Source organism: Actinotalea ferrariae CF5-4 (assembly GCF_000603945.1).
GTDB classification, from domain to species: domain Bacteria; phylum Actinomycetota; class Actinomycetes; order Actinomycetales; family Cellulomonadaceae; genus Actinotalea; species Actinotalea ferrariae.
Window position 1 is genome coordinate 1 of record NZ_AXCW01000014.1, and the last position, 43555, is coordinate 43555.

Below are 43555 nucleotides of genomic sequence, written 5' to 3' on the forward strand. Positions count from 1 at the left end.
CCTCAGACCGGTGGATCAGGGCTGAATGGCAGACTCCCGAATCATCCGATGAGGCACGTGCAGGAGGGGAAGATGACTGAGCCCGGCAAGCGACCCTCCGGCTCGGATTGGTGCTGCCGCTGGTCGCATTCGGGCTGGTCATCGCGGGTTACGTGGTCTCCCTCGCCATCGAGCTGACCTAGCCCACCCGGGGCGCCCGCCACGGCGAGGCCCCGGCCGACGATCCCGCCACCTCTCGCGGTCCGCCCACCGGTCGAACGGGGACGGATGGCATCTCGCCTGTTGCTCATGCTCCTTCCGTGCGGTGACCGGCCGATCTCTTCGGTGGCTCACGGTGCTCCGTGGGGCCGTCCAACGAGAGATGTGGCCACGATGTGACTGAGCAGCGCGTTATCGCCAACAAGCCGAAGATCGGCGCCCAGAGCAGCGCCGCGCCAGCCAAGCCGTCGGACGCGGAGGCCCCGCGGACGCGGCGCAGCATGAAGATGGTCGTCATCCTGGCGGTTCTCGCCCTCCTCGGCGCGGCGGCCGGCTACTGGTTCCTCATGGGTCCAGGGGCAGGCGCTGAGGAGCGCGTAGTGCAGGAAGCGCCGGAGGCTGGTGTGGTGCAGCAGCTCGAGCCGATCAGCCTCAACCTGGCCGGCGGCCGGTACCTCCTGATCGGCATGGGTCTGCAGCTCACGGCAGAGGTCGAGGAGGAAGTCGACCCATCGATCGCGCTGGACCGCACGATCGCCCTGTTCTCGGGGCGGACCATCGAGGAGGTCAGCAGCGCGGACGGGCGCGCGGCGCTGAAGGCGGAGCTCGCTGCTGTGCTGGCGGAGGACTACCACGGCGAGGTGATGGGCGTGTTCTTCACAACCTTCGTGACGCAGTAGCCGAGGGCCGCTTGTCGTGCGCTAGTTGAGCATCGGCTCTGGATCGGTCGTGGCGCCGTTGAGGTAGGTCTCCAAGTGCAGGTGGCAGGCGCCGGACAGGCCGGTGTTGCCGGCGTAGCCGATCAGCTGGCCCTGCTGGACCGTCTGTCCGCCGCTGACGGCGAAGCTGGTCATGTGGTTGTAGCTCGTCATGAGGGACGAGCCGTTCCAGTAACCATGGTTGATCATCACCTGGTTGCCGAACCCGCCGCGCGACTCCGCCCACTGGACGGTGCCCGACGCGGCCGCGTACAGCGGTGTGCCGCAGTAGGCGCGCAGGTCCAGGCCGGCGTGCAGGCGCCAGTACTGCAGCACGGGGTGCAAACGCATGCCGTACTTGGACGTGCGGACCCACGGGGTGAACGACGTGGGGTTGGTGAAAGGCCGACGACCGGCCACCGATGGCGCCGCCGAAGGCGCAGCACTGCCCTGCTCACGCTGGCTGGCGGCTGCTGCCGCCTGCTGCTGTCGGCGGGTCTCCTCCTGAGCCTGGATGATCGCCACCAGCTCGTCCTCCAGCGTGGCCTGCTCGGCTTCGAGCTCGGCCTGCCGGGCCTGCTGCGCCGCCTTCTGGCTCTCGATCGCTGCCGTCTTCTGCGCTTGCTCGCCGCGCATCTGCTCCAGCGAGACCTTCTTCGCCTCGGCGTCCGCCCGAGCCGCCTCAGCGGCGACCACGTTGGCGTCCGCCTCCGCTTTGAGCGTGGTGACCTCCTCGCGTACGGCGGTCAGCCGGACCTCACGGTTCCGGTTGACGCCGTTGAGCTGCTCCAGATCGCGCAATGCCTGTGTCTGGGTGCGCAGGGCGATGTCCGCCAGGGCTGACTGCCGCACGAAGTCGTCGGTGCTCTCCGCATCGAGGACGGCGGACAGAGCCGACTCGGCCATGTCCCCCTTGTACGCGTCGCGCGCCATCTGCCCGACGGCCGCGCGGATGTCCTCGGCGCGGTCGGTGTCGGCATCGACCTGCGCGGTGATGTTCTCCTCCTGCGCCTGTGCGGCCTCGAGCCGTTGGGCGATGAGGTCGGCCTCCAGCTGGAGCCGTGCGAGCTCTGCCTCGGCGGCGACCAGCTCCGCCTCGGCGACCGGGATCGCCGCGTCCAGGGCCTGGAGCTCGGCGTAGGCCTGCACCAGTGCGGCGTCGGTGTGGGCGAGTTCCTCCTCCAGCGTGGACATCGCCTCGTCCACGGCTTCTTGGCGCGACTCGTTCTCGCTGCGGCGGTCGTCGTACTCATCGGCCTGAGCCGGAGCCAGCGGGGCGAGGGCCATGAGCATCGAACCGACGGCCAGCGCGCCGAGTCCCGCACGAACTCGAGTCACCTTCATGTGAGTACTTTCACCGCTCATTGCCGGTCGCCGCGTGAGGGCGAGCGGCGCGGCGGCCGATCGGAATGGGCTGGCGTCCGATGTGTGCCGCTTCGCGCCGGTGGTGTCAGGCCGGTCGTGGGTTCACGTCGCATGAACCGGGGCCAGCGTCGACTCGCGATCGGGCGCGCAGCCGGGCGTCAGGCAGGATGGCCAGAGCCCGTACCGAGGACTTCGAGCGCCGGACGGGCACGAGCAGACGACGAAAGAGGGTCCGATCCCATGGTTGTGTCAGCCGACCTGCAAGTGTTGCCACACGCCCGCGCGGGGGCGTGCCTTGCCCGTGCCGGCGCAGTCCTGGTTGCCTCGCTGCTGCTCCTGGGCTGGACCCCGGGCCAGGCGGTGGCCCACGACGCCCTGGTGAGCACTGAGCCCGGTGACGGGACGACGGTCGAGGAACCTGACGCGGTGGTGCTGACGTTCTCCGCTGACCAGCTCGCCGTGGGTGCCGTCGTCGCGGTGATCGGGCCTGACGGGCAGGAGTGGGGCGAGGGTGCCACGACGGTGTCCGGCGTCACCGTGACCCAGCCGCTGCGCGAAGGTCTCCCGTCCGGGGAGTACCAGGTGACCTGGCGTTCCGTGTCCGGTGACGGACATCCTGTCGACGGGACCTTCCGCTTCACCGCCGAGGCGGCGCCTGAAAGCCTGAGCGCACCGGAGCCGTCACCGAGCGCGCCGGCGATGTCGCCTCCGCCGGAGCCCGTGGCGGCGCCGGAGCAGCCCGGCTCGGGCGCCGGGGAGGCGGGACCGGACCGGGGTGAGCCGGAGGACAGGGACGGCAGCGGCGGTGGTGCGCCGGCGGCTGTGGGGCTTGCCATCGCCGCCGTGATCGTGGCGGTTGGTGGAGCGGTCTTACTGCGGCGGCGCAGTGGCGGTGAGCGGAGCACTGAGCCGTGAGCAGGGTGCTTCCACCTCGAGCCGGGGCAGCGCCCGACGCGGACCCGAGAGAGGCACGCGCTGGGCGCCGTCGCCTCGGCGTGATCGTGGGTGCCGTGGTGGCGGTGGTCGTGGTGCTGGCCAGTGGCGGGTGGTCTGGTGCGTGGCAGGCGACCGTGCTGGCCGACCCCGGTGCACTGGTCCGCTGGTCCTCGCCGGTCGTCACCGTGCTGTCTCAGCTCGCAGCTGCGGTGACTGTAGGGGCGTTGTTCCTGGTGGTGGCGATCCTTCCCAGCGGATCTTCCCGGGAAGCCGTGGGGGCGAAGGCGTGGCCTGCCGCGGGGGTGGTGGCCGGGGCGGCCGCCGGCATGTGGACGGTGCTGAGCGTCGTGGACGCGGTGCTGACGTACGCCAGGATCACCGGGACGTCGCCGCAGGCCGAAGGGTTCGGCAGCCAGCTCGCGCTGTACGTGGGGTCGGTCTCCGGTGGGCGCACCCTGCTGGGCGTCACCGTGCTGGCGGCGATCACCACGGTCCTCGCGCTGCTGGTCACAGGACCACGAAGCGCCGTTGTCGCGGCCGTGCCTGCGTTGACAGCGTTCGCGCTGTGGTCCCAGACGGGGCACGCGTCGGGCGACGTGAACCATGAGCTCGCCGTGGGCGCGATGTTCTTGCACCTGGTCGGTGCCGCGCTGTGGATTGGGGGGCTCGCGGCGATCACGCTCGTGGCTCGTCATCTCGGCAGCGCCCTAGGCACCACCGTCGCGCGCTGGTCGCCGGTAGCGGCGTGGTCACTGGCCGCAGTCGTGGTCTCAGGGCTGGTCAACGTAGTCCTGCGCACCGACGGGCCCCAGGATCTGACGACGCCCTACGGAACGCTGGTCGTCGCCAAGGTGCTGCTCACCGCGGGCCTGGCGCTCCTCGGCCTGGTGCATCGTCGGGCCGTGATACCCCGACTCGAGCCGACAGCGTCGGGTCGAGCACCCGCGCTGTTCTGGCGCCTCGTGGCCGTCGAGCTCGCGGTCATGGGCGCCGTGTCCGGTGTCGCGGTCGGGCTCGGCAGCACCGAACCACCCGGCGCGGTGACGGCCAGCGGTGACCTCACCCCGGCCGAGGTCATCACCGGTCACCCGCTGCCGCCGCCGCCGACCGTCGAGCTGTGGCTGACGTCCTTCCGGTGGGACCTGATCATCGCGGCCGGCTGCGCCAGCGCCCTGGTCGTCTACCTGCGGTGGGTGCGCCGCCTGCGTGCTCGCGGGGACCGATGGCCGTTGACCCGGACGGCGTGTGCCGTCACGGGGCTCGTGCTGCTGGGATGGGTGACCTCCGGCGGCCCGGCGGTGTACGGGCACGTGCTGTTCAGCGCGCACATGGTCCAGCACATGGTCCTGGTCATGGTCGTGCCGATCTTCCTTGCCCTGTCGGCGCCGGTGACGCTCGCCGCACGTGCTCTGCCGGTGCGGCACGACGCCTCCTGGGGGCCGCGGGAGTGGCTGCTGCGACTCGTCCACTCGCCCTGGGCGCGGTTCTGGTCGCACCCGGTCGTGGCTGCGGGGAACTTCGCCGGGTCGATGGTGATCTTCTACTACACGCCGGCGTTCGAGTACGCCCTTCGCTGGCAGATCGGAACCGTGCTGATGGTGGCGCACTTCACCGTCGCCGGTTACCTGTTCGTCAACGCTCTGGTCGGCATCGACCCGGGCCCACGGCGGCCCGCGTTCCCGATCCGCCTCCTGCTGCTCTTCGCGACCATGGTGTTCCACGCGTTCTTCGGTGTCGCCTTGGTCATGCAGGAGACCCTCCTTGTACCTGACTGGTTTGGGATGCTGGGTCGGCCGTGGGGGCCGTCCGCGCTGGACGACCAGCGGGCCGGTGGCGCGATCGCGTGGGGCATCAGCGAGGTGCCGATGCTCGCCCTGGCGATCGGTATCGCCCTTGCGTGGACCAAGGACGACGAGCGCACCGCGAAGCGTCTGGACCGCGCCGCGGACCGCAGCGGCGACGCCGACCTGGCCGCCTACAACGCGATGCTCACACGCCTGGCCGGACGCACCGACGCCCCCGCCCCAGGGCGCACCGAGCAACCAGAGCCTTCCAAGCGCTCGGCGGGGGCGCCGGACGGCTGAGCGGCTACCAGGTCAGGTCCGAGCACTCGTGCTGCTGCTGGGCCGTTTCGACCTGGAGCGTGGCGTGGGAGATGCCGAAGCGATCGCGGAGGACGTCCCGGGCACCGGCCAGGACCGCGGCGTGATCGGCGCCGCTGCTCGCGACGAGGTGAGCGGTGGCGACGTTCATCCCGGAGGTCAGCACCCACAGGTGAAGGTCGTGGACGGCGCTCACGCCGGGCACGGCGCCCAGCTCTCGGCTGACGGCCTCCGGGTCGATGCCGACGGGGGCGTGCTGGCCCAGTACCGCGAGGACCTGCCGTCCCAGTGTGATGGCACGCACGATGACGAAGACGGCGATCGCCAGGGCCACCACCAGGTCCCAGACCGGTCGCCCGGTGGTGATGATCAGAACACCGGCGACCATGACGCCGACGGAACCGGCAGCATCGGCCACCACCTCGAAGTAGGCGCCCCGGACGTTGAGGCTGTCCTTGGACCCGCTGCGCAGCAGCACCATGGAGACGACGTTGATCACCAGGCCGGCGAGGCCGACCACGAGCATCACACCGGAGGGCAGGGACGGGTCCTCGCCGATCCGACTGATCGCCTCGACCACCACGTACACCCCGACGCCGAGCATGATCAGCACGGTGAGGCCGGAGGCGAACACTTCCGCGCGGTACGAGCCGTAGGTTCGCCGCCCCGTGGGGTCGGGGCGGGTGGCGATCCGGGTGGCGAGCAGGGCCGCCCCGAGGGCCACGACGTCGGCGGCCATGTGCCCGGCGTCGGAGATCAGCGCGAGCGAGCCGGAGACCAGCCCCGCCGTCAGCTCGACCGCGAAGAAGGTCGCGGTCAGGAGGAACGCCCCGGCCAGGCGGCGTCGGTAACGCCCACCAGCGTGCTCAGCGACGGGACCGTGACCGTGCCCGGCGCCCATCAGCGGCTCCCCTCGTGTCCGGTGTGCTCCCGGCACACGTCCAGCAGCATCCGCACGTGGGCGTCGGCCAACCGGTAGTACACCCGGCGGCCCTCACGCCGGTTGTCCACCACCCCCGAGGCGCGCAGCAGACGCATCGTCTGGGACACCGACGCCTCGGGGACCTGGACCGCCGCGGAGATGTCGCACACGCACAGCTCACCGGCCTCCAGCAGCGCGTAGAGGATCTTGGTGCGCCGTACGTCACCGAGCAGCCGGAACAGCCCGGCCAGCGTCCCCGCTTCGACGTCGTCCGGGACGCTGGCGCGCACCAGCGCCACGCGCTGGGACTGCGGATCACCACCGACGCAGCCGTCCAGCGGCAGGACCCGACCCATGGTCATCTCCTCATCTGCGTGGATCTTCAGATAACGTCACCCTAGCGCTGTGGTCGCCCTGGCCTTCCTGACTGCACGATGGCCTACAGGCCGGTGTGTCTGTCCGACGGAGCGCACAGACCGGAGGAGGAGCGGGTGCAGGACGACCCGGGCGTGACCGGGCCGGTGTGGCTGCCGACCGCACCGCCGTCCCTGGAGACGATGCTGGCCCCGACGCTGCAACCGGTGCCGGTCCTTCCGGTGCTGGCCGCGGTGCTGCTGGCGCTGTACCTGGCGGGCGCGGGCCGGCTGTGGCTGCGAGGGCGGCGCTGGTCGATCGGCGCGACCATCTCGTTCACGGTGGGCTGTGTGGTGCTGGCGGTCGTGACGGGCGCGGGCATCGAGGGGTACGGGCTGCGGCTGTTCTCGGCGTTCATGTTCCAGCAGCTGACGTTGATGATGCTCGTCCCGCCGCTGCTGGTGCTGGGGCGCCCCGGCACGTTGCTGCTGCGCGCCACACCGCACCGGGGGGTGGGCCGGCTGGTGCTGGTCACGGCGCGGCGGGCCCTGCGCAGCCCGGTCAGTCGGGTCCTCGTGCACCCGGCGGTGATGGTGCCGTTGTTCTTGCTGGCGTTCTACGGGTTGTACCTGGCCGAGCTCGCCGACCCGTTGCTGCGGACGTGGACCGGGCACCTGGCCCTGGAGGTGGGGTTCCTGGTGGCCGGGCTGCTGTTCACGGTGCCGGTGCTGTCCACCGACCCGTTGCCGATCCGGCAGACGCATCATGGGCGGGCACTGGACCTGGTGCTGGAGATGCCCCTGCACGCGTTCTTCGGGGTGATCGTGATGATGGCCACCGCGCCGATGGTCCCCTTGTTCGCTGCGCCGCCGGTCGGCTGGGAGATCGATGCCCTGCGGGACCAGCAGCTGGCCGGCGGGCTGGCCTGGTCCTACGGGGAGGCGCCGGGACTGCTGATGCTCCTGCTGATCGCCAGCAGGTGGCAGCGCAGCGACACCCAGCGGTCCAGGGCGCGGGACCGGCAGATCGACCGCGACGGCGGCGCCGACGCCGAGCTCGAGGAGTACAACGCCTACCTCGCGCGCTTGAACGGTACGCGGCCCTCCGGGGCGCCACCGGGGCAACCGTGATGGTCGAGCTTCCGGGGGCCGCGGCCTGGGAAGTTATCGACACCGTGGTGGTGGTCTTCTCGACGATGTCCTGGCCGAGCCGGACCCCGGTGTAGGCCGCGACGGCCATCAGCACGAGGAGCCCGACGATCAGGCGCCACTCCAGCCACGGGGGCCACACGCGGGTGACCCACTCCCGGCCCGGCACCCTCAGGGCCCGCACGCGCAGCGTCAGGGCCTGGTCGCCCGGCACGCGGAGCCGCCGCGGGAAGGGACGCCGGCTGCGGTCGCGGCCGCGTCGTCGGCTGCCTGCCAGCGCACCGCTGACGATGGCCGCCGCCGCCAGGAGGTACACGGCGGTCTGCGGCGTGGCGCCCAGTCGCGCCACCGGGGTGAGCGCGGCGCGCAGCGGCAGTGAGGCGAGGAGCTCCTGGTCGGTGAACAGACCGGTCCCGTGCGACGACCGTACCGTCCGGCCTGATCATGGCGCTGACGCCCACGGTGGAGACCTGGACGTCGACCTGCCGTGCTCCACCGCGCGGAAGCGGGACATCGCCAGCTGCTGGGTCGACTCCGGGGTGCGCCCGAACGAGGCGTTGTTGGTCGGGATGACGATCACCTCTGCCCCGTCGAGGACTCCCTCGCGGATGAGGTCCGCGTAGGCGACCTCGAAGCAGATCCCGGTGGCGAGACGCACGTCACGTCCGAGCGCGTCGATCCGCGGCCAGGGCGAGCGCGGTCAGCCAACGTGCCCAAGCCGGGCCGGGCAGCGTCCGCCACAGGTACGCGTACATCAGGCACCTCCGAGAATCTCAGCGGGAGTGCCCTCGCTGACCGGCATCCAGTAGTCGAGCTCTCCGTGCACGATGAACCGCTGCTTCAGCGAGAACTCCGGGTGGCACGTGGTGAAAGTGATCATGGCGCGAGTAGGTGTGGCGCCCGGCTCGCCGGGGACAGGAGCGACCACCTCGACAGCGGTCGGATCGACGATCCGCGTGTCTGTCACGCGGTAGACGTACCAGGTGGTCTCCGTCTGCACGACGAGGGGGTCACCGACCTGGAGCTCCTCGACCCGGTTGAACGGTTTGCCGTGGGGATGCTGGACCTCGCATCGGTGGTCCTCGGGTTGCCGATGCTGTGGGCGTTCTCGGTGATGACCTGGTGGCAGACCGCAGAGGTGCGGCACACGTGGCGGTCGAAGGTCGCCGCGTACGCGGCCGAGCACGGTGAACCGCACCAGGCGCCGCAACGACCCGTGTCACGTCCGTCGCTGGCGAGGTACCTGCAGGCGCTGACCCTGGCGGTCATCCTCTGCCCGCTCGTCGCGGCCGCCGGTGCGCTGTCCGGTCGCGGCCTGCTCGCTGCGGCGTTGACGTCGTGCGCGGTCAGGGCGGCGAGGGAGTTGCGCGCGAACCTCGTGGGGATGCGGGATCAGGCCGCGAAGCAGGTCCCGGCGCCCTGAGGCGGACGGGTGGTCGTGCCGCACATAGGTACCGCGACCCCACCCCGCCTCAGGAGGACCCGTCATGCCCACCGCACCTCGCCGCAACGTCCCTGCCGTGTCCCGACGGGTGGTGGTCGCGTCGCTGGTCGGGACCGTCGTGCTCGCCGTCGGCGCGTTCGTCCTGTCGTTCGCGTCCCTGACCGACCTGGCGGTCATGGCGGGGATCAACGCGACGCTCGCGTGGATCTGGCCGCTGATCGTCGACGGCCTGATCGTCGTCGCGACGATGTCGATCGTGGCCCTCGCGGCGCACGGCCGGCGCGCCCTGTGGTACCCGTGGGCGCTGCTCGCCGGCGGGGCGTTGGTGTCCGTGGCGGCGAACGCCCTGCACGCGATCCTCGCGGCGGACGGGGTGGTGCCGGCCGTGGTGTCGGCGTTGGTCGCCTCCGTGCCGCCGGTCGTGCTGCTGGCGGTGACGCACCTGTCGGTGGAGCTGGTCCAGCGATCCGCGGAACCGGTGCCGACCTCCAAGGGTCGCCGCACCCGGGCGGCCACCGCACCGGAGCAGTCCGGAGCCCTGGACCGAGTCACCGCGCAGCGGACCGCGATCCCAGGCACGGTCGCGCCTGCCGACGGGGAGCCGCTGCCGGCGGCCGCGTGAACCTCACCTGGCGGTGACGTCCTCCAGCCAGGTGCGAAGCGCTGGCCCGGGGCACGCTCGCACCCACGTAGCCAGGTGCCTCAACCTCATGTCGACCTCCCCATCGGGGTGGCGCTCCTCGAAGTCCCGGAGCATGTCCGCCGCGGCGTCCAGGACCCCGTCACGGGTCGCGTCCTTGCGGCCCCCAACACCGGCGACGGTCAGCACCCAGTCGTCTGCGCCCCGCTGCTCCAGCCTCACTGGCGGCATCTCCCCCGGGTACTGCTGCCAGGTGCGTCCGGCACCGGGCCAGAGGACCCCGTGCGCGTCGGCTTGGGCGGTCAACCAGGCGGCGACCCGTGCGAGCTGGGCGTCGGTCAGCGGGGGCAGCGCATCCTCGTCACCGTCGTAGTCGCCCTTGTTGATGTCGGAGACGTGCTCGGCGAGCCACAGGCAGGTCCGCTCGGTGCTGGATGCCATCCGGTCCGGGAACGGGCCGAGCGGCTCGGTGAGCATGCCGTGCAGCTGCTGGACGGCGCCGGGGTCCGCTTGCCCGTCGGTGACGGCGGCGGCCGCGGCCCAGTACGCGAGGTCCCACGGGTGCCGGGCGTCCTCCTTCGCCTGCTGCTGGGTGCTGTTCCGGCACGCGGCGACCAGGGTCCGGAGGGCGTCACGCACTTCACCGTCCAGGTGACCTTCGACCTCCCGGGCCGCTTCCCGGAAGTCGCGGGTGCGGGGTCCACCGGCGCCCATGAACCACGAGCTGGTCAACGCGATCCGCTCCCCCGCGGACAGGTGCGCGACCCGTTGGATGACCTCCAGGGCTCGGGTCCCACCGGGCGCCGCCTCGAGCGTGTCCAGCGCAGCGCGCTGCGCGGCGAGGTCCGGTGCGACGTCCGCGCCGGCCGGTGACGTGGTCTCGGTCATGGTTCGGAGCGTAGACGTGACCTGCGCGAACGGGCAGGGCTGCCGCACATCAGGTGAGCATGATGGGAGCCCACCACGCGATCTCCGGTGCCGCCGCCTGGGTGGCGATCACCTCCACCGCCCCGTACACCCTCGGGTTGGATCCGCTGCCGGCGTCGTCGGTCGTCGTGGGGTCCCTGGTGACCGCCGGCGCGGCGCTGCTGCCGGACGTGGACCATCACAACGGGACGATCGCTCACTCCGGCGGCCTGGTCACACGGGCTGCGGCCGCGGTCACCCAGACGGCGTCCGGCGGGCACCGTCACGGCATGCACTCGATCCTCGCGGTCGTGGGCTTCACCCTCGGGGCTGTCGCGCTGGGCCGGTGGGAGGCGCAGGTGCCGGTGTTCGGGACGATCCCGGCCGGGTCGGCGCTGCTGCTGCTGGCGTTGGTCGCGTTCGCCACGAAGGCGTTGCGCATCTCGCGCGGTGGGATCGTCAAGCTGTGGACGGGTGCGGCGGTGGTCGTCGCCGGGGTCCTGTGGTTCGCGCCGGATCAGCTGGCGTGGCTGCCGCTGTCGGTGATGGTCGGCGTGATCGTGCACCTGCTGGGCGACATGCTCACCAAGGGTGGGGTGCCGCTGCTGTGGCCGTGGATCCCGAAGCCCTCGAAGGCGTGGTCGGCGACTCCGTTCCTGTCGCGGCTGTGGATGAAGAACGGGTACATGGCCGTGCCCGTGCTGGGTCGGACCGGCTCGAAGCGGGAGTGGGTGCTGTGCGTGGGTCTGACCGCGTACACCGGCTACGCCTTGCTGGCCACGACCGGTCTGCTGGTCGTCGGCCCTGTCGCATGACCGTCCTGTCCGGCGCTGCGGGCGCGCGAGTGATGTCCGAGGCGTACGCCGACCCGACGATGCTGATCGACCGGTTCGAGGGTCCTCACGGGTGGCTGTCGAACTTCCACCAGCACCCGCTGGTCCTCGGTGGTGTGCGGTTCGGGTCCGTGGAGCACCTGTTCAACGCGTCGAAGTCCCTGGACCGTGACGAGCGTGAGCACGTGCGGGCTGCGCCGACACCGGCGGAGGCCAAGCGCCGCGGACGTCGAGTGACGCTGCGGCCTCGGTGGGACGAGCAGGTGCGGTTCGACGTCATGCGCATGGCGTTGCGCGCGAAGTTCGAGGACCCTGACCTGCGCGGCCTCCTCCTGGGTACCGGTGACGCCCTGCTCATCGAGGGAACCGGTGACGCCAAGCGCGCCTGGCACGACCAGGTGTGGGGGCAGTGCAGCTGTGACGAGCACCGTGCGTGGCCGGGTCGCAACGAGCTCGGCCGCGCCCTGATGGGCGTGCGCGCGGACCTGGCGGGGCACCCGGCGGACCGGTGGACCCGCGTGATGGTCACCGGTCACCGACCGCAGCACCTGGATCCTGAGTAGGTGACCTGGGCTCGCGCCGAGCTGGACCGGCTCGCGGTGAAGGTCCGCGACGAGCACCACGCGCAGGTCGCGATCACCGGTGCCGCGCTCGGGGCGGACACGTGGTGGGCGCGGTCCGCGCGCCGCGCCGGGCTGCGCCTGTGGGCGTACGTCCCGTGCCTGACGCAGGCGGCCCGGTGGCGTCCGGAGGACCAGGACACGTGGCGGAAGATGCTCGGCGCCGCCGAACGCACGCTGGTGCTGGCTGCGGACTACGACGTGCGGCTCCTGCACGCCCGCAACGGGTTCATGGTCCGTGACGCGGACCTGGTGATCGCGGTGTGGGACCCCACGAAGACCACCGGTGGGACGGCCTCAGCGGTGAAGGTGGCGCGCGCCGCCGGCAAGACCGTCGTCATCGTCGACGTCGCAGCCAGGCGAACACGGATCGAACGCCAGCGGTGAGCCCACGCAGCGGGGGCGGCTCCCGGCCCAGGAGGGCTTCGATCTCGGCCTGACGGGGGTGCATCCCTACGTTGAGCTGGTCGAGGGCGGTGAGGTTCATCCCGCCGAGCTCCGCGCGCATGCGGTCGCTGTCGTTCTGCGCCCACACACCGAGCCGGCCGCGCACGGTCCACGTCCGTAGCCGCTTGTCGATCGAGCGGAGCGCTACCGCGACGTCGTGCACGGTGCGGCGCTGCGTCGCGCGCAGCCCGTAGAACGCGCCCATGTCGAGCACGTACGTGAGCGCCGGCTGCCGCTTCCCGCGCGCGTCACGGCAGCTGACGGTCACGCGGTACCGCTCGGGCAGACCTTCCGTTCGGCGCGCCGTCAAGGCGTCGAACAAGGTCCGGATCTCCCCGCCGGGGGCAAGGCTCGGGATGCCTTCGGCCAGGAACGCCAGGTCGCTGATGCGACGGCCGGCGGCGTCCTGGTCGATGGAGCTGACCAGCGGCGGGTCGAACGCCAGTCTGACGTCCGTACCGACGGTGGGGCCGAGGTTCCGCACGACGAGGTCCACCCCGTGGAAGGCACCCTCGCTGAGCTGCAGCTCGACGTGGATGGCCGGCCGGGCTTGGTCTCTGCGGACACGGCGGGCGATCTCGGTCTGCACGACGGCGACGATCAGCGCGACCAGTGCGACGAAGAAGGTCCCGACGGCGGCCGCCGCGGTCCACTCCTCGGGAGTCCAGTCCGGGGCGTTCACGTCGACGACCGTAGCGGTGCGCGCGGCCGGTGACCTGCCGCACATCCGGCACGCATGGACCATCTGACCGACGACACCAGGGGCGCGTTCCGCGTCACCACGGCACGCTCGACGTACACGCTGAACCTCACCGCCCGGACGCTGACCCGGGAAGGGGACCAGGTGCTGGCCGACAACGACATGTTCGTGCTGGCGCAGGTGGAGGTCGTGAAGGTCGGCGAGAAGATGCAGGTCGTGGTCCTGCACGACGGGCAGTACCGGAGGATCACGTCCTCGGTGGTGCAGTTCATCGCCCCGGTGGTGGTCCTGCCCGCCGCCTGACGCAGCACCGGCGCCGTGCCGCACATCAGCAGGGCATGACGACCACGCCTGAGCGCCCCGAGCAGCTGCACATGTTCTCCGTCCGCCACGACATGGGCGTCTCGTTCACGCGCCCGTACGGCCGCACCGACCACCTGTCGGTGATGCTCACCCCGGACAGCGCGCTGGACTGGGGGTTCGAGGAAGCCTCGGCGCACGTCTCCCCGGAGAACGTCGCCAGGCTCACCCACTGGCTGCTGACCGGCAAGGCGCTGCCGCGTGACGAGCACGTCCCGCGCCCGGTGGACGCGCTCCTGGACGAGACCGCTGCCGTCCCGGTCCTCGCGAGGGTCGCGGGCGAGCACCTGTACCTGGGGTGGGACGTGGGCCCCGGCGGCTTCACGATGATCGGAACCGGTGTGTGCCGCTGCGGGCTGCGGCTCCAGCGCAAGGGCGGACGGTTCCCGGACGTCTCGAAGGACGTGGAGGAGCTCCACCGCGACCACGTCGCGCAGGCCCAGCTCGCCGCGCTGCGTGAGGCCCTGACCCGTTGAGCAGGAGCCTCGAGACCCTGCTGGAGGAGTTCGCCGGCACGGGTGACGCCGCCCTCTGGGCGGCCTACCCGGACCTGGACGACGCCGGTCAGGCCCGTTCCGACGAGGTGGCGTGCGAGCAGATGTCCCGCCGGTTCGCCGAGCTCGCCGCCGCCGCGGGGCTCGTGACGTCCCTGGTGCGCGGCTCTGACGCGGACGAACCGCTCGTCGACGAGCACTGGTGGGTGCAGGTCGACGGCGTGAACGTCGACTGGACGGCCCGCCAGTTCCACAACCTCGAGCACCCGGCGAACCCCGCGCACGCAGACCTGCCGTGCCCGCTTGTGTGGCGCGGCGCCGAACACCCCGTGGTGTCGTTCCGCCGGCGCGTGAGCATCCCCACCGACCGTCTCGCCGCACCGGAGGACCTGACATGGCCGACCTGACCACGACCCTCGGCGTGGGCACGACCCTGCCTGTCGTCGCGATCGGCGACGTGGACGTCGACGGGGTGCCCACGGACCGGGGCTCCCGCCGGCTGCTGCGCCGGGCGAGCCGCATCCTGGCTGCCCTGCGGGCCGCCGAGGTGCACGGGACGGCCACGATCCATGCGGACGGGGGCACCGTCCTGGGTCTGCGGAGCATCCGGGTGCGGGTCCGCACCAGCGAGGACGCGCAGTTCGTCGTGCTCGCCGACACCTACCCCCGAGGGGGTGTCAGCGGACCGGCCGGTGAGTCGGTGAGGGTCGCCGTCCTGGAGCGACCGGACGGGCGACCCGGCCTGCCGATGCGGACCGGTTCGGTCTGGGTCGACATCGACCGGGGCCCGAGCGCGACACGCTCGGACCTCCTGGGGGCACTGCGGTCGGCGCTGGCGCCGCAGGTGTGGGCCGCGGTCACGGGCGAGATGGCCCGTGGTCAGCGGGTGGACCTGTACCGAGCCGAACCGAACGGCGGTTCCGGCCTGGTGGTGGACACGACCGGGCCGGCCGGTCATGTCGTCGGCCATGTGGACTGGGGCGGTCACGTCGGCGAGCTCACGCAACGCACGGGCTCGTCCTGGTCCCGCGGAGAGGGCGCGTTCGGCCGGTTCCTGACCGCCGAGTTCCGCCGGTCCCTGGACGTCCAGCACGAGCGTGAGGTGTTCGGGCCGTTCATGGAGCGGCTGACGTCGACCGCCCGCGCGTACTCCGGCCTGCCCGCGGGTGAGGCCGAGGGCTGAGCCCTGCTACGGGGCGCGTCGGGCTTTGCGCAGCGCCTCGTCGTAGCTGCGCACTCGCCAGACGGTCTCCTCCAGCCGCTGCATGGCGCTGAGCAGCGTGGTCTGGTCGGACCGGTGGGAGTACGCCTTGAACGCCGTCAGGTCGTCACCCAGCGGCAGAGTCGGCTCCTCCACCGCCATCTCGAGGTCGTTGGCGACCGCCTCCAGCTCGGTGCGAACCCGCGCGAACGCCATCTGCGCCCGTCGCAGGTGCAACGCCCGCTGCCGCTCGAGGATCTCGATGATCTGTCCCCACTGCGGGACCGCGTCTTCCCGCAGGTAGGCGTGGCCGCTGCCACTGCGGGCAACACCGATGAGCTGGTCGTCTTCGATCAGCATGCGGAGCGTGTTCACCGGGATGCCGCAGAGCTTCTGCACCTCGGACAGCTTCAGCAGCTTGACGTCGTCGTCCCCCACGGTGCGAAGGCTAGTGGTGCACGCACCGGCCGGCGCCGCACATACGCCCTCGGTGACGGCTGACACCTTCGACCCGGCGCTGCGTACCCGGTTCGGCACACCCAAGCGCTGGGTCGGGCCGGGACGGTTCGGTGTCGTCATGGCCGGCTCGAGGCGGGTCGTGGATCGCGTCCTGGACCCGGCATCGGGCGCGTGGTCCGAGCTGCAGCACGTCGACGCCGCCCACGACCATGCGGCCGCCCTTCGCAGGGAGCGACGCTGCGGCGAGTTCGAGGTGGTCCGTGACGAGGCTGGTGTCTGGCGGGACTACCTGGGGCGAACCCCCGAGCAGATCCACGACGCCCGTTGGGCCACCTCGTGAGCGGCCCTAGCCTGGACTTCTGGTCCTCGGCGCCGCCGGTCCCGGTTCCTGTGCGCGGCGCGTCTCGGCCGGCGCCCGCGCCCGGCCCGGTCGCTGCGGCCCCCGCACCGACGTCGTCACCGTTGACGCCGCCCCCGTTCCCCCGGGTGCACCCGGACGCCCACTCCCCCGCACGGCCGGCGGATCATGCCTTGCCTGCCGTGCCGCGTCCTCTGCGTGACGCAACCTTCGCCGACCTGGCCACCGACCCTGACCCGTGGGAGCAGATCCTCACCGCACCCGTCCCCGCCGACGGGCTGCCGCTCGAGCAGGACCCGACGGCGCCGGACACCCGCCGGACGCGTCGACCGCGCCGATCCGTGACGTCCCGTGCTCGCACCGTCGTCGGGGAGCTCCTGGTGACCAGCGCCGTGCTCGCCGGCCTGTACCTGCTGTGGCTGCTGTGGTGGACCGACGTGCAGGCCGAGGAGGTGCACGAGGAGATTGTCGCGTCCCTGGAGTGGGCGCAGCCGTCAGCCCCGCCGGCCGACCGGCCACGCAAGGAGCCCGGTCCCGGGCCGGCGATCGCCGAACCCGCCGACGGGGAGACGTTCGCCGTCCTGCATGTGCCCAGGTGGGGGTACGACTACGCGCGCCCGGTCACCCAGGGGGTCGACCGGGCCACCGTCCTGGACCCCAAGGGCATCGGGCACTACCCGGGCACCGCGATGCCCGGGCAGGTGGGCAACTTCGCCGTCGCCGCGCACCGGGTCACGTACGGCAAGCCGTTCAACCGGGTCGCGGAGCTGCAGGTCGGGGACCCGCTGATCGTGCAGACCGAGGACGCCTGGTACGTGTACCGGGTCACCTCCAGCGACGTGGTGCTCCCCGGTGACGTCGAGGTGATCGCCCCGAACCCCGGGGACCCGACGGGGCAGGCGGTCGAGGAGATCATCACGTTGACGACGTGCCACCCGATGTTCTCCGCGCGGGAGCGGTTCATCGTCCACGGCATCCTGGACTACTGGTGGCCGGCGACGTCTGGCACACCGGCCGAGCTGACCGGGCAGGAGGCCTGATGTACGCGTGGCTGTGGCGGCATCTTCCCGGGCCGGTGCCGGTCCGGGCCCTGATCGCGCTCACCCTGGCCGGTGCTGCTGCGGTCGTCTGCTTCGAGTGGGTGTTCCCCGCGGTGTCCCCGCTGCTGCCGTTCGAGGACGCCCTCGTCGGCGTCCCGTGAGGTGTCCGCACATCAGCCCGTCATGAGCGGCGGACCCTTCACCGAGCTGCGGGTCGTGACCACGGCCGGCTGGCTGGCGCGCGACCTGCGCGGCGGCTCGGTGGTGCCGGTGGTGCACGACCTGGGGCTGGACGTCCCGGCGGACACCCGCTCGACGGCGTGGTGGTGCCCGCATCAGCACGTCGCGCGCTTGGCCGTCACCCCTGGTGTCACCCAGCCGGTCCTGTGGTCCCCGGGGCCGCGGTGGCTCACGCGGGTCGCGCCGCAGCATCTGCGGCGGCGGGTGTGGGCCGGGCCACTGCAGGACGTGCCGGCCAGCCCGCTGTGGGCGACCGGTGGGCCGCTGTTCGCCAAGCCCGCGGAGATCAAGGTGCGGGGCTTGGACGCTGCCGCGTACCCCTCGGCTGAGGCGGTGACCAGGGCGCTGCGCGACCGTGGCCTCCCGAGCTCATCGACGGTCGTGCTGTCCGAGGTCGTGCGGTTCGTCGAGGAGTTCCGGTGCTTCGTCGCTCCTGGCCCGGGCGGGCGGCCGCGGGTGGTCGCCGCGTCGGCGTACCTGGTTGACGGGCTCACCTGGGACGCGTGGGAGGACGGCACCGCGGCGCCGGACCCGTCCGAGGCGGTCGCGTTCGCCGGCGGGGTCGTCGCGACGGTCGACGGGCCAGCCGGGTACGTGCTCGACGTCGGGCGGCTCGCGGACGGGGCGTGGGCGGTGGTGGAGGCGAACGCGTCCTGGTCCTCCAGCCCGTACCACTGCGACCCCGCGGGGGTGGTCGCGTCCGTGCTCGCTGCGCAGGACCCCGGGGCCGCACCGGGGTGGGCGTGGAGCTCGGACCCGTACATGGCCCGGTTCGCCCGGCCGCTGCCGGTCCGCTCGACCTGACCGCCATCAGGGCGCGACGGTAGCTGGGCGGGGAGGCTCTCATGCGGCCCATGAGCCACACCCTGCCCCTGCCCCACCGGGCATCCCAGCGCGCAAGATGCTCGCCGACCCGTGGTGTCTGCGACCGCCCGAGTCGGCGAACGCCCATGGACACCTGCCCTCAGCGACGCCCTGGACGACCTCGACACCATCTGGCTGGACGAGCGGTCGATGGTAGAAGCGTGACCGAGAACGCCCCGCCCGGACCTTCGCCGGACCCGCCCCGGCGGGAGCTGCGCGGGCGCGCCACCGCACGGCCGGCGAACGACCGAGGCGCGGCCCGGCGGGAGACGATCAACACGATCACGGCGGTCGCCAACACCGTGCTTCTCGCGCTCCAGCTCACCTTCGGCGTGAGCGGCCCTGAGCCGCCACCCCCGCCACCGCCGACCGTTGTGACGCACGTCACCGTCCCAGTCACTGTCCTGGTCGGGTGCGCGCCCACGGTGACCGGTGAAGGCGGACCCGCCCCGACGGTCCACCCGCCTTCGGCCCCGGAAGGGCCGGACCACCAGGAGAACGCCATGAGCATCCGCCCCGGCCAGCACGTCACCGCCGAGTTCAGCCGCAACGACGTCGTCGAGGTCATCGTCCTGCAGGTCCGCGGGCGTGAAGCCCTCGTGCAGCAGAAGGGAACCGAGCGCGCCGAGTGGATCCCCCTCAGCGACCTGCGCTGACCCCTGCCCGTCGGTGCCCGACTCCTCCGCGGGGTCGGGCACCGACGGGTCAGTTCGTCTTCGTGTTCGTCAGGTGCGTCCCGATGTACCCGACGTACACCTTCCCGGTCCCGGCCACGTCGTCCAGGTAGTACAGCCGCGGGCTGGCCATCCCGATCCGCCCGAGCTTGAAGTGCGCGCGCATCTGCGCGAACCCCGTGCCCGACACCTCCGGCGGGACCGGCAGCAGCCGCTCGTCCCCGTACTGGTTCATCGTCGTACCGGTCTCGGTCCACGCGTGCTTGCCCGGGGACATGCCCCGGTACCCGGCCGGGGTGTTGCCGAGGTACTGGTGCACGTTCCCGGTGCAGTCCCCCGCCTGCCGGGCCCGCACGTACTCGCCGAGCACCAGCAGCGCCTCCCACGCGTTGCGCAGCGCCTTGCCGGAGGAGTCCACCGTGTCCAGCTCCAGGGCCGTCCCCGGGTCGGCGGCGATCACCACCCCCGCCGCCTCCAGCTCCTGCGCGCGTTCCAGCAGCTCCCCGTAGGAGGACGGGTAGACGGTCTCCTTCTCCTGGGGCAGGACCGCGTACGCCAGGTCGTGCTTGCCGGCGGCGATCAGCTGCTGACCCAGCCACGCGACCCGGTCAGCCTGCCGCTGCTCCTGCTCCTGAACTTCCAGGAGCTCGACCTGCTCCGCGAGCAGCTGGTCCCGCAGCTCGTCGATCTCCTCCAGCAGGGTCTCGATGCGAGCCTGCTGCCGTTCCATCCGCCGGGCGGCCTCAGCGACCGCACGCGGGTCGGCCCGGGGCGCCGTCGCCTCCTCCACGAAGCGAGCCAGCGTCTCCTCGGCCAGGTCGGGCAGGCCGAGCGCTACCCGGACCCGTTCGAGCTCGGCGTGCTCGGCGAGGTAGGCCTGCGCCTCGAGGTCGACGGCGGCCTGCTCGACGACCTCCTCCGTCAGCGGCGGCCGGGCGGGTGCCGGTTCCGGCTCGACGGTCGGGGCGGGCGCCTGCTTCGGGGCGGCACCGGTGGGGGCCGGCGGCTCGGTGGCCGGGACGTCCCGTGCCGGTTCCTCGGCCGGGGGCCGTTGCGCCGGGACGGAGGTCATCGCCTCGGTCAGGGCGTTGTTCTCCAGCCGGTCGAACGTCCGCTGCCACGCCGCCAACGGGGCCGGTGTCTTGTGGCGGGCGACGATGCCGCGGGCGAACCCGCCCACCAGGGTCTGCAGGTACCGGTCAGGCTTCTCCGCCAGCCACTGCGTCGACAGGATCCGGTGCTGCGGGGCGGTGGCGGTCGCGTCCAGGTTCAGTCCCGGCCCGTACGTGCGGATCGTCCACGCGGGTGCTTCCCACACCCGGCCCAGACGTGCGGCCAGCGCCGCGGTCGCACCGGGGTCCAGGACGAACACGTGCCCGAGCCCGTCGACCTGCGCCGCCCAGTCCTTCACGCGCGTGACGAACGGGGCGAAGTTCAGCCGCTCATCGGTGCCGGCGACGAACACGGGGGCGCGGCGGTCCGGGTCGCGCAGGACGGTGATGAGCTCGCCCAGCCGGTCCGCGGTGATGATCCGCGGGTCGCGGCACAGCTCGAGGCCACCGTCGGCCAGGTGCAGCGCTTCGATCAGGTAGCGGGCGACGCCGGGGACCTTGACGAACAGCCCGTCCTCGGACACCACCTCGATGGCGACCCACCCGCCGCCGCGTTCGTGCTCGACGGCGGTGATCCGGGTGGTCCAGTGCCCGGCGTGAGTGTCCTCCTCCAGCACCATCCGGAACGCCCGGTCGTGCCCGTGCCGGTGGTGCCGGACGGTCACGGTCCGGCCCTTGGCCGGCTGGTCGTGCGTGCCGTCGACGGTGACGTCGAGATCCCACTGCTTGCGGGACCGCAGCCAGGTGGCGACCTGGTCCTCCACGGTCCCCAGCCATGGTGCCGGTTCGTGGCAGGTCGCGAACGCGTGGTAGTCGCGCTCCCCGATCGCCGCTCTCGCTGATGGCCGTGTAGCGGTGTCCTGCGTGGTCATGTTCTTCCCCCTTCGACGCGCCCGTCGCGAGGTCAGGGTAGAGGCCACGGCAGACACGGCTGGGCCGCCCAGGTGCTCCGCAACGGTCGGGCTCATGCCCCCGCTCCGAGTAGTCCGGCGTTCGAGGGCGGGGCTGGGTACCGCAGCGTCAGGACGTCCTCGGGGAGGGTGACCTCCCTGCCGGAGGACCACCCGTGATCGGGGCGGTCCAGAACTGGCTCACCGAGAGCGGCAACGGCCTGGGCGACGGTCAGCCCGAACGGGTGCCGGCCGCTCTCCACCAGACGTCCGGTCAAGTAGTGCAGGGCGCCGTCCACCCCGGCGTACCCGTCGCGGGGCGAACCCCACCACGGGCAGCGGATCGTCACGCCCTTCGCGTGGTCCTCCCACAGCGAGTCGTCGAGGTAGTCCTCGACGAAGCGGGCCTTCGCCTCCGCGGTGGCCCTTTCCACCCACTGCTCGGCCAGCGACCGAGCGAGCTCACGTGTGGTGGTGGTGAGCGCCTCGACCTTCACGGCGACGGAGCGCTCGGCGAGAGCCTGGGCGTGCGCGGCGTCGTAGGCGTCCTCGTCGAGCCGGACGACGTACCAGGCGGCCCGGTCGGACCCCCACGGCGGGGTCAGCTGGCCGTCGTCCCGCTTGGCGAAGTGCTCACCCGCGCCCCGGTCGCTGTACGGCTTGTCGGTGGACCACCGGCGGGAGCTGAGCATCGACCGCGTGCCGCTGACCTCGAGGGCGATCGACCCGTCCCGCTCCCGCTTCCACTCGGCGGTGAAGTACCCGACCGGCGCCGACTCGCGCTCCCCGGTGACGGCCCGCTCCGGCTCGGCGGGGGTGAAGCCCGGCCGGTAGGCGTACACGCTGAACCCGTCCCGGTCGGAGTGGCGGGTCGCGCTCTCCTGGTAGGTGACGGCGACCGCGACCCACCCGTCAGGGGTGTGCACGGAGGCGAGTTCCTCGGCCGCGTCCGCGATCTCCGCGTCGGTGAGGTGGTCGGCGGCGACGGCGCGACGGTTCCACGACGCCCACCGCTCGGCCTCGAACAGCGGGATCCAGCGGGACACTGTCGACGGGGCTGGGATGACCCACTCGGTGGTGGTCTTGGCGCGACCGGTCGCGGTGTACTCGTGCCGGTTCACCCACACGTCCAGCGGGGCCACCTGGTCGCCGTAGTGGTTGCGGGCCTTGTCGGTGGGGCGCACCCACCGGCGCGGGGTCGGGGTCAGGGCGACGTACGTGCCGTCCTTCTTCCGCGCGACGAGCAGCACGTCCGGGTGCGCGGCACGGACCGCTGCGACGACCTGCCCGTCCCGGCCGGCGTTGCCGGCGGCGCGAGCGACCCGGGCCCGCTCAGCGAGGATCGCCTTGGCGGCCTTCGCCTCCGCGGTCGGGTCCCCGTTCAGAGGTCGGTGCCAGCGGTTGCCGAGCTTCCACCAGTCCACCAGCGGGACGACGGCAGCCTCGGCGGCCGCCAGGTCGATGTCCTCGGCCTGGGCGACCTGCCCGGCCAGGAAAGCCCGGAACGGCGCTTCCGCGGCCGCCTCCGCCTCCTTGAACGCGATGGCGGCGTTCAGGACAGGGAACAGGTCGGCGTACGCGTGCCGTTCGGTGCGGGCGGCGAGGTACTCCCTCATCTCCTCCACGGTGACCAGGTCCACGGGCAGGACGAACCGGTCGTCGGGATAGATCGTGCAGGACGCCTTCGTCTTGGGGACGCGCAGCTCGTGGCGACCCCGCTCGTCGCGGGCCCATGTCTCCACGGTCCGGGCGTAGGTGAACACCAGGGAGCCGGGGGCATCGCCGCGGCGGGTGATCGTGTGCACCTCACCGGTGGGCGGGTTCTCCACGCCGTTGGGGTGCAGCCGCTCGTGCTGGCCGTAGCTCCACCGGTCCCTGGACGCCTTCGGCCAGTCCTGGTGGCGGGTGGTGATGATGACCCTCATGCCTGGGGTGAGCTGGCGGTTCTTCTCCGCGAGCCACTGGTAGAACGGCTTCCGCCCGGTGGTGAGGGTGTGCTCGTCGTCGGCGATGAGGACCACATGCCCGGCGTCGTAGTGCTCCGGGGACAGCAGCGACAGTCCGGCGACGGGCAGCGGGTGGAAGACGGCAGTCCGGTCGATCAGGCCCTGCAGGATCAGGGCGATCCGCATGTAGTGCCGCTCGCGGGCGCCGGCGGCCTTCTCTGCCTTGAGCCAGGCGTCAGTCCCCGGCTGCAACGGAGCCTTGGTGTACGGGTCGACGAACATGGCCGTGAACTCGTTGCGGGCCGGGACGAGGCGGCGCCCGACGTTGAAGTCGGTCAGCATCCGGTAGACGTTCTGGCCGTTGCGGATCAGCCACCAGGTCTCGGTGTTGGCCTGGTCCATGGCGCTCTGCAGCCACGGGTCCTTGTACTCCCGGCCCTGGCGGCGGGGGATGATCGCGACGACGCCACGCTGCTCGGGCAGCACCTGGTCCAGGTGGGCGGGGTCGGCGGTGATCCACTGGTCGAACGCGGCGATGTCGCGGACGTCCATGCCGCCGTGCTCGGCGTATAGGGCGGACTCCTCATCCATCGCGAGGACCTGCTGGCGGACGTGGATCGGGGTGCCGGCCGACGCGGGGGTCCCCTCTGCGAGGGTGTGGAGCTCCTCGTCACGACCGAGGTAGAGGTTCATCGTCCAGATGCCCTCCTCGAACATCCGCACCTGCGCCTGGAGGGGCTCCAGCTCGGCAGCCATGGCGCGCAGCTGGGCCTCGAGGGCGCGCTGCTGCGCGGCGATGAGCTCCTTGGCCTTGGCTTGAGCCTCGAGGGCTGCCTTGCGGGCGTTGGCGACGACGGCGCGGGACGCGGCCATCTGCGTCTTCACGGCCATGGCCTGGTCGGCGCCGGCGGGGATGAGCGCGGTCCCGGTCTGGGTGGCGTCAGCGACCTGCACTGCCTCTTGGGCGGCGCGACGTGCGGCTTCCAGAGCGCCGGCAACGTCGGCCGGCTCGGGGGTCTCGGTCATGCGGTGCTGATGTGCGGACCGGGCGCCGGTGTGCACGCGACGCCCGGTCCGCGGACGGTCACATGCCGGTCGCGAGCAGACCGCCTTCGGCGAGGTGAGCAGCGATCTGCTCGGCCAGGGCGGGGTCCTTGACGATGCCGTTGATGCGGTCGGTGGCGCGACGGACCGCGTCGTTGATGTCGACGACGACCCCGTCGGCGAGGGTGGCCTGGGCGGCCATGACGGCGGACAGGGTGGTGCGGTAGACGGTCGGGACGAGGACGACCTGGCCGTCCTGGACGAGTCCGTTCGGGACTGCCAGGACGACAGTGATCGCCTCGGACGGGGTGAGGAGCGCCTCGATGTCGGCGTCGGTGATCTCGGGCTGGGCGGGCACGGGTGCGTCGGTCATGGGCGACAGATGTGCGGCACGGGCCGGCCCGCACTTCACCGGTTCGTGCGCGCCTTCGACCCGACCCGCCACCCCCGCGGCTCCGCGGGGAAGTTCGTGATGAGGTCCCGCGGCGAGCCGGCCGTGACCCTCGAGCCCCAGGACGGCCGGCAGGCGCCGGCGGGCGAGGATGTTCCGGTGCCCTCACCGTCCCGCGCCCCTTGGTACCGGCCCTGGGCTCGCCGCTCCCCCGCCGTCCACCCTGACCGCACCCCGTGGCCGGACCTGACCGACGAGCAGTGGAACGACCCGGCGACCGTGCCTCTGGTCAGCGAGCCGCACCCGAACCTGCCGGGGTACCGGGTCATCCGGCCCGCGAACCGGGAGGCCTTCGACGTCGTGGAGCTGGTGTACGAGGTTGGTCCGCAGGGCGCGCCGAGGGTCGGGAAGATCCGCGTGGCGCTGCACCATCAGCGCAAGGGGCTCGCCAGTCGGATGGTCGAGCGGCTCGTCGCCGAGCATGGCGGGCCGGGCGAGTACCAGTCCACCGACGTGTCAGATGATGACGCGCGCGACTTCTGGCGTGAGATGGAGAGCCGACACGGCATCGTCCTGGTACGTCGCACCGGCAGCCGCATCGTGTGGCCTCGCGAGCCCGGCTGACGGTGCTCGCGGCGGGCCCGTCCGCACATCTGCACCTCATGACCGAGAACCGCCCGCCCCTGCCGGCCATCCACCTGTGCACCGTGCCGACCCGCGCACTGCCGGACCTGGTCACCGACCATCCGGTGGTCGACACCGACCGGTACGAGGGCCGTCACCGTGTCGTCGGCAAGCTCCTCGAGGCGCACCTGTCCGCCGACGGGCTCCTCGTCACCGGGAAGGTGGAGCTGCGCGTGTACGGCACCCGCGAGCCGGCGTGGCGCGGCGGTGGACGCAGCGTCCGCCTCATCCCCGTCGGGTTCGCCCTGCCCGCCAACGGCCGCGTCACCGCGCACCTGCCTTCCCCCGTGCTGGCGCGCACCCCTGGTGCGGTCGACGTCGAGCACGGCTGACCGCCGTCCGCACATCAGCACCCCATGAGCACCAAGCTGCATCACGGCTACCGCCTCGCTGAGGGCGTCGACCCGTTCGACTTCATCGCGACCGTCCGCGCCCACATCGACCCGGTCCGGGACCGAGCTGACGCCCGGATCCTCGCCGAGCGCACCATCGACATCATCGACAAGGCCGCCGTCCGCGGTGCCGTCACCCACGCCGGGACCGACCTCGCCGCGTTGATGAAGACGCCCCTGATCTCGGCGTACATGGCCTACGAGGAGGAGCAGGCGGAGCTGAAGGACACCGACCGGCGCCAGGACCCCAACAGGTTCGAGCTGTCCATCGGACGTGACTCGGTCTCCGGCCGGCACGCTGTCCTGCTGTTCGCTGAGGAGTCGTCGCTGGTCGAGGCGTTCCGGACGCTGCCCGAGGTCGAGCAGTACGGGTACTGGAACAACACCGACCGCCCCGACGACGTGACGAAGGCCCAGTGGGAGGACCGACGCGCGTTCTGGGACCGGGTCCTGCCTGGGTACACGGCCCCGGTCGTGGCGATGATGTCGTGGCGGCTGCGTGGCACATACGACGGGGCGATGACCGGCCTGGTCGCGAACCGCTCCCCGCTGATCCTGGAGGAGCTTCCGGACCTGGACCGCCGGGCCCGTCGCGCCGCGCACTCCGCTGTCGCTGACGCCGCCGTCCGTGCTCTGCCCGACCGCAACGAGATGAACGCCGTCTGGCGGGTCGTCTCCAGGTCGTTCGACACCACCCAGTTCCCAGAGGTCGTGGACGCCGCTGCCGCCCTGCTGCCCGCCGAGGTCGACATGGACCTGCTCCTCGGCGACCGACCGCTGCTGATCGACGACGTCGACACCAAGCGCGCCGCGTTCCTCGGGCTCGCCGAGGCCGCCGGGAAGCGCCTGCTCCAGGCCGAGCAAGGGGAGGACTGACCTGACCCGGCGCAGCCGAACCCACGTGCCGCACATCTGCACCTGGTGACCACCACCAAGCTCCGGCACCGCGTGATGCGGCCGAACTACGACAAGGCGCACCGCTGCCCAGCGTGGTCCGGCCCCGCCATGAAGAACGGGCCCGACGACGACCGGTGCCCCAGCGGGCGCATCGTCATCAACTACGAGGACCGCCTGTGGCGGTGGAAGACCCACCGGTGCACGTCGTGCGACGTCGTCGTCCTCCCGGACGTGATCCGCGACCTCGACCCGGTCTGGTGGCGGCACGTGCTCCGCCGCCGCTGGGTCGACCTCACCTACCGGCTGTCCCTGCGGTGGTCCCGATGACCGCCCACCTCACGGAAGGAGCCCGGCCGTGAAGGCTGCCGTCGTGCCGGTCGCAGACCTGGCCTTGCACCCGTCCCGCATCCGCGCCGACCTCGGGAACCTCGACGAGCTCACCGCATCGGTCCGCACCGTCGGACTCCTGCAGCCGCTGCTGGTCACCGCCCGCCCCGGCAAGAAGGCTGTCGTCATCGACGGCGTGCGCCGCCTCACAGCCCTGACCCGGGCGGGCATCGACCGGGCCCTGTGCCTGGTGCTCGAGCCCGGCGACGCCTCCCGGGACATGGCGACCATGCTTGCCGCGGCGATGCACAAGGAACTGGAGCCCCTGGAGCAAGCCGACGCCTTCGCGGCCCTGCGTCACCGCGGCATGACCCAGCAGCAGATCGCCCGCGCGACCGGCTACTCGACCCGGACGGTCGGCTCCCGGCTCATCCTGGCGAACCTGCCGGAGGAGTCCCGCGCCCAGGTCACCGCCCGCAAGCTGACCCTCGCCGACGCCGAGGACCTCGCCCGGCAGCTGCGCGGCGGGGTGCGGGCGTCCACGCGAGCAACGTCCACGGTGAAGGCCCGGTGGCTGGGCAAGTCCCACCCGCTGGCGAAGAAGGTCTCCGACGGCTGCGGGCACGGCGGGCACCGCGTGATGATCGGCGGCGTCGGGTGCGGGCAGTGCTGGGAGTCCGCGATCCGTGACGACGCCGTCGCCCAGGTGATCTACCACGGCGCCCAGGCCGCATGAGCGAGCCCGCACCGGACCACTTGCACGTGGGCCGGACGTTCACCGGCCATCACGTCGAGGACGACTGCCCCTGTCCGCAGGAACCCTGCCAGCTCGTCACCCTCGCTGACGCCCACCCCGACCGCACCCAGCACACCGGGGCCAAGACCATCCGCCAGGCCCACCTGGCGTCCGAGTGCCCTGGAGGAGGTGACGACACGTGAGCGACCTGACGCCCACCGAAGACCTCATCCTCGAGGTGCTCGCCGCGCGGGTCCGCTGCGGGGAGTCCTGCTGGGTGTTCGACCAGCGCCACCAGGCGACCTTGCAGGCCCTGGAGGCGAAGGGGCTGCTGACCTTTGATGTCGACCCGACCGGGACAGCGCTGCGCGCGTTCCTGACCGACGCCGGCCGCACCGAGTCCCTGTCCGAGGGGTACACCGAACCGGTGACACGACTGCGCGAGCGGGTCGCCGAACTGGCCCAGAGCCTGGAGCTCACCCAGGAGGTTCGCCGCGAGGAGGCCCGCACGCGAGGGGCGCTGCAGGCGGAGATCCGGGCGCTTCGTCACCACCTCGAGGTCGCGGTCGCTCACCTCGGCGGCGTGAGCGCGCCGGCAGCCCTGGACGACCTGCTGTGGCACCGTGACGTCCTGGTTCTGCACGCCGACGGGACGACCACCGCGGGCCGGCTCGGGCTCGATGGGGCCGGGTACGTCGTCGACCGTCCGGGCGGTGCCGTGCCCATCAACCCCGCCGGGTCCACCTCAGCCGGGCTCTTGCAGGGAGATGTCGACATCGTCCGGCCGGCGGCCGCCCGATGAGTGGGAAGCGCCCGGCGATGACCGCCGCCGACGTGGTGACCGCGGTCCGCCGCCGGTACGGCGCCGAGACGGACGGCATCGGCCCGGAGTGGGCGGCCCTGGACGAGCTGACATCCGGGGCGTGGGGCATGAACCGGCGCGCCGACCTGTTCCTCGTACGCGCGTGGGCAGGTCGCCCGAAGGGGCACGAGCGAATCGTCGTGGAGGTGAAGGTCTCCCGAGCCGACCTGCGGGCCGAGCTCGCCGACCCCTCCAAGCTCGAGGCGTTCGCCCGGCACGCGCACCGCACCTACTTCGCCACCCCGGCCGGACTGGTCAAGGACACCGACGACCTTGGCCCGGGCGTAGGGCTCATCGAGGTGCTCCCCCACGGCGGCACCCGCGAGACCCGCAAGTCGGTGCGCCGGCCCGACCCCGAACCGCTGCCCGAACCGCTGGTCGTGGAGGCGTTCCGCCGCGCCGCCCGCGCTGAGGCCCGCGTGCGCGCCGCTCACGCCGGTGACCCCGCCGCCCAGGTCGTCGCCCTGACCGCCGAGCTCGCGGTCGCGCGCCGCGCAGAGCAGACCGCGAAGGAGGCAGCCTCCCGGGACGCCCGACGGCTGCGGGACTGGCTCACCGGGCTCACCGAGCACGCAGGGGTGCCGTGCGTGTGCGGCGGCACCCTGCGGCCGGGGAAGGACCGGTGGCGGGGTGCTGCTCACGTCGACGGCACGACATGCACCCAGCGGTGGCCTGAGGTGGACTTCGAGGCCCTGGCCGTCCGGTTGGGCCTGACCGATCCTGACGAGACCCTGGGAGCAGCGTGAGCTTGCGCACCGCACTGGCGGACGACCAGATCGTCCTGCACTACCAGCCGCAGGTGGAGGTCCTCACCGGCCGGGTCGTGGCCGTGGAGGCGCTGGCCCGGTGGGAGCACCCCGACAAGGGCCTGCTGCCCGCGGGGGACTTCATCCCGGAGGCCGAAGCGACGGGCCTCACCGGACCGCTGACCGAACGGGTCCTGGACCTCGCGATCGCCCAGGCCGCGCAGTGGCGCCGTGAGGGGTGGCCGGTGCGGGTCGCGGTGAACCTGTGCGCCGCCGACCTGGCCGACCCCGCCCTGACGTCGAAGGTGTTCGCCGCGCTGGAGCGACACGACGTCGCCCCGTCCGCTCTGGAGCTGGAGGTCACGGAGAGTTCCGCACTGAGGGACCTGGCGCAGGCTGCCGCGACGCTGGAGGAGCTGAACTCGCTCGGCGTGGATGTCGCCGTCGACGACTACGGCGCCGGGTACTCCACGCTCGCGCACGTGAAGGGCCTGCCGATCCGCCGGCTGAAGCTGGACCGGACCCTGGTCACCGCCCTGGCCGGGGAGCACACCGACCAGATGATCGTCCGGTCCACGCTGCAGCTGGCACGCGAGCTCGGGGTGGGCGTGGTCGCCGAGGGCGTGGAAGACGCTGACACCCTGCTGCTGCTGCGGGACCTCGGGTGCGACACCGCCCAGGGGTACGGCCTGTGCCACCCCGTGCCCGCCGACCGGGCCCGTGAGGCCGCCCCTGCCGTGGAAGAACGCCTCGCCGGCGTGCTCGCCGCCGCCTGACCTACCACCGGAGACCGACATGACCACCACCGTTCTGCGGCTGTTCCAGGTGTCGCTGCGCGAGGCACGCCTGGACTTCCACGTGATCGCCCCGAACCCCGACCTGATCCTCGCGGCCACCGTGCCTGCCTGGGGCATGCGACCGCAGGGACCCTGGCCGGACGGCACCGAGGTCGTCACGACCGGTCAGCTCGTCACGGTCCGTCACCCGAGCATGGGGGTCCTCGCTCGGGTCACCGAGCGGCCCGCTCAGGTGCTCGAGGTGGGCGCAACCCCACCGGCGCCCAGGAACCCGTCGCCGGTCGCCGCGGTCCTCAGCGACGACACCGAGCCGGTGGACGCCGCCCCGGTGCCCGGGAACCTGTCGCCGGTCGCCGCGCTGACGGTCGGCACCGACGGGGCGTGCTCGGGCAACCCCGGCCCGGCCGGGTGGGCGTGGGTGGACCAGCACGGCCGCTGGCGTTCCGGTGGCCTGATCCGTTCCACGAACCAGGTCGGGGAGCTCCTGGGGCTGCTGCACGCGGTCCGCGACCACCAGCACGTGCGGGACCTGACGATCGAGATCGACTCGACTTACGCGATGAACACGTACCTGCAGTGGATGGACGCGCACGCCCGCCGCGGGTGGAAGACCACCGCGGGCAAGCCGACGTCGAACCGTGACGTCATCGAGCAGCTCATCACCGCCAGGGACACCCGAGCTGCGGCGGGGTTGCCTCCCGTCCGTCTGGTGAAGGTGAAGGGGCACGCGAACGGGCGGCACCCACTGAACGACGCCGCGGACCACCAGGCCACGACGGCCGCTCGCCGTGCCCGCAACCACAAGGTCGGGCCGTGGGAGGGCGAGGGCATGAGCATCTCGACCCGCCGGTGAACGAATGGCCTGTTCGGGCAGCAGCGACGCGGCCATGATGACGGTGTGGTGCTGATCGAGAAGGTGGGTCGCGCGCTGGCGAGGTCCGCGCCCGACCCGGATGAGGTGGCAGCCCTCGCGGCCGACCTGGCGGGCCGAGTGGGCGAGCACGCGCACCTTGACCTGGCCGTGCGTGAGGTGGTGGACCGGCGGGTAGGCTCCGGGTCCGTCATCGAGCTGGTCGACGTCGTCCTGCCCGATGCCGCTGACCGGGCCGTCCTGACCGCGCTGTGCGAGCAGGCCGACGCGAAGGGCTGGCTGTGCGTGGCGCGCCTGACGACGCCGGCCGGCGTTGACGCTGAGTCTGCACTGACCGCGAGCCGGTTCCGTGCGCTCGCGCCGCCGCTGGCGGGCGCCTGGGAGATGGTCCGCGTCCCGCGGCCGCGGCCTGCCCCTTCCGGGAACCCGTTCCGGGATCTGGGTACCTGCCCGGTCTGCGACTGCACGGTCGCGGTGAACACCCGGACGGGACGCGCGTACTCCCACGCCCTGCCCGACTCGACGGTCGTGTGCACGGGCTCGGGCGCTCTCGTCGAGGGGGCGCTGCGCGAGGACGCACCCCCGGCTGCGCCGCCGGCGCCGCGGTACGCGCCTCGCCCGGCCCCAGCGAACGTGGTCCAGGGGGTCGGTGGGGGCGCCAGCGTGCGCGCCTGGCGGGGCGGGTTGCCGGGTCTGGGGAAGCGCCGGTAGAGCTCCACTTCGCTCGTTCTCTCGCGCCCCGGACATCCATCAGGTGACAGGCGTCGCCCCGAGCTCGAGGAGCCTCCGATGACCGGCTTCAACCCCGCCGACCACCCCCGCGCCGGCAGCGGGCAGTTCACGGCGAAGGCCCGCACCGAGCCGGACATCACCCTGGCCGCGGAGGCCGGCGACGTGGACGCGGAGTACGAGCGGTGGGAGACGGTCACGCGCCAGGTCGCGGCGCTCCTGCCGTCGAACATGCTCGACGACGGGGACGGACCCACGATCTTCTTTGGTTCCCGGGCGGCCGACGACAACTTCGGGGACCACGCCTTCATCCGGGTCCCCGCAGACGGGCTCGACGAGGAGAGGCTGTTCCACTGGCAGTTCCAGACCGAGAGCTTCCCGGAACGACTGCCCTCGGGGTACCACGAGGTCTCGGAGGTTTCCGAGCACCTGACGATCGACTCCGACCCCGCGGACGTGGCCGCGTGGATCCAGGAGCAGATGTGGAAGTACAAGACGCCGCCGCTGCGGATTCCCGACGATGTCTGAGCGCGCCGGCGGGAGGTTGCCGCACATCTGGTCGCCATGACCACGCTGCAGAGCTCCGCGCCGCTGGTGCCCCAGTCGCTGGACGCCAGCGCCAGGTCCGCGCGGGAGGTCGCCCGGTACGTCGTCGACGGCCACATGACCCTCGACGCCCCGTACCAGCGCGGGTCGGTGTGGTCGGTGGATCAGCGCCGCAACCTGGTCCGGTCCTGGATGCTCGGGCTGCCGGTCCCGGCGATCATCATCAACCGGCGCTACCGGGAGGCGTTCGTGCACCCGCCTGCGGGCCCTCGGTTCGAGTTCGCGGCGGTCGACGGCAAGCAGCGACTGGAGACGGCGGTCGCGTGGTTCTTCGGTGACCTGACCGTGCCGGCGTCGTGGTTCCCTGCCGAGCGGGTGCGCGGCACGGTGGACACCGACGACGGCCCGTACGTCGCGTTCGAGGGGTTGGACGTCGTCGCTCAGCGGCACACCGTGAACCGGTTCCTGGTGCCGGTTGCTGAGGCGTCCGCTGACACGGTCGCGGATGAGGCGGTGATCTTCGGGCTGGTGAACGGCGCCGGGGTGCCGCAGACGGACGCGGACCTTGCCCGGGCCGCGCAGATCGCTCGCGAAGGTACTTGAGCCGTGAGCAACGCGATCTCGAGCCCGATCCTGCCCGGCGAGCGGGCGGTGATCCCGGCCGGCACCTTGCTGCGGTCGATGAACCCTCGGCATGAGGGGCTGCAGGTCGCTGCCCGGCGACGGACGGTGGTCGTGGACCACGTGCTGCGCGGGTGGGTGGACCTGTGGGGCGACCATGGTGCCGGGCGCGGGCTGGTGGTGCTGCCGTCGATCCGGTGGCCGGGGTCCGGCGGGTATTGGCAGGAGGCGCAGCTCACCGCCGAGCTCCTGGCCGCGAACGGTGCGCCGGCGTTGGTGCTGCCCGTCGCGGATCCGCACACGCTGGCGGGCCTGGACGTCGAGCCGTCCGGTGAGGACGGGTACACGAACCGGTGGCTGCGGCCGGCATGAGGTCTACCGGCCGTCCCCGAGCTGCAGCAGCGGAGCGACGGCACCGGTGAGGTACGCCTGCTCCACGACGGGGGCGGCCTCCTCGTACACGGTCCGCCCCGACGGCAGGACGATGTACGCGAAGAACTCGGCCTCGAACTCAGCGACGCCGGACTCGACCGCCTCGAGCTTGGCCTTGACGATGAGCAGCAGCGCCCGCCACTTCTGTCGGACGGCCTGCTCGTAGGCGGTGTCGGCCTGGGCGGCGGAACGGACCTTGCCGGTGGTCGGGGTGTGGGTGAAGCGGCGCTCGGCCCGGTCCGGCAGCGGGAGGATGAACCGGATGCGACGGCCCCCGTACTCGAACCCGACGGCGGCCCGGCCGGTCTCCCACCCGATGATGAAGCTGGTCGCGCCGTACCGGGTGAGGGTCCGTTCGATCTCCGCCTTGGAGCGGTCGGAGCTCACGTCGGTGCCGGAGGCGTACCGTCCTGCCGTGCCCATGTCGTTCTCCCGTCTGGTCCGCGCGCGGAGGTCCTGGGGTGCCGATGTGCGGCATGGGCCGGATCGCGCACCCCTGGTGGCCGCACATCTGTTCGGCATGACCACTTCATCACCTGTGCCCCGGTCGACCGACCGCCAACCGTGGGAGCCGGCGGTCCCGCGGAAGATGACCCGCGTCGCGCTGCGCGACGTCGTCCCGGTTGCGTGGCGCGCGGCTCAGGAGTTCGCCCGCCCGCGCCTCGAGGTCGTGGTGGCTGGCGGCTTTGCTGATGCTGCCGCTGATGGTCGTCATGGTGGGCAACGGGCACACGTACCACTGGCGCCGGCTCGCGGTCCTGAGCGTTCGCCCGGCGGGGTGGCGGTACGCGCCGCGGGTCCTGGTTGTCGCCGTCGCGGCGATGTTCGGCGCCGGGTGGGCGCTGACGAAGGTGCTTGGGCTGCTGGGCGCCCACCTCGACGTCCTCCTGGTGACCGCCGGCGTCCTCGTGGCCGGCGTGGCGGCGTTCGGGCTCGCGCGCGCGGCGACGGTCTTCGGGCGCGGCGTGAAGCCGCTGCCTCAGGTGCACGGTCCGACGACGGCCCGGTGGGTCGCCGACCTCGCGGTCGCCGCACCAGGGTTGGACGCCATCGAGACCGTGTTCGAGCCGCACCTGCGGTCGGTGGTGCCGACCGGTGAGGTGGTCACCCTGCTGGCGGCGACGGAGCGGCTCGCGCACGTGTACGCCGCGGCGGGCTTCGAGCGGACGACGAAGTCGCGCCGCCGCCTGTACGTGACGGCCTGAGGAGAGGTGGTGCGCGCCGGCGGGTGCCGCACATCTGCCGGGCATGGACACCCAGACCCTCACCAGTCGCCCCGCCGCCACCGCTCCCGTCGTTGGGATGGGCGCCACGCAGGTCTTCCCCCAGGACCGCTACCCGTACGTCGTCGTCGCGGTCTCCCGGACCGGGCACGCCATCTGGGTCAAGCCGCTCAAGACGGTCTCCACGCAGACGGGCCACGAGCCGGCGGGGCGGTGCAACGGCTTCCCGGTGTGGGACCACACGTACACCGACGCCGAGGTCAAGGCTCTCGTGGACCAGCACGCGGAGCCGACGAAGCTCACCCGCCGCGGTGACGGGCGCTACCGCCCGGTGGGCTCCGGTGAGCTGGCGTTCGGGCTCGGTCAGGCGAGGTACTTCCGCAACTACGCCGACTGACCGGGCTCGTCCGCCACGGGCCGTCCCCGCCTCGGGGGCGGCCTTTCGTCATGCCCGCGTCCGACGTGACGACGGTTTGGGTCCGCGGGCTCGTTCGGGTGCGTCCACCTGGGTCCGTGATGGCGCGCCGCCGGTCAAGGACGAACCCGTCCGCACGGCCACGGACTACCTGGGCGGTGCACGGGCCCAGGTCTGCCGTACATAGGCACCGGGACGGACCCCGCCGGGGTCCCCCGTTCCCAGGAGCACGACCATGATGATCTCCGCCGACGACAAGAGGCTCTACACGATCCCAGAGACGGCGCAGGTGCTCGGCATCGGCCGCACCACCGTCTACGACCTCCTCGCCTCCGGCCAGCTCAAGCGCGTCAAGGTCGGCACCCGCGCGCTCATCCACGCCGACTGCATCGACGAGTTCGTCGCCCGGCTCATGGCCGAGCAGCACCCCGAGACCATCGCCGAGCTGCCAGCCGCCGCCTGAGGTCATGGCGCCGCCCTCCGCCGCGGCGCTTGAATGACCTCGCGACCGACCGGGTCGCCCCCACAGAGAGAAGGAGACGATGAGACGCATGCACAAGCCGCCACCGGGGAGCTCCGGTGGCTAGGGCGGGACGCCGCGCGAACGGCGAAGGCGCACCCCGCCAGCGCGCCGATGGCGTGTGGGAGGTGCGCTTCTACGTCATCGACCCCCGCACCGGAGAGCGCAAGCGGGTGTCGGCCTATGGCAAGCGCCGCGTGGACGCCATCAACAAGATGCGCGAGATGGTCGACCGGGCGGAGCGGGGTGCGCCTCTCAAGGACGCGTCCGGCACCGTCGGCAGGTGGATCGAGCAGTGGACCGAGACGACCCTTCAGGTGTTGCCCATGTCGGACAACTACCGCGACCAGACCCGGAACCTGGCTCGCAACCACCTGATGGTCGGCCCGTTCGCTGAGCGCCGCCTGGACCAGCTGCGGCCCACCGGTGTGGAGTCGCTGCTCGCCGAGTTGAGCCGTCGCACCAAGCTCAAGGAGGTCGGTGGCCGGCAGGTGGAGGTTCGGGCGCTGTCCGACTCGACCATCCGGTCGATCTTCCTGGTGCTCCGCAAGGCGTTGGACGCGGCGGTCCGTGACGGGCTCATCTCGAGGAACCCGGCCCACGAGGTCGCGTCCCCACGGGTGGGTCGCCGGCGGGTGACCAAGCTCGACGGCCCGGACGTCGTCCGGCTGCTGGGGGCGCTGCGGTCCAACCGGTACTACGCGGCGTTCGCGCTCATCGCCGCCACCGGGGTTCGCAGGGGTGAGGCGCTGGCGCTGGCGTGGTCAGACGTGGACCTGGACACCCGGGTCGCGGAGATCCACCTGACCCTGTCCCAGGTGAAGGGTGGGACACGGGAGTCGCCGGCCAAGACGGACGGCTCGCGTCGCCAGGTGGTCATCCCGGAGACGGTCGCGGTGCTGCTGCGGCAGTGGCGCAAGCGGCAGGCGGCCGAGCGGCTCCGGGCCGGGAAGGCGTGGGTCGGCGGGGACAAGGTGTTCACGACCCCGACCGGTGGGGTGGTCCACCCGCGCAACTTCCTGCGGGACCTGCAGGAGGCGGCCAGGGAGCTCGGCCTGCCGGACGGCGTCGGGGTGCACACACTGCGCCACTCGGCGGCGACGGCGATGCTTGAGGCCGGGGTCCACGTGAAGGCGGTGGCCGACTCGCTCGGTCACAGCTCGGCGCAGATCACGCTCGACATCTACGGCTTCACGGCCGACAAGGTGGCGCGCGCGGCGGCTGAGGGTCTGGCGGCGACGTTCGGAATCACGGCCGACGAGGAGCCGGAGGAGGACGGTGGCGCGACGGTGATCGCGCTGAGGTAGCAGGATCAGAACCGCCCGGTGGTACGACAAGACCCCCGGATCGTGACCCCGGAACGGCCACGATTCGGGGGTCTTGTCGTCTACCCCGCACGCCGGCGTACACCGGCGAACTGCTCTCAATGGGGGTGGGAATGGGGGTAGTACCCCATCCCTCCCCGCACCGAAGACCCTAGCAAACTGCCTCTGACCTGCGGTAATACCTGTCGGGATGACAGGATTTGAACCTGCGACCCCTTGACCCCCAGTCAAGTGCGCTACCAAGCTGCGCCACATCCCGAACGGCTCTTCGAGCCGCCGATACTCTACCGCACCTGCGGCCCGCCGTCGGACGCGGCACCTGCCGGGCGGTCGGACTCTCCTCGCGCCTCGGCCTCCTTCACCGCCGCCTCGCGGCGCGCCGCGGCCGCCTCGATCTGGCTCAGCTCCGCCACGACCAGCCCGAGGACCACGAGATCCACAAGCAGGCCGGCCGTGGCCGCCCACTCCTGGAGGCGGAACACGAAGACCTGGGTGACGAGCAGGCTCACGAGCACCGCGCGCCGGAACAGCCGGTAGGCGCGGGCCCGGTCCCGGCGGACCACCGCGAGGCCGAGCAGGGCGATCGCCGTGGAGACGCCCGCGCTCCCCGCGAGCGCGAGCAGCATCCACGCCGGCACGTCCGTGCCACCGAACCAGGCGAGCAGCCCCTGGAGCACCGCACCACCGGTCGCCAGGAGCAGGGCCCCGACGGTGACCCACGGCACCCACCGCGCCGTCACCAGGCGCCGGAACCCGCGGACCACCAGCCCCGCCCCGCGGTCGACGACGTTCGGCAGCTCGGCGTGGTCCTCCTCGATCTCGTCCAGCAGCCGCCGCACCTGCGCGGCGCCCCGCACGTCCCCCGCCCGCTCGAGCAGGCCGTGCGCCTCCTCCCGGGCCCGCGGGGTGAAGCCGCCGGTCAGGCCGGACACGGCGTGGTCCGCCGCGCCGGCGAGGTACTCCTCGGGCCGGTGCGGGCGCCGCCCGTGCAGCGCCTCCGCCAGGATCACGAGGGCGACGACGGTGACGTAGATGAGCGCCGCCGTCGGCTCGTAGAAGTAGTCGTTGTCCGACGTGACGAACTTGCCGATCTCGTCGATGAACAGCCCGAACCCGATCCCGCCCACCAGGGCGCCCAGCGGACGGACCACCGGTCCGGCGAAGGAGAGCAGCAGCACGAAGGCCAGCGCCATGAGCAGGCCGCCCCACAGCACGTGCGCGACGTGCAGCCCGCCCCCGCCGATCTGCGGGTAGCCCGCCGCCGCGAGGAACGCCCGCGTCAGCAGCACCGTCGCGACGGTCGCGACGAGGAACGCCGCGACGTGGCGGGACGCCGCGGGGTCGCGGGGCATCCCCCACCGCAGCAGCGCCGACCGTCCCGCGACGGCCGACGACGGCGCCGCTCCCCCGCTCACCGCTTGCGCTTCTCCCGTACCCGCACGGAGATCGAGATCGGGGTGCCCTCGAACCCGAACGCCTCCCGCAGCCGGCGCTCGATGAACCGGCGGTACCCGGCCTCCAGGAACCCGGTCGCGAAGACGACGAACCGCGGCGGGCGCGTGTCCGCCTGCGTGGCGAAGAGGATCCGCGGCTGCTTGCCGCCCCGCAGCGGGTGCGGGTGGGCCGCGACGAGCTCACCCAGGAACGCGTTGAGCCGCCCGGTCGGGATGCGGGTGTCCCACGAGTCGAGCGCGCGCTCGATCGCGGGCACGAGCCGGTTGCTGTGCCAGCCGGTCTGCGCGGAGAGGTTCACGCGCGGCGCCCACTGGATCTGGACGAGGTCCTGCTCGATCTCCCGCTCGAGGAACGGGCGGCGGTCCTCGTCCATGAGGTCCCACTTGTTGTACGCGATGACCAGCGCGCGTCCCGCGTCGATGACCTGCTGGATCACCCGGGTGTCCTGCTCGGTCATCGGCACGCTCGCGTCCACGAGCACGACGGCGACCTCGGCCTTCTCGATCGCGGCCTGCGTGCGCAGCGAGGCGTAGAAGTCCGCCCCCTTGGTCTGGTGCACGCGCCGCCGGATGCCCGCCGTGTCGACGAACACCCACGGCTTGCCGCCGAGCGCGATGAGCTCGTCGACCGGGTCCCGGGTGGTCCCGGCCGTCGCGTCGACGACGACGCGCTCGGAGCCCGCGAGCTTGTTGAGCAGGCTCGACTTGCCGACGTTGGGCCGGCCGACGAGCGCCACGCGGCGCGGGCCCTCCGGCCGCAGCACGCCGCCGAACTGCGCGGTCTCGGGCAGCTTCTCGACCGCGGCGTCGAGCAGGTCGCCCGTACCGCGGCCGTGCAGCGCGGAGATCGGGTGCGGCTCGCCCAGCCCGAGGCTCCACAGCGCGGCGGCGTCGGACTCCTGCTTGGGTCCGTCGACCTTGTTGGCCGCGAGCACGACGGGCTTCTTCGCCTTGCGCAGCAGCCGGACGACCTTCTCGTCCGTCGCCGTCGGGCCGACCGTGGCGTCGACCACGAACAGCACGACGTCGGCGAGCTCGATCGCCACCTCGGCCTGCTCGGCGACGCGCGCCTCCATGCCCGCGACGTCGACCTCCCAGCCGCCGGTGTCCACGAGCGTGAAGTCGACCCCGGCCCACTCCGCCGGGTAGCTGACCCGGTCGCGCGTGACGCCGGGCGTGTCCTCGACGACCGCCTCGCGGCGCCCGAGGATCCGGTTGACCAGCGTCGACTTGCCCACGTTCGGCCGGCCGACCACGGCGAGCACGGGCAGCGGTCCGCGGGAGGCCGCCTCCTCACCCTCCTCGCCCTCGTGGTCCAGGAGCGCGAGGTCCTCGCCGGAGAGCTCGTAGTCCTCCAGGCCGACCCGCAGGGACTGGGCGCGGACGACGTCGTCGTCGGTCTCCTCGGCGGCCCGGGCCGACGTCGGGGGTGCGGAGGGTTCCGCCTCGGCGTCGTCCTCCCCGTCCTCGCCGGCGAGACCGGCCGCCTCCCGCGGGTCCGCGGGTGCGCCGGCGAGGCCCGCGGCGTCGGCGAGCTCCTCGGGTGCCGGACGGGCGTCGGCGTGCTGCTCGGGGCGTGCGTCGCCGCCGTGCGGGGCGCGGGACTCGGCGCGGGACTGCTCCGCGCGGGGCTGGTCGGTCATGGGCCTCATCCTCCCCTGCCGAGGCACCTGGCGACGAACCGGGGGCCGGGCCGGTCCGTGCTCAGGCGTCCTGGAAGGGCGCGTCCGCCGGCAGGGGCACGCCGGTCCGCGCGACCGTGGCCCGGACGTGGTCGGCGAGGGCCACGCGCAGCTGCTCATGGGCGTCGGCGACGGCCTGCCGTCCGCTGGACCCCGGGGCACGCGTGAGGTGCACGGGCGCGCCGAAGGCGACCACCAGGCGGTGCCGGGGCCCCGGCAGGTGCCCCACCCCCTGGCCCGTGTGCCGGGTGCCGAGGACGGCGGTCGGGACCACGGGGGCGCCGGAGTTCACGGCGAGCCAGGCCACACCGGCGCGGGCCTGCGACCCGTCGCCGCGGCCGCGCTCGCCCTCGGGGAAGATCCCGACCGCCCCGTCCCGGCGCAGCACGCCGAGCGCGGCGGCCAGGGCGGCCCTCCCGCCGTGGCGGTCGACCGGGATCTGACCCGCGGCCCGCAGGACGACGCCGAGCGGGCCGACGAAGGCCTCCTCCTTGACCAGGATGTGCGTGCCGCGCGGCGCGGCGCCGTGCAGGACCGGCCCGTCCATGACCCCGATGTGGTTCGCGGAGAGGATCACCGGCCCCTCGAGCGGGACGTGCTGCGGGTCGAGCACCGTCGTGTCCCACACCACCCGGGCGAGGAACCGGCCGACGTGGCGGGACCAGCGCGGGCCTCGCTCGGACGGCGCGGGCAGCCCGCCCCGGGCGGCGCTCATCGGCCGGTGACGTCGCGGACGACGGCGAGCACGGCCTCGACCGTCTGCGCGAGGTCCAGGTCGGAGGAGTCGACCGTCACGACGCCGTCGGCCGCCGTGAGGAAGTCCACGACGGTCGAGTCCTGCGCGTCCCGCCGCACCACCTGGTCGCGCGTCGCGGCGAGGCTCGCGCCGTCCGCGCTCCCGTGGACCTCCAGGGCGCGCCGGGCCAGCCGGGCCTGCTCGCTCGCGGTCAGCAGGATCCGCACGTCCGCCGCGGGCGCGATGACGGTCGTGATGTCACGACCCTCGACGACGACGCCGCGGCCGCCGCTCCAGCCGTCGGGGCCCTGCTCCGCGGCGATCACCGCGCGCTGGCGCTCGCCCAGGTCGGCCCGCGCCTCGAGGTTGGTCGCCACCTGGCTCACCACGGAGGAGATCGCCGTCGTGCGGATCGCCGCGGCGACGTCCGTGCCGTCCACCGTGAAGGTCGGAGCCCGCGGGTCGAGGCCGACCTCGAGGGGCATCGCGCGCACGGCCGCGGTGACGGCGTCGCGGTCCGCCAGGTCGACGCCCCGCTCGAGGCACCACCAGGTGGCCGCGCGGTACATCGCCCCGGTGTCGAGGTACGCCAGACCGAGCGCCGCGGCGACGCGGCGGCAGACGCTGGACTTGCCGGAGCCGGACGGCCCGTCGACGGCGACGACGACGGCGCCCGCGGCCGGGCGGGCGGTGCTGGTGTCGTCCACGGTGCCTCCTCGGGGGGACGGGTGGGGCGGGGTCACCCGCCGGAGGATCCTGCCAGGCGCCACCCGCGGTCGGTCAGCTCGCGCTCGAGCGTGTCGCGCAGGCCGCGCAGCACCGACAACGAGGCGAGGCCCACGGGCTGGCTCGGCGCGTGCTCCAGCTGGAGCTCCTCGAGGTTCACCCCGGCGGCGCCGACCTCGGCGAGGAGCCGGGCGAGCTCGCCCGGGCGGTCCGGGACGAGGACGGTGACCACGTCGTAGTCGCGCCGCACGCCCCCGTGCTTGCCGGGGACGCGGCTCACCCCGGCGTTGCCCGCGGCGATCGTCGCCGCGACCGCCCCGAGGGCCCCCGCGACGACGGACTCCGCGTCCCGGGCGACCGCGGCGTGCCGCAGGGCGTCGAGCAGGACGTCGAGGTCGGAGCGCAGCGCCTCCAGGACCGGCACGACGGCGTCCGCGTTGGCCGCGAGGATCGAGGTCCACAGCCCGGGGTCGCTCGCCGCGATCCGGGTCACGTCCCGCAGCCCCTGGCCCGCGAGCCCGAGGGCCGCCGGGTCTGCGTGGGCCAGGCGTGCCGCCACGAGCGACGCGGCGATCTGCGGCACGTGCGAGACGAGCGCGACGGCGTCGTCGTGCGCGCGGGCGTCCAGCATCACGGGCGTGGCTCCGACGTCGGAGGCCAGGTCCCGCACCGCGAGCAGGGCCTGCGGGCCGGACTCCCCGGAGCCGACCACGACCCAGGGGCGACCGGCGAAGAGGTCCGCGCGGGCCGCCGTCGGCCCCGAGCGCTCCGAGCCGGCCATCGGGTGGGAGCCGACGTAGCGGGTCAGGTCGGCGCCGGACCGCTCCAGCTCGGCCAGGACGGCCGTCTTCACGCTGGCGACGTCGGTGACCACGGCGTCGGGGTGCGCCGCGAGCTCGGCCAGCACGACGTCCGGGGTGACGTCGGGCGGGGCCGCGACGACGACGAGCCGCGGCGCGTCGTCGTCGGTGGCCAGGCGGCCGGCGCCGACGTCCCGGGCGAGGACCGCCGTCGTCCGGGACGGGTCGTGCAGGACGACGTCCACCCCGTGCGCCCGCAGCGCCAGCCCGATGCTCGTCCCCAGCAGACCGGTGCCCACGACGCGGACAGGACCGCGCGTGGCCGCCGGCGACGGCTCCGGGACCCGGCCCCCATGCCCCGGGTGCCCCGGGACGCTCACTGCGCGAGGTCCTTGCGCAGCACCGTCGCGCCGTGGAGGTACACGTGCCGCACGTCCGTGCGCGGACGGTCCAGGTTCACGTGCGCCATGAGCCGGACGACGCGCGGCAGCGCCCCCGGGACGTCGATCTCGACCGCGCACATGAGCGGGACGTCGCCCATGCCCATCTCGCGGGCGGCCGCCGCGGGGAAGTCGCTGCTCAGGTCCGGCGTGCAGGTGAACAGGATCGACACCAGGTCGTCCACCGACAGGTCGTTGGCCCGGAGGACCTCGCGGACGAGCTCCGCCGTGCGCTCGAACAGGTGCTCGCGCTCGTCCCGGTCGAGCTGGGTCGCCCCGCGGATCGCTCGGACGGTCACGATGCACCTCCTCCTGCCCCGCCGGCTACGGGACGCCGCGAGACTACCGGCGGCCGCGGGCGCGGACCCGGGCCGACCGGCCCGTGGGCGGACCGGCTCAGAGGCCGACCTCGGTCATGAGCCGGCCCAGCTCGTCGCGGCCCAGCACGCGGGTGCGCCCGGGGCGCAGGTCCCCGAGACGGATGGGCCCGACCTGCGTGCGCAGCAGACGCGTGACGGGGTGCCCGACCTCCTCGAGCATCCGGCGCACCACGCGGTTGCGACCCTCGTGGATGACCACCTCGACGAGCGTGGCCCCGGGTGTGGAGTCCACGACCTTGAAGGAGTCGACGACGACGGGGCCGTCCTCGAGCTCGACGCCCTGACGCAGGCGCGCCCCCACCCCGGGCCGGAGGTTGCCCTCGACCGTCGCGAGATAGGTCTTGGGCACGCCGTGCGTCGGGTGGGCGAGCCGGTTGGCCAGCTCGCCGTCGTTGGTCAGCAGCAGCAGGCCCTCGGTCTCCGCGTCCAGGCGCCCGACGTGGAAGAGGCGCTCGGGCCGGTCGGCCACGAACTGGGCCAGCGACGGCCGGCCCTGGGGGTCGTGCATCGTCGAGACGACCCCGGCCGGCTTGTTCAGCGCGATCGTGACGAGCGACGTGTCGAGCTGCAGCCGCATCCCGTCGACGTGGATCGTCGCCCCGCGCGGGTCGACCCGCACCCCGAGCTCGCGCACGACGACGCCGTCGACCGTCACCCGGCCGTCGGCGATGAGCTCCTCGCACTTGCGTCGCGAACCCAGACCCGCGGTCGCGAGGACCTTCTGCAGCCGCACGCCGTCGGGGTCGTGGACGTCCCGCGGCGGCTCCGCGGGCCGGGTCCGCGGCCGCGCGGGGCTCCCGGACGGCCGCCCGGCGGCGGAGCCACCGG

55 protein-coding genes and 1 tRNA gene are annotated in these 43555 nt (G+C 72.8%); 36 read left to right on the forward strand and 20 right to left on the reverse strand.

Annotated elements, in window-relative coordinates:
* Positions 1-374 precede the first annotated feature (374 nt).
* Positions 375-878, forward strand: a complete 504-nt coding sequence (locus N866_RS02370; protein WP_034222101.1) for a flagellar basal body-associated FliL family protein — start codon at positions 375-377, stop codon at positions 876-878.
* Between the two features lie 21 nt (positions 879-899).
* Here N866_RS02370 and N866_RS02375 read toward each other — a convergent pair whose 3' ends face one another.
* Positions 900-2240 carry a M23 family metallopeptidase gene (locus tag N866_RS02375; RefSeq protein ID WP_034222104.1) on the reverse strand — a complete coding sequence of 447 codons (1341 nt, stop codon included), beginning with the start codon at positions 2238-2240 and terminating at the stop codon, positions 900-902.
* A gap of 399 nt (positions 2241-2639) precedes the next feature.
* Here N866_RS02375 and N866_RS02380 point away from each other — a divergent pair, with 399 nt between their 5' ends.
* Both N866_RS02380 and N866_RS02385 read left to right on the forward strand, forming a co-directional pair.
* On the forward strand, positions 2640-3176 hold the full coding sequence (locus N866_RS02380; protein WP_216699360.1) for a copper resistance CopC family protein: 537 nt from the start codon (positions 2640-2642) through the stop codon (positions 3174-3176).
* An 86-nt stretch (positions 3177-3262) separates the two neighbouring features.
* The gene (locus tag N866_RS02385; RefSeq protein ID WP_245612336.1) at positions 3263-5281 is read left to right on the forward strand and encodes a bifunctional copper resistance protein CopD/cytochrome c oxidase assembly protein; all 2019 of its coding nucleotides are present in this window, start codon (positions 3263-3265) and stop codon (positions 5279-5281) included.
* A 4-nt stretch (positions 5282-5285) separates the two neighbouring features.
* Here N866_RS02385 and N866_RS02390 read toward each other — a convergent pair whose 3' ends face one another.
* Positions 5286-6200 (reverse strand): cation diffusion facilitator family transporter, encoded by a 915-nt coding sequence (locus tag N866_RS02390; RefSeq protein WP_034222106.1) that lies wholly within the window; start codon positions 6198-6200, stop codon positions 5286-5288.
* On the reverse strand, positions 6200-6577 hold the full coding sequence (locus tag N866_RS02395) for an ArsR/SmtB family transcription factor (protein ID WP_034222108.1): 378 nt from the start codon (positions 6575-6577) through the stop codon (positions 6200-6202). Before N866_RS02395 ends, N866_RS02390 begins: the two co-directional genes overlap by 1 nt.
* 135 nt (positions 6578-6712) lie before the next feature.
* On the opposite strand from N866_RS02395, the gene N866_RS02400 reads away from it, so the two are divergent.
* Positions 6713-7705 carry a cytochrome c oxidase assembly protein gene (locus tag N866_RS02400; RefSeq protein ID WP_034222110.1) on the forward strand — a complete coding sequence of 331 codons (993 nt, stop codon included), beginning with the start codon at positions 6713-6715 and terminating at the stop codon, positions 7703-7705.
* 460 nt (positions 7706-8165) lie between these two features.
* Here the strand turns inward: N866_RS02400 and N866_RS02405 are convergent, their stop codons facing one another.
* Positions 8166-8381: a carbon-nitrogen hydrolase family protein gene (locus tag N866_RS02405; protein ID WP_034222112.1), complete on the reverse strand. Its 216-nt coding sequence runs from the start codon at positions 8379-8381 to the stop codon at positions 8166-8168.
* Between the two features lie 96 nt (positions 8382-8477).
* Entirely contained in the window at positions 8478-8723 is a 246-nt protein-coding gene (locus N866_RS22325) for a sortase domain-containing protein (protein ID WP_052022279.1), read from the reverse strand.
* A 51-nt stretch (positions 8724-8774) separates the two neighbouring features.
* Between N866_RS22325 and N866_RS22330 the strand changes: the two genes are divergently transcribed.
* Both N866_RS22330 and N866_RS02420 read left to right on the forward strand, forming a co-directional pair.
* On the forward strand, positions 8775-9146 hold the full coding sequence (locus N866_RS22330) for a hypothetical protein (RefSeq protein WP_052022280.1): 372 nt from the start codon (positions 8775-8777) through the stop codon (positions 9144-9146).
* Between the two features lie 64 nt (positions 9147-9210).
* Positions 9211-9789, forward strand: coding sequence for a DUF2637 domain-containing protein (locus N866_RS02420; RefSeq protein ID WP_052022281.1), 579 nt, complete (start codon positions 9211-9213; stop codon positions 9787-9789).
* Positions 9790-9792: 3 nt separating this feature from the next.
* On the opposite strand, the gene N866_RS02425 is transcribed toward N866_RS02420, so the two are convergent.
* Positions 9793-10695: a hypothetical protein gene (locus tag N866_RS02425; RefSeq protein ID WP_034222116.1), complete on the reverse strand. Its 903-nt coding sequence runs from the start codon at positions 10693-10695 to the stop codon at positions 9793-9795.
* A gap of 62 nt (positions 10696-10757) precedes the next feature.
* Between N866_RS02425 and N866_RS02430 the strand changes: the two genes are divergently transcribed.
* From N866_RS02430 to N866_RS02440, 3 genes are read left to right on the forward strand one after another with little or no spacing between them, the layout of a single operon-like run.
* Positions 10758-11528: a metal-dependent hydrolase gene (locus N866_RS02430; RefSeq protein ID WP_052022282.1), complete on the forward strand. Its 771-nt coding sequence runs from the start codon at positions 10758-10760 to the stop codon at positions 11526-11528.
* Complete coding sequence (locus tag N866_RS02435; protein ID WP_052022283.1) at positions 11525-12109, forward strand: NADAR family protein; 585 nt, start codon at positions 11525-11527, stop codon at positions 12107-12109. The genes N866_RS02430 and N866_RS02435 overlap by 4 nt, the downstream gene beginning before the upstream one ends.
* Positions 12110-12553 (forward strand): TIR domain-containing protein, encoded by a 444-nt coding sequence (locus tag N866_RS02440; protein ID WP_034222118.1) that lies wholly within the window; start codon positions 12110-12112, stop codon positions 12551-12553.
* Here the strand turns inward: N866_RS02440 and N866_RS02445 are convergent.
* Complete coding sequence (locus N866_RS02445) at positions 12504-13295, reverse strand: COG1361 family protein (RefSeq protein ID WP_034222121.1); 792 nt, start codon at positions 13293-13295, stop codon at positions 12504-12506. The two genes, N866_RS02440 and N866_RS02445, sit on opposite strands and share 50 nt — an antisense overlap.
* Positions 13296-13349: 54 nt before the next feature.
* On the opposite strand from N866_RS02445, the gene N866_RS02450 reads away from it, so the two are divergent.
* From N866_RS02450 to N866_RS02465, 4 genes are read left to right on the forward strand one after another with little or no spacing between them, the layout of a single operon-like run.
* On the forward strand, positions 13350-13616 hold the full coding sequence (locus N866_RS02450; RefSeq protein ID WP_034222123.1) for a hypothetical protein: 267 nt from the start codon (positions 13350-13352) through the stop codon (positions 13614-13616).
* A 35-nt stretch (positions 13617-13651) separates the two neighbouring features.
* Positions 13652-14149 (forward strand): hypothetical protein, encoded by a 498-nt coding sequence (locus tag N866_RS02455; protein WP_034222125.1) that lies wholly within the window; start codon positions 13652-13654, stop codon positions 14147-14149.
* Positions 14146-14574 carry a hypothetical protein gene (locus N866_RS02460; protein WP_034222127.1) on the forward strand — a complete coding sequence of 143 codons (429 nt, stop codon included), beginning with the start codon at positions 14146-14148 and terminating at the stop codon, positions 14572-14574. Before N866_RS02455 ends, N866_RS02460 begins: the two co-directional genes overlap by 4 nt.
* Positions 14562-15350: a hypothetical protein gene (locus N866_RS02465; RefSeq protein WP_034222130.1), complete on the forward strand. Its 789-nt coding sequence runs from the start codon at positions 14562-14564 to the stop codon at positions 15348-15350. Before N866_RS02460 ends, N866_RS02465 begins: the two co-directional genes overlap by 13 nt.
* Before the next feature lie 6 nt (positions 15351-15356).
* Here N866_RS02465 and N866_RS02470 read toward each other — a convergent pair whose 3' ends face one another.
* Entirely contained in the window at positions 15357-15806 is a 450-nt protein-coding gene (locus N866_RS02470) for a hypothetical protein (RefSeq protein WP_034222132.1), read from the reverse strand.
* Between the two features lie 52 nt (positions 15807-15858).
* Between N866_RS02470 and N866_RS02475 the strand changes: the two genes are divergently transcribed.
* The 5 genes from N866_RS02475 (at position 15859) to N866_RS21245 (ending at position 18985) form a co-directional block, all read left to right on the forward strand.
* Positions 15859-16167: a hypothetical protein gene (locus tag N866_RS02475; protein ID WP_034222135.1), complete on the forward strand. Its 309-nt coding sequence runs from the start codon at positions 15859-15861 to the stop codon at positions 16165-16167.
* Positions 16168-16367: 200 nt separating this feature from the next.
* Complete coding sequence (locus tag N866_RS02480; RefSeq protein WP_245612337.1) at positions 16368-17225, forward strand: class E sortase; 858 nt, start codon at positions 16368-16370, stop codon at positions 17223-17225.
* Complete coding sequence (locus N866_RS21945) at positions 17225-17386, forward strand: hypothetical protein (RefSeq protein WP_034222137.1); 162 nt, start codon at positions 17225-17227, stop codon at positions 17384-17386. Before N866_RS02480 ends, N866_RS21945 begins: the two co-directional genes overlap by 1 nt.
* Before the next feature lie 22 nt (positions 17387-17408).
* The gene (locus tag N866_RS19670) at positions 17409-18269 is read left to right on the forward strand and encodes an ATP-grasp domain-containing protein (protein ID WP_052022284.1); all 861 of its coding nucleotides are present in this window, start codon (positions 17409-17411) and stop codon (positions 18267-18269) included.
* 221 nt (positions 18270-18490) lie between these two features.
* Complete coding sequence (locus tag N866_RS21245; RefSeq protein WP_034222139.1) at positions 18491-18985, forward strand: hypothetical protein; 495 nt, start codon at positions 18491-18493, stop codon at positions 18983-18985.
* A gap of 49 nt (positions 18986-19034) precedes the next feature.
* Here the strand turns inward: N866_RS21245 and N866_RS02500 are convergent, their stop codons facing one another.
* The 3 genes from N866_RS02500 to N866_RS02510 all read right to left on the reverse strand — a co-directional run bounded on the left by N866_RS02500 (position 19035) and on the right by N866_RS02510 (position 24368).
* The gene (locus N866_RS02500; protein WP_155855161.1) at positions 19035-20987 is read right to left on the reverse strand and encodes a hypothetical protein; all 1953 of its coding nucleotides are present in this window, start codon (positions 20985-20987) and stop codon (positions 19035-19037) included.
* A gap of 92 nt (positions 20988-21079) precedes the next feature.
* Positions 21080-23977 (reverse strand): hypothetical protein, encoded by a 2898-nt coding sequence (locus tag N866_RS02505; protein ID WP_155855162.1) that lies wholly within the window; start codon positions 23975-23977, stop codon positions 21080-21082.
* A 58-nt stretch (positions 23978-24035) separates the two neighbouring features.
* Entirely contained in the window at positions 24036-24368 is a 333-nt protein-coding gene (locus N866_RS02510; RefSeq protein ID WP_034222148.1) for a hypothetical protein, read from the reverse strand.
* 177 nt (positions 24369-24545) lie between these two features.
* Here N866_RS02510 and N866_RS02515 point away from each other — a divergent pair, with 177 nt between their 5' ends.
* The 14 genes from N866_RS02515 to N866_RS02580 all read left to right on the forward strand — a co-directional run bounded on the left by N866_RS02515 (position 24546) and on the right by N866_RS02580 (position 32966).
* A complete protein-coding gene (locus tag N866_RS02515) occupies positions 24546-25010 on the forward strand; it encodes a hypothetical protein (protein ID WP_155855163.1) in 465 nt (154 codons plus the stop codon).
* A 38-nt stretch (positions 25011-25048) separates the two neighbouring features.
* Positions 25049-25402, forward strand: a complete 354-nt coding sequence (locus N866_RS02520) for a hypothetical protein (protein WP_155855164.1) — start codon at positions 25049-25051, stop codon at positions 25400-25402.
* Between the two features lie 24 nt (positions 25403-25426).
* Positions 25427-26338 (forward strand): hypothetical protein, encoded by a 912-nt coding sequence (locus tag N866_RS02525; protein WP_034222156.1) that lies wholly within the window; start codon positions 25427-25429, stop codon positions 26336-26338.
* 45 nt (positions 26339-26383) lie between these two features.
* Positions 26384-26686, forward strand: coding sequence for a hypothetical protein (locus tag N866_RS02530; protein ID WP_034222160.1), 303 nt, complete (start codon positions 26384-26386; stop codon positions 26684-26686).
* A 28-nt stretch (positions 26687-26714) separates the two neighbouring features.
* Positions 26715-27422, forward strand: a complete 708-nt coding sequence (locus N866_RS02535; protein ID WP_034222162.1) for a ParB/RepB/Spo0J family partition protein — start codon at positions 26715-26717, stop codon at positions 27420-27422.
* Positions 27419-27625 carry a hypothetical protein gene (locus tag N866_RS02540; RefSeq protein WP_034222164.1) on the forward strand — a complete coding sequence of 69 codons (207 nt, stop codon included), beginning with the start codon at positions 27419-27421 and terminating at the stop codon, positions 27623-27625. Before N866_RS02535 ends, N866_RS02540 begins: the two co-directional genes overlap by 4 nt.
* Complete coding sequence (locus tag N866_RS19675) at positions 27622-28224, forward strand: hypothetical protein (protein ID WP_052022285.1); 603 nt, start codon at positions 27622-27624, stop codon at positions 28222-28224. Before N866_RS02540 ends, N866_RS19675 begins: the two co-directional genes overlap by 4 nt.
* Positions 28225-28241: 17 nt before the next feature.
* Positions 28242-29030 (forward strand): hypothetical protein, encoded by a 789-nt coding sequence (locus N866_RS02550; RefSeq protein WP_034222166.1) that lies wholly within the window; start codon positions 28242-28244, stop codon positions 29028-29030.
* Positions 29027-29806, forward strand: coding sequence for an EAL domain-containing protein (locus N866_RS02555; RefSeq protein WP_052022286.1), 780 nt, complete (start codon positions 29027-29029; stop codon positions 29804-29806). The genes N866_RS02550 and N866_RS02555 overlap by 4 nt, the downstream gene beginning before the upstream one ends.
* Before the next feature lie 19 nt (positions 29807-29825).
* On the forward strand, positions 29826-30680 hold the full coding sequence (locus N866_RS02560) for a ribonuclease H family protein (RefSeq protein ID WP_245612338.1): 855 nt from the start codon (positions 29826-29828) through the stop codon (positions 30678-30680).
* Positions 30681-30725: 45 nt separating this feature from the next.
* Positions 30726-31409, forward strand: a complete 684-nt coding sequence (locus N866_RS02565; protein WP_034222169.1) for a hypothetical protein — start codon at positions 30726-30728, stop codon at positions 31407-31409.
* Between the two features lie 78 nt (positions 31410-31487).
* Positions 31488-31955 carry a hypothetical protein gene (locus N866_RS02570; RefSeq protein ID WP_034222172.1) on the forward strand — a complete coding sequence of 156 codons (468 nt, stop codon included), beginning with the start codon at positions 31488-31490 and terminating at the stop codon, positions 31953-31955.
* Between the two features lie 36 nt (positions 31956-31991).
* Positions 31992-32576 carry a DUF262 domain-containing protein gene (locus N866_RS02575; RefSeq protein WP_034222175.1) on the forward strand — a complete coding sequence of 195 codons (585 nt, stop codon included), beginning with the start codon at positions 31992-31994 and terminating at the stop codon, positions 32574-32576.
* A 3-nt stretch (positions 32577-32579) separates the two neighbouring features.
* A complete protein-coding gene (locus N866_RS02580; RefSeq protein ID WP_034222178.1) occupies positions 32580-32966 on the forward strand; it encodes a hypothetical protein in 387 nt (128 codons plus the stop codon).
* A 3-nt stretch (positions 32967-32969) separates the two neighbouring features.
* On the opposite strand, the gene N866_RS02585 is transcribed toward N866_RS02580, so the two are convergent.
* Positions 32970-33449, reverse strand: coding sequence for a hypothetical protein (locus N866_RS02585; RefSeq protein ID WP_034222180.1), 480 nt, complete (start codon positions 33447-33449; stop codon positions 32970-32972).
* Positions 33450-33718: 269 nt separating this feature from the next.
* Here N866_RS02585 and N866_RS02590 point away from each other — a divergent pair, with 269 nt between their 5' ends.
* The 4 genes from N866_RS02590 (at position 33719) to N866_RS02605 (ending at position 36491) form a co-directional block, all read left to right on the forward strand.
* A complete protein-coding gene (locus N866_RS02590; RefSeq protein WP_034222182.1) occupies positions 33719-34231 on the forward strand; it encodes a hypothetical protein in 513 nt (170 codons plus the stop codon).
* Between the two features lie 43 nt (positions 34232-34274).
* Entirely contained in the window at positions 34275-34646 is a 372-nt protein-coding gene (locus tag N866_RS02595) for a hypothetical protein (protein ID WP_155855165.1), read from the forward strand.
* Between the two features lie 253 nt (positions 34647-34899).
* Complete coding sequence (locus N866_RS02600) at positions 34900-35127, forward strand: helix-turn-helix domain-containing protein (RefSeq protein ID WP_155855166.1); 228 nt, start codon at positions 34900-34902, stop codon at positions 35125-35127.
* 116 nt (positions 35128-35243) lie between these two features.
* The gene (locus N866_RS02605; RefSeq protein WP_155855167.1) at positions 35244-36491 is read left to right on the forward strand and encodes a tyrosine-type recombinase/integrase; all 1248 of its coding nucleotides are present in this window, start codon (positions 35244-35246) and stop codon (positions 36489-36491) included.
* Between the two features lie 203 nt (positions 36492-36694).
* Here N866_RS02605 and N866_RS02610 read toward each other — a convergent pair.
* From N866_RS02610 to N866_RS02645, 8 genes are all read right to left on the reverse strand, one after another.
* A tRNA-Pro gene (locus tag N866_RS02610) sits at positions 36695-36768 on the reverse strand.
* 25 nt (positions 36769-36793) lie between these two features.
* Positions 36794-37924: a hypothetical protein gene (locus tag N866_RS02615; protein ID WP_081802257.1), complete on the reverse strand. Its 1131-nt coding sequence runs from the start codon at positions 37922-37924 to the stop codon at positions 36794-36796.
* On the reverse strand, positions 37921-39606 hold the full coding sequence (der, locus tag N866_RS02620) for a ribosome biogenesis GTPase Der (RefSeq protein ID WP_081802258.1): 1686 nt from the start codon (positions 39604-39606) through the stop codon (positions 37921-37923). Before der ends, N866_RS02615 begins: the two co-directional genes overlap by 4 nt.
* Positions 39607-39667: 61 nt before the next feature.
* Positions 39668-40360 (reverse strand): lysophospholipid acyltransferase family protein, encoded by a 693-nt coding sequence (locus N866_RS02625; protein ID WP_034222187.1) that lies wholly within the window; start codon positions 40358-40360, stop codon positions 39668-39670.
* Positions 40357-41088, reverse strand: coding sequence for a (d)CMP kinase (gene cmk / locus N866_RS02630; RefSeq protein WP_052022288.1), 732 nt, complete (start codon positions 41086-41088; stop codon positions 40357-40359). Before cmk ends, N866_RS02625 begins: the two co-directional genes overlap by 4 nt.
* A gap of 32 nt (positions 41089-41120) precedes the next feature.
* Positions 41121-42287 carry a prephenate dehydrogenase gene (locus N866_RS02635; RefSeq protein WP_052022289.1) on the reverse strand — a complete coding sequence of 389 codons (1167 nt, stop codon included), beginning with the start codon at positions 42285-42287 and terminating at the stop codon, positions 41121-41123.
* Positions 42284-42646, reverse strand: coding sequence for a chorismate mutase (aroH, locus tag N866_RS02640; protein WP_034222190.1), 363 nt, complete (start codon positions 42644-42646; stop codon positions 42284-42286). The genes N866_RS02635 and aroH overlap by 4 nt, the downstream gene beginning before the upstream one ends.
* Before the next feature lie 97 nt (positions 42647-42743).
* The coding region (locus N866_RS02645; RefSeq protein ID WP_052022294.1) for a pseudouridine synthase at positions 42744-43555 on the reverse strand (812 nt) is incomplete at its 5' end.

Bases quoted from the DNA above. Each gene is read 5' to 3' on its own strand.
- N866_RS02375 (WP_034222104.1), bottom strand. From the start codon at position 2,240: ATGAAGGTGACTCGAGTTCGTGCGGGACTCGGCGCGCTGGCCGTCGGT.
- N866_RS19670 (WP_052022284.1), top strand. From the start codon at position 17,409: ATGAGCGGCGGACCCTTCACCGAGCTGCGGGTCGTGACCACGGCCGGC.
- N866_RS02600 (WP_155855166.1), top strand. From the start codon at position 34,900: ATGATGATCTCCGCCGACGACAAGAGGCTCTACACGATCCCAGAGACG.
- N866_RS02570 (WP_034222172.1), top strand. From the start codon at position 31,488: ATGACCGGCTTCAACCCCGCCGACCACCCCCGCGCCGGCAGCGGGCAG.
- N866_RS02510 (WP_034222148.1), bottom strand. From the start codon at position 24,368: ATGACCGACGCACCCGTGCCCGCCCAGCCCGAGATCACCGACGCCGAC.
- N866_RS02560 (WP_245612338.1), top strand. From the start codon at position 29,826: ATGACCACCACCGTTCTGCGGCTGTTCCAGGTGTCGCTGCGCGAGGCA.
- der (WP_081802258.1), bottom strand. From the start codon at position 39,606: ATGACCGACCAGCCCCGCGCGGAGCAGTCCCGCGCCGAGTCCCGCGCC.
- N866_RS02595 (WP_155855165.1), top strand. From the start codon at position 34,275: ATGGACACCCAGACCCTCACCAGTCGCCCCGCCGCCACCGCTCCCGTC.
- N866_RS02625 (WP_034222187.1), bottom strand. From the start codon at position 40,360: ATGAGCGCCGCCCGGGGCGGGCTGCCCGCGCCGTCCGAGCGAGGCCCG.
- N866_RS02500 (WP_155855161.1), bottom strand. From the start codon at position 20,987: ATGACCACGCAGGACACCGCTACACGGCCATCAGCGAGAGCGGCGATC.
- N866_RS02390 (WP_034222106.1), bottom strand. From the start codon at position 6,200: ATGGGCGCCGGGCACGGTCACGGTCCCGTCGCTGAGCACGCTGGTGGG.
- N866_RS02540 (WP_034222164.1), top strand. From the start codon at position 27,419: ATGAGCGAGCCCGCACCGGACCACTTGCACGTGGGCCGGACGTTCACC.
- N866_RS02525 (WP_034222156.1), top strand. From the start codon at position 25,427: ATGAGCACCAAGCTGCATCACGGCTACCGCCTCGCTGAGGGCGTCGAC.
- N866_RS21945 (WP_034222137.1), top strand. From the start codon at position 17,225: ATGTACGCGTGGCTGTGGCGGCATCTTCCCGGGCCGGTGCCGGTCCGG.
- N866_RS02425 (WP_034222116.1), bottom strand. From the start codon at position 10,695: ATGACCGAGACCACGTCACCGGCCGGCGCGGACGTCGCACCGGACCTC.
- N866_RS02465 (WP_034222130.1), top strand. From the start codon at position 14,562: ATGGCCGACCTGACCACGACCCTCGGCGTGGGCACGACCCTGCCTGTC.
- N866_RS02420 (WP_052022281.1), top strand. From the start codon at position 9,211: ATGCCCACCGCACCTCGCCGCAACGTCCCTGCCGTGTCCCGACGGGTG.
- N866_RS02450 (WP_034222123.1), top strand. From the start codon at position 13,350: ATGGACCATCTGACCGACGACACCAGGGGCGCGTTCCGCGTCACCACG.
- N866_RS02455 (WP_034222125.1), top strand. From the start codon at position 13,652: ATGACGACCACGCCTGAGCGCCCCGAGCAGCTGCACATGTTCTCCGTC.
- N866_RS02575 (WP_034222175.1), top strand. From the start codon at position 31,992: ATGACCACGCTGCAGAGCTCCGCGCCGCTGGTGCCCCAGTCGCTGGAC.
- N866_RS02395 (WP_034222108.1), bottom strand. From the start codon at position 6,577: ATGGGTCGGGTCCTGCCGCTGGACGGCTGCGTCGGTGGTGATCCGCAG.
- N866_RS02585 (WP_034222180.1), bottom strand. From the start codon at position 33,449: ATGGGCACGGCAGGACGGTACGCCTCCGGCACCGACGTGAGCTCCGAC.
- N866_RS02435 (WP_052022283.1), top strand. From the start codon at position 11,525: ATGACCGTCCTGTCCGGCGCTGCGGGCGCGCGAGTGATGTCCGAGGCG.
- N866_RS02505 (WP_155855162.1), bottom strand. From the start codon at position 23,977: ATGACCGAGACCCCCGAGCCGGCCGACGTTGCCGGCGCTCTGGAAGCC.
- N866_RS02590 (WP_034222182.1), top strand. From the start codon at position 33,719: ATGCTGCCGCTGATGGTCGTCATGGTGGGCAACGGGCACACGTACCAC.
- N866_RS02520 (WP_155855164.1), top strand. From the start codon at position 25,049: ATGACCGAGAACCGCCCGCCCCTGCCGGCCATCCACCTGTGCACCGTG.
- N866_RS02550 (WP_034222166.1), top strand. From the start codon at position 28,242: ATGACCGCCGCCGACGTGGTGACCGCGGTCCGCCGCCGGTACGGCGCC.
- N866_RS02430 (WP_052022282.1), top strand. From the start codon at position 10,758: ATGGGAGCCCACCACGCGATCTCCGGTGCCGCCGCCTGGGTGGCGATC.